Source organism: Roseovarius conchicola, from assembly GCF_041403425.1.
In the GTDB taxonomy this organism is placed as follows: domain Bacteria; phylum Pseudomonadota; class Alphaproteobacteria; order Rhodobacterales; family Rhodobacteraceae; genus Roseovarius; species Roseovarius conchicola.
Genome location: NZ_JBGEHK010000002.1, coordinates 279,419 through 337,089 on the forward strand (window position 1 = coordinate 279,419; position 57,671 = coordinate 337,089).

At 58.0% G+C, this 57,671-nt stretch carries 50 protein-coding genes and 2 tRNA genes (2 of these 52 running past the window's edge); 22 read left to right on the top strand and 30 right to left on the bottom strand.

Annotated features, from left to right (window positions below; all coding sequences use genetic code 11):
* Window positions 1–1,107: the 3' portion of a glucans biosynthesis glucosyltransferase MdoH gene (gene mdoH, locus V6N02_RS07250; protein WP_371224858.1), read on the top strand. Its footprint begins 774 nt before the window's first position; only the last 1,107 of its 1,881 coding nucleotides appear in the window; its start codon lies beyond the left edge, outside the window; the stop codon is at window positions 1,105–1,107.
* A gap of 3 nt (window positions 1,108–1,110) precedes the next feature.
* Here mdoH and V6N02_RS07255 read toward each other — a convergent pair whose 3' ends face one another.
* From V6N02_RS07255 to tsaD, 5 genes are all read right to left on the bottom strand, one after another.
* Window positions 1,111–1,956: a CE1 family esterase gene (locus V6N02_RS07255; RefSeq protein WP_371224859.1), complete on the bottom strand. Its 846-nt coding sequence runs from the start codon at window positions 1,954–1,956 to the stop codon at window positions 1,111–1,113.
* Window positions 1,957–1,994: 38 nt separating this feature from the next.
* The gene (locus tag V6N02_RS07260) at window positions 1,995–2,441 is read right to left on the bottom strand and encodes a rhodanese-like domain-containing protein (protein WP_371224860.1); all 447 of its coding nucleotides are present in this window, start codon (window positions 2,439–2,441) and stop codon (window positions 1,995–1,997) included.
* Window positions 2,442–2,456: 15 nt separating this feature from the next.
* Window positions 2,457–2,972 (bottom strand): YHS domain-containing (seleno)protein, encoded by a 516-nt coding sequence (locus V6N02_RS07265; RefSeq protein WP_371224861.1) that lies wholly within the window; start codon window positions 2,970–2,972, stop codon window positions 2,457–2,459.
* A 115-nt stretch (window positions 2,973–3,087) separates the two neighbouring features.
* Entirely contained in the window at window positions 3,088–4,062 is a 975-nt protein-coding gene (locus tag V6N02_RS07270) for an NAD(P)H-dependent glycerol-3-phosphate dehydrogenase (protein ID WP_371224862.1), read from the bottom strand.
* On the bottom strand, window positions 4,059–5,150 hold the full coding sequence (tsaD, locus tag V6N02_RS07275) for a tRNA (adenosine(37)-N6)-threonylcarbamoyltransferase complex transferase subunit TsaD (protein ID WP_371224863.1): 1,092 nt from the start codon (window positions 5,148–5,150) through the stop codon (window positions 4,059–4,061). Before tsaD ends, V6N02_RS07270 begins: the two co-directional genes overlap by 4 nt.
* Window positions 5,151–5,222: 72 nt before the next feature.
* Between tsaD and V6N02_RS07280 the strand changes: the two genes are divergently transcribed.
* The 5 genes from V6N02_RS07280 (at window position 5,223) to V6N02_RS07300 (ending at window position 10,677) form a co-directional block, all read left to right on the top strand.
* Window positions 5,223–5,951 (top strand): uroporphyrinogen-III synthase, encoded by a 729-nt coding sequence (locus V6N02_RS07280; protein WP_371224864.1) that lies wholly within the window; start codon window positions 5,223–5,225, stop codon window positions 5,949–5,951.
* 47 nt (window positions 5,952–5,998) lie between these two features.
* Window positions 5,999–7,282 (top strand): COG4223 family protein, encoded by a 1,284-nt coding sequence (locus V6N02_RS07285; protein ID WP_371224865.1) that lies wholly within the window; start codon window positions 5,999–6,001, stop codon window positions 7,280–7,282.
* A 19-nt stretch (window positions 7,283–7,301) separates the two neighbouring features.
* Window positions 7,302–8,792 carry a heme biosynthesis protein HemY gene (locus V6N02_RS07290; RefSeq protein ID WP_371224866.1) on the top strand — a complete coding sequence of 497 codons (1,491 nt, stop codon included), beginning with the start codon at window positions 7,302–7,304 and terminating at the stop codon, window positions 8,790–8,792.
* Between the two features lie 46 nt (window positions 8,793–8,838).
* A tRNA-Thr gene (locus V6N02_RS07295) sits at window positions 8,839–8,914 on the top strand.
* Window positions 8,915–9,303: 389 nt separating this feature from the next.
* Complete coding sequence (locus V6N02_RS07300; protein ID WP_371224867.1) at window positions 9,304–10,677, top strand: sensor histidine kinase; 1,374 nt, start codon at window positions 9,304–9,306, stop codon at window positions 10,675–10,677.
* Window positions 10,678–10,686: 9 nt separating this feature from the next.
* On the opposite strand, the gene V6N02_RS07305 is transcribed toward V6N02_RS07300, so the two are convergent.
* From V6N02_RS07305 to V6N02_RS07410, 22 genes are all read right to left on the bottom strand, one after another.
* Window positions 10,687–12,030 (bottom strand): cytochrome P450, encoded by a 1,344-nt coding sequence (locus V6N02_RS07305; RefSeq protein WP_371224868.1) that lies wholly within the window; start codon window positions 12,028–12,030, stop codon window positions 10,687–10,689.
* A 289-nt stretch (window positions 12,031–12,319) separates the two neighbouring features.
* A complete protein-coding gene (locus tag V6N02_RS07310) occupies window positions 12,320–13,453 on the bottom strand; it encodes a response regulator (protein WP_371224869.1) in 1,134 nt (377 codons plus the stop codon).
* Window positions 13,454–13,621: 168 nt separating this feature from the next.
* The gene (locus V6N02_RS07315) at window positions 13,622–14,389 is read right to left on the bottom strand and encodes an acyl-homoserine-lactone synthase (RefSeq protein WP_371224870.1); all 768 of its coding nucleotides are present in this window, start codon (window positions 14,387–14,389) and stop codon (window positions 13,622–13,624) included.
* 184 nt (window positions 14,390–14,573) lie between these two features.
* Window positions 14,574–15,395 (bottom strand): hypothetical protein, encoded by an 822-nt coding sequence (locus tag V6N02_RS07320; protein WP_371224871.1) that lies wholly within the window; start codon window positions 15,393–15,395, stop codon window positions 14,574–14,576.
* Complete coding sequence (locus V6N02_RS07325; RefSeq protein ID WP_371224872.1) at window positions 15,395–15,751, bottom strand: hypothetical protein; 357 nt, start codon at window positions 15,749–15,751, stop codon at window positions 15,395–15,397. The genes V6N02_RS07320 and V6N02_RS07325 overlap by 1 nt, the downstream gene beginning before the upstream one ends.
* Before the next feature lie 25 nt (window positions 15,752–15,776).
* Window positions 15,777–16,709, bottom strand: coding sequence for a dynamin family protein (locus tag V6N02_RS07330; RefSeq protein WP_371224873.1), 933 nt, complete (start codon window positions 16,707–16,709; stop codon window positions 15,777–15,779).
* On the bottom strand, window positions 16,706–18,757 hold the full coding sequence (locus tag V6N02_RS07335; RefSeq protein WP_371224875.1) for a dynamin family protein: 2,052 nt from the start codon (window positions 18,755–18,757) through the stop codon (window positions 16,706–16,708). The genes V6N02_RS07330 and V6N02_RS07335 overlap by 4 nt, the downstream gene beginning before the upstream one ends.
* A gap of 158 nt (window positions 18,758–18,915) precedes the next feature.
* On the bottom strand, window positions 18,916–20,235 hold the full coding sequence (locus tag V6N02_RS07340) for a hypothetical protein (RefSeq protein WP_371224876.1): 1,320 nt from the start codon (window positions 20,233–20,235) through the stop codon (window positions 18,916–18,918).
* Window positions 20,236–20,248: 13 nt separating this feature from the next.
* Window positions 20,249–21,151 carry a PP2C family protein-serine/threonine phosphatase gene (locus tag V6N02_RS07345; protein WP_371224877.1) on the bottom strand — a complete coding sequence of 301 codons (903 nt, stop codon included), beginning with the start codon at window positions 21,149–21,151 and terminating at the stop codon, window positions 20,249–20,251.
* Entirely contained in the window at window positions 21,144–22,301 is a 1,158-nt protein-coding gene (locus V6N02_RS07350) for an FHA domain-containing protein (protein WP_371224878.1), read from the bottom strand. Before V6N02_RS07350 ends, V6N02_RS07345 begins: the two co-directional genes overlap by 8 nt.
* An 11-nt stretch (window positions 22,302–22,312) precedes the next feature.
* Entirely contained in the window at window positions 22,313–23,695 is a 1,383-nt protein-coding gene (locus V6N02_RS07355) for a serine/threonine protein kinase (RefSeq protein ID WP_371224879.1), read from the bottom strand.
* A gap of 250 nt (window positions 23,696–23,945) precedes the next feature.
* Entirely contained in the window at window positions 23,946–24,692 is a 747-nt protein-coding gene (locus tag V6N02_RS07360; RefSeq protein ID WP_371224880.1) for a hypothetical protein, read from the bottom strand.
* Window positions 24,693–25,202: 510 nt separating this feature from the next.
* Window positions 25,203–26,231 carry an extracellular solute-binding protein gene (locus tag V6N02_RS07365; protein WP_371224881.1) on the bottom strand — a complete coding sequence of 343 codons (1,029 nt, stop codon included), beginning with the start codon at window positions 26,229–26,231 and terminating at the stop codon, window positions 25,203–25,205.
* A gap of 21 nt (window positions 26,232–26,252) precedes the next feature.
* A complete protein-coding gene (locus V6N02_RS07370; RefSeq protein ID WP_371224882.1) occupies window positions 26,253–27,059 on the bottom strand; it encodes an ABC transporter permease in 807 nt (268 codons plus the stop codon).
* Entirely contained in the window at window positions 27,056–27,982 is a 927-nt protein-coding gene (locus tag V6N02_RS07375) for an ABC transporter permease (RefSeq protein ID WP_371224883.1), read from the bottom strand. Before V6N02_RS07375 ends, V6N02_RS07370 begins: the two co-directional genes overlap by 4 nt.
* Window positions 27,982–29,073 carry an ABC transporter ATP-binding protein gene (locus V6N02_RS07380; RefSeq protein WP_371224884.1) on the bottom strand — a complete coding sequence of 364 codons (1,092 nt, stop codon included), beginning with the start codon at window positions 29,071–29,073 and terminating at the stop codon, window positions 27,982–27,984. Before V6N02_RS07380 ends, V6N02_RS07375 begins: the two co-directional genes overlap by 1 nt.
* A gap of 241 nt (window positions 29,074–29,314) precedes the next feature.
* Window positions 29,315–31,384 (bottom strand): oxidoreductase, encoded by a 2,070-nt coding sequence (locus tag V6N02_RS07385; RefSeq protein ID WP_371224885.1) that lies wholly within the window; start codon window positions 31,382–31,384, stop codon window positions 29,315–29,317.
* A gap of 115 nt (window positions 31,385–31,499) precedes the next feature.
* Window positions 31,500–32,429: a LysR family transcriptional regulator gene (locus V6N02_RS07390; protein ID WP_371224886.1), complete on the bottom strand. Its 930-nt coding sequence runs from the start codon at window positions 32,427–32,429 to the stop codon at window positions 31,500–31,502.
* Window positions 32,430–32,454: 25 nt separating this feature from the next.
* Window positions 32,455–33,948: an aldehyde dehydrogenase gene (locus V6N02_RS07395; RefSeq protein ID WP_371224887.1), complete on the bottom strand. Its 1,494-nt coding sequence runs from the start codon at window positions 33,946–33,948 to the stop codon at window positions 32,455–32,457.
* A gap of 122 nt (window positions 33,949–34,070) precedes the next feature.
* Complete coding sequence (locus V6N02_RS07400; RefSeq protein WP_371224888.1) at window positions 34,071–34,487, bottom strand: RidA family protein; 417 nt, start codon at window positions 34,485–34,487, stop codon at window positions 34,071–34,073.
* 18 nt (window positions 34,488–34,505) lie between these two features.
* Entirely contained in the window at window positions 34,506–35,780 is a 1,275-nt protein-coding gene (locus V6N02_RS07405; protein WP_371224889.1) for a flavin-containing monooxygenase, read from the bottom strand.
* Between the two features lie 535 nt (window positions 35,781–36,315).
* Window positions 36,316–36,401, bottom strand: a tRNA-Leu gene (locus V6N02_RS07410).
* 146 nt (window positions 36,402–36,547) lie between these two features.
* On the opposite strand from V6N02_RS07410, the gene V6N02_RS07415 reads away from it, so the two are divergent.
* Together V6N02_RS07415 and V6N02_RS07420 are read left to right on the top strand one after the other, a co-directional pair.
* On the top strand, window positions 36,548–37,531 hold the full coding sequence (locus V6N02_RS07415) for a complex I NDUFA9 subunit family protein (RefSeq protein ID WP_371224890.1): 984 nt from the start codon (window positions 36,548–36,550) through the stop codon (window positions 37,529–37,531).
* Window positions 37,531–38,262 carry a hypothetical protein gene (locus V6N02_RS07420; RefSeq protein WP_371224891.1) on the top strand — a complete coding sequence of 244 codons (732 nt, stop codon included), beginning with the start codon at window positions 37,531–37,533 and terminating at the stop codon, window positions 38,260–38,262. The genes V6N02_RS07415 and V6N02_RS07420 overlap by 1 nt, the downstream gene beginning before the upstream one ends.
* Here V6N02_RS07420 and V6N02_RS07425 read toward each other — a convergent pair.
* Window positions 38,259–39,062, bottom strand: coding sequence for an undecaprenyl-diphosphate phosphatase (locus V6N02_RS07425; RefSeq protein WP_371224892.1), 804 nt, complete (start codon window positions 39,060–39,062; stop codon window positions 38,259–38,261). The genes V6N02_RS07420 and V6N02_RS07425 overlap by 4 nt on opposite strands.
* 220 nt (window positions 39,063–39,282) lie before the next feature.
* Between V6N02_RS07425 and V6N02_RS07430 the strand changes: the two genes are divergently transcribed.
* From V6N02_RS07430 to V6N02_RS07480, 11 genes are all read left to right on the top strand, one after another.
* Complete coding sequence (locus V6N02_RS07430; RefSeq protein WP_371224893.1) at window positions 39,283–40,713, top strand: NAD(P)-dependent oxidoreductase; 1,431 nt, start codon at window positions 39,283–39,285, stop codon at window positions 40,711–40,713.
* A gap of 32 nt (window positions 40,714–40,745) precedes the next feature.
* Window positions 40,746–41,414, top strand: a complete 669-nt coding sequence (locus V6N02_RS07435; protein ID WP_371224894.1) for a hypothetical protein — start codon at window positions 40,746–40,748, stop codon at window positions 41,412–41,414.
* Window positions 41,415–41,423: 9 nt separating this feature from the next.
* A complete protein-coding gene (locus tag V6N02_RS07440) occupies window positions 41,424–41,858 on the top strand; it encodes a GFA family protein (protein WP_371224895.1) in 435 nt (144 codons plus the stop codon).
* Window positions 41,855–42,502: a hypothetical protein gene (locus tag V6N02_RS07445; RefSeq protein ID WP_371224896.1), complete on the top strand. Its 648-nt coding sequence runs from the start codon at window positions 41,855–41,857 to the stop codon at window positions 42,500–42,502. The genes V6N02_RS07440 and V6N02_RS07445 overlap by 4 nt, the downstream gene beginning before the upstream one ends.
* Complete coding sequence (gene gltB / locus V6N02_RS07450) at window positions 42,499–47,031, top strand: glutamate synthase large subunit (protein WP_371224897.1); 4,533 nt, start codon at window positions 42,499–42,501, stop codon at window positions 47,029–47,031. The genes V6N02_RS07445 and gltB overlap by 4 nt, the downstream gene beginning before the upstream one ends.
* 153 nt (window positions 47,032–47,184) lie before the next feature.
* Window positions 47,185–48,099: a Hint domain-containing protein gene (locus V6N02_RS07455; RefSeq protein ID WP_371224898.1), complete on the top strand. Its 915-nt coding sequence runs from the start codon at window positions 47,185–47,187 to the stop codon at window positions 48,097–48,099.
* An 88-nt stretch (window positions 48,100–48,187) separates the two neighbouring features.
* Window positions 48,188–48,664 carry a thioredoxin domain-containing protein gene (locus V6N02_RS07460; RefSeq protein WP_371224899.1) on the top strand — a complete coding sequence of 159 codons (477 nt, stop codon included), beginning with the start codon at window positions 48,188–48,190 and terminating at the stop codon, window positions 48,662–48,664.
* A 143-nt stretch (window positions 48,665–48,807) separates the two neighbouring features.
* Entirely contained in the window at window positions 48,808–49,476 is a 669-nt protein-coding gene (gene mtgA / locus V6N02_RS07465; protein WP_371225273.1) for a monofunctional biosynthetic peptidoglycan transglycosylase, read from the top strand.
* Window positions 49,477–49,537: 61 nt separating this feature from the next.
* The gene (gene fzlA, locus V6N02_RS07470) at window positions 49,538–50,203 is read left to right on the top strand and encodes an FtsZ-binding protein FzlA (protein WP_371224900.1); all 666 of its coding nucleotides are present in this window, start codon (window positions 49,538–49,540) and stop codon (window positions 50,201–50,203) included.
* A 65-nt stretch (window positions 50,204–50,268) separates the two neighbouring features.
* Window positions 50,269–51,324 carry a tRNA epoxyqueuosine(34) reductase QueG gene (gene queG, locus V6N02_RS07475; protein ID WP_371224901.1) on the top strand — a complete coding sequence of 352 codons (1,056 nt, stop codon included), beginning with the start codon at window positions 50,269–50,271 and terminating at the stop codon, window positions 51,322–51,324.
* A 43-nt stretch (window positions 51,325–51,367) separates the two neighbouring features.
* Window positions 51,368–53,368, top strand: a complete 2,001-nt coding sequence (locus V6N02_RS07480) for a hydantoinase/oxoprolinase N-terminal domain-containing protein (RefSeq protein ID WP_371224902.1) — start codon at window positions 51,368–51,370, stop codon at window positions 53,366–53,368.
* Window positions 53,369–53,391: 23 nt separating this feature from the next.
* Here the strand turns inward: V6N02_RS07480 and V6N02_RS07485 are convergent, their stop codons facing one another.
* Both V6N02_RS07485 and V6N02_RS07490 read right to left on the bottom strand, forming a co-directional pair.
* Complete coding sequence (locus V6N02_RS07485) at window positions 53,392–53,859, bottom strand: hypothetical protein (RefSeq protein WP_371224903.1); 468 nt, start codon at window positions 53,857–53,859, stop codon at window positions 53,392–53,394.
* 67 nt (window positions 53,860–53,926) lie between these two features.
* Entirely contained in the window at window positions 53,927–54,823 is an 897-nt protein-coding gene (locus V6N02_RS07490; protein ID WP_371224904.1) for a LysR substrate-binding domain-containing protein, read from the bottom strand.
* Between the two features lie 90 nt (window positions 54,824–54,913).
* Between V6N02_RS07490 and V6N02_RS07495 the strand changes: the two genes are divergently transcribed.
* The 3 genes in view from V6N02_RS07495 to V6N02_RS07505 are tightly spaced (at most 17 nt apart) and all read left to right on the top strand, a layout consistent with a single transcriptional unit that may run on beyond the window.
* Complete coding sequence (locus tag V6N02_RS07495; protein ID WP_371224905.1) at window positions 54,914–56,431, top strand: trimethylamine methyltransferase family protein; 1,518 nt, start codon at window positions 54,914–54,916, stop codon at window positions 56,429–56,431.
* 17 nt (window positions 56,432–56,448) lie between these two features.
* The gene (locus V6N02_RS07500) at window positions 56,449–57,645 is read left to right on the top strand and encodes a glycine C-acetyltransferase (protein ID WP_371224906.1); all 1,197 of its coding nucleotides are present in this window, start codon (window positions 56,449–56,451) and stop codon (window positions 57,643–57,645) included.
* Window positions 57,642–57,671: the start of a PLP-dependent cysteine synthase family protein gene (locus V6N02_RS07505; protein ID WP_371224907.1), read on the top strand. Its footprint extends 888 nt past the window's final position; only the first 30 of its 918 coding nucleotides appear in the window; it begins with the start codon at window positions 57,642–57,644; the stop codon falls past the right edge of the window. Before V6N02_RS07500 ends, V6N02_RS07505 begins: the two co-directional genes overlap by 4 nt.

The window sequence follows — 57,671 nt, forward strand, 5'->3', positions numbered from 1 at the left end:
ACTTTGTTCGGCCGTATTCAGCAGTTTTCCAACGCGGTTTATGGCTGGCTTCTGGCCGAGGGTCTGGCCGTTTGGTCGCAGCGCGAGGGCAATTACTGGGGCCATAACGCGATCATTCGCACCCGTGCTTTTGCCGACAGCGCGCGTCTGCCGTACCTGCGCGGTCGCGGCGGACGATCCAAGCTGATCCTCAGTCATGACTTTGTCGAAGCGGGGATGCTGCGCCGTGCCGGTTGGACAGTGCGCTTTCTGCCCAATGCGGGCGGTAGTTATGAAGAAGCGCCCCAGACCCTGATCGACTACGTGTTGCGCGACCGACGCTGGTGCCGGGGCAACCTGCAACATCTGCGGCTGTTGGGGGTCAGAGGGTTTCACCCGATCACCCGCTTCCATCTGTTTCAGGGGGCGATTGCCTATCTGCTGTCGCCCGCCTGGCTGACCCTGATCGCGATATGGGCGATCATTGGGCGTTCGGGTCTTGAAACGACCAGTTACTTTAGTTCGACCAATCCGCTCTATCCAATCTGGCCGGAAAATACGCAGATGGGTGGCTGGGGGTATCTTCTGTTCATCTATGCGATGCTGTTGGTGCCCAAGATCACCGGCATGATTGCATTGGCCATGAACCGGCAAAACCGCGAGATTTATGGCGGGCTGCGACGGCTGATCTCAAGCGTGTTGTTCGAGATCACGTGCTCGATCCTCTACGCTCCGATCCTGATGGTCCAGCAGAGCCTTGCCGTTTTCCGCGCTCTGATCGGGCGGGATCAAAGCTGGACCCCGCAATCGCGCAGCATGGCGCGGTATAGCTGGGGCATGATGCTGCGGTTTCACATCGTTGAATCCGCTCTTGGTTTTGCAATGAGCGTTGCGATTGTCTTTGGCGTGATTTCCCTCTGGCTCGCCCCGATTGCGCTCAGCCTGATCATGGCGGTTCCCCTGTCGCGGCTCAGCGCCTTGCGCGTGTCGGATGGGCGGTTTCCAGCGCTGCGGCTGGACACCCCTCACAGCCTGAAAGAGCCGCGTATCATCACCGCGGCGCGCGAAGAGCGGGTGGCGTTGAAGGCGCATCTGGAGAGTGGCCCTGTCGCGACCGCTGCGGAATAGGCTTTACAGCGCCTCAAACCAGTCGATGGTCATTTCCACCCATCCTTCGGGGATCGAATGGCCGCCGGGGTGAAGAGCAAATTCCAGCGCTGAACCGGGGGTGCATCTTTCCCATTTGCGCAGCCAATAACCGTTCGTACCGGCAAAGCTGTCGGCCTTCATATGTACGCATCCATTGGCCTGTCGCCAAATATCCATGGCGTGAAAAACATCACCTTGCACGAATGCGTCTGGATCGTTGGCCATGCCACCACCAACGGCCCGGCCTTCAAGCGGGACCACTTCGTCTTTCCAACCATGGGTATGAAACAGGCGCACAGGCCCTTCGCATTCCGCAGGGTGTGGCCGCCAAAAACTGCCACCAACGGGGGCGTAAGCCGCGAAACCACTCGGGGTCTGACAGGCAAGATAGCTGGCCATCGATCCGCCAATCGAGAACCCTGACAACAGAAAACGATCGGCGCGAATGTTGTGGCTGGCGATGGCGGCATCGCGCACGCTGAGCAGAAACGCGATCTCGTCACGTCTTTGCGGGCGTTCCGGATGGAAGGACCATGAGCGTCCATTGCCGTTCTGACGTTGCAAGCCATTGGGCGCGATCACCGCATAACCGCGATCCAGAAACACCGATGTCAGGGCAGAGTTGCGCAAGACCCCGGCGGCGCTGCTGCCGTAACCGTGGATGAACATCACGGCGGGAAGCGGCCCGTCAGCGCCTTCGGGCACGGCAATCAGATAGTCGCCGCCATCGACCGGGCAGGGGGTCGTTGCGTCACACGCTGTTGCAGCCGACGCGCCGAACACCGCGCCAAAAAAGGCGCCGACAATCAAGCTAAAGATAGATTTCACGCACGAACGCCCCGCTGTGCAAACAGGCCATGCATTGATCAGGACTTGGTTGCATCAAATGTCACGGGTAGGCCACGTGCTACCCAACCGGGGCCTGCCGATGATCCCAGCATTCCTTCAGGGACGTCGATCACCGAGGACAGGCCATTCTTTTCCAGCCATGCCGTCACCCGGCGCGATCGTACACCGCGCGCGCAGATAACGGCGACGGGTCTGCCCGGGGCGGCCTGCATTGCGGCTGAAATGCGCGCGGCAAAATCCTTGCTGCGCATGTCGATGGGCAGGGCTCCTTCGGCGACACCGGTTGCCGCCCACTCGTCCGGGCGGCGGATGTCGATCAGAATGACCTCTTTGGCGCGGACCCTTTCCAGCAGCTCGGGTGGTGTCAGTTGTTGTTCGGCTTCGGCAGGGCGCAAGGCGACATATCCGGCAGAGGCCGCCACTGTGACAGCCCCCAATCCGATCAATATCTGCCGCCGTTGCATGATCTTATCCGTCCCTTAGTTCGACACTGGCGCAGAGGACGTAAACTGCGGAATCGTCCGTGTTGCGGCGTCTTTCGCCTCAAGTCCAGGCCAGTTGGTCGTTGACTGGTTGATGTTACCCGGAATGTCCTCTTCCCAGAAGCCCACAACCGTTTCCGTGATGTTCAGGAACAGTTTGCCATCAACGATCCGCCACAGGTTGGGGTTGCCCGGCACCTTGCCGCCTTGTGCGACACCATAAGCGCAATGCCCGTCATATTGCGGGGCATAAGCCTCGGGGCTCGCCAGGAATTTCTCGCGATTTTCTTCGGTCGAAAAGGCGAATGTTGCGCCATTGTATTCGGCAGTCAGATCGCTGCGGCCCGGCACGCCCTCGGGTTGGGGCGCACCGACCTCGGATTGTTCCAGATCGAAATAAGCCACCACATCATAGCCCGAAACAGCAAACCCGGTTTCATCCAGATATTGCGGGCCGGCGAAGGCAGTCGTCGACAAGGCGGAAAAGGCGGCGGCAAGGAGAAAGCGTTTCATGAAGGACCTCTGCAATTTGAAAGCGATATCGTGATGTCCCGAAACATAAGCCAATGGCCCTTATCCGAATAGACCACGGCCCTTCACAAGCGCTTGACCTATTCGTGTGCGCTGTTCACGACATTTCGCGCCGCTCTTCTTTCAGGGGACGCGACAACAGCATGTCTATCACCTGATCCACCTGTAATTGGCCCGTAGACAAGGCAACGACCGCTTGTGTCACCGGCGTATCGACCCCGGCCTCTTTGGCTATGCGCAACGCGGCTTGGGCGGTGGCGACCCCTTCGACGGTGATTGCCGGGTCAAACGGTTCCTTGCGTCCCAGGCTGTGACCAAAGCGGTAGTTGCGGGACTGATCCGACGAGCAGGTCAGGGTCAGATCGCCAAAGCCTGAAAGCCCTGCCAGCGTATCCGGATCGGCCCCCTGCGTGCGGGCCAGCCGCTGCATCTCGGCAAACCCGCGGGTCATCAACGCGGCACGCGCGCTTTCGCCCAGCCCGGCCCCCATCACTGCGCCACAGCCAATGGCCATGACGTTCTTCAAAGCGCCGCCCAGCTCGGCGCCGGTGACGTCTGTGGTTCGATAGAGCCGCAGGTTCGCCGTGCTCAGCTGCGATTGCAGAACCTCGCCCTGAGTGGCATCGGCGCATGCCAGAGTCAGCGCCGTGGGCAAGCCACGCGCAATGTCAGATGCAAAACTGGGGCCGGTCAGAACAGCGGCCAGCGTGTCAGGCAGCACCGCTTTGATAACCTCTGTCGGACTGAGCCCGGTCGACAGTTCAATCCCTTTGCAACAGGCAATCAACGGTCGATTGGACAGGGCCTCTGGGCGTGTTTCCAGCAGGCTGCGCAATTTCTGCGTGGGAACGGCCAGCAGGCAGGGCGCATCAGCAGAAAGCGCGTCAAGTTTGGATGTCACGGTAATGGCATCCGACAGCGGGTATCCCGGCAGGCGGGCTTTGTTCTCGTGATCGGCGCGCATCTTCGTGGCGTGATTTGCATCGCGTGCCCACAGGGTGACCGGGCCGTTCTGCGCCAATGAAATTGCCAGGGCGGTGCCAAACGCCCCGGCGCCCAAAACCCAGATCATGCCTTCGCCCCCTTTTTGCCACTGCCCAGCATCGCGGGGCTGGACGTGTCCAACGGCCAACGCGGGCGCGCTGTAAGGTCCATACCATCGCGATGCCCGGCCAGATATCTTTCGGCCCCCGCATAGGCGATCATCGCGGCGTTATCGGTGCAAAGCGCCAAGGGCGGTGCGACGAAGGCAGCACCGAACTCTGCCGAAACAGTCTCTAAACCGGCTCGAATCGCCGAATTTGCGGCAACCCCTCCGGCAACAGCAAGGGCCGGCGTGGTGGGGTTCTCGCTCAGATATTCGGTAAGCGCGCGGCGGGTTTTTCCAACCAGAACATCGCAAACAGCCGCCTGAAATCCGGCGCACAGGTCGGCGCGGTCGCTTTCTCTCAACCCGCCCTGATCCGCGATCAGCTTGTCCCGCACCCGCAACACGGCGGTCTTAAGCCCTGAGAAAGACATGTCACATCCGGCGCGATCCATCAGCGGACGAGGCAGGGCAAATCGTTTGGGGTCTCCCGTTTGCGCGGCCTTCTCAACAGCAGGCCCGCCCGGTTGACCCAAACCAAGCAGGCGCGCCACTTTGTCAAATGCCTCGCCCGGGGCGTCATCGATTGTACCGCCCAGCCGGGTGAAATCTTCACAGCCACGCACGATCAGAAACTGGCAGTGTCCACCAGACACCAGCAACATGAGGTATGGATAGGCTACTCCATCGGTCAGCCGCGGGGTCAGGGCGTGACCGGCCAGATGGTTCACACCAACCAGCGGCAGGCCGGTGCCGGCGGCAATGCCCTTGGCGCACATCACACCCGAAATCACCCCACCGATCAGGCCCGGCCCGGCGGTTACGGCAATCGCATCAAGCCCGGAAAAATCCGTTTTCGCCTGTATCAGAGCCTCTTTCACGCAGATATCCAGCTTCTCGGCGTGGGCGCGTGCGGCGATTTCAGGCACCACGCCGCCATAGCTTTGATGCAGGTGATCCTGCCCATAAACGACCGAAGACAAGATGCTTGGTTCATCCGCCACACGCACCACGGCGGCGGCTGTATCGTCACAGCTGCTCTCGATCCCCAGAACTGTCAGCGTCTTGTCCATGCCCCTGCCCGTTGCGTGCCTGCCCCTTGGCAGGTAACACCTGAGGGGCATGCAAACAACTGTGGAGCGTTGATGCCCCCCACCGTCCTGATCACCCGGCCCGAGGCCGCAGCCCTGCGCATGGCGGATCAACTGCGGGTCAAGTGGGGGTGTGACGTGCCTATCGTGATCTCGCCGCTGATGCAGATCGCTTATCTGGACGAGGCACCTGATCTGAACGGGGTTGATACGCTGATCTTTACCTCGCGCCACGGGGTCGAGGGGTTTGTTCGGCTGAGCGGCAGGCGCGATATCCCCTGCTATGCGGTCGGTCCGGCCACCGCGGCAAAGGCGCGTGAAGCCGGGTTTGTAACCACAGATGCCGGGGGCGATGCCAACGCTCTCAGCCGCAAGGTCATTGCCGATGGGATCACGGGCTGCCTGCATCTGCGCGGAGAGCACGCGGCAGGTGATGTTGTCGGAGATCTGATCGCGGCAGGTATCAAAGCGTGTGACCAAGTTGTCTACCGGCAAGAGGCTCTCAAGCTTAACGATGAAGCCCAAGCGCTTCTGCGGCGGGACAGCCCGGTCATTCTTCCCCTGTTTTCTCCACGCAGTGCCGCCCTATTCTTTGAAAACGTAGATGTCACAGCCCCGTTGTTGATTGCAGCCATAAGTCAGAGCGTTGCAAACAAGGTGCCCAAAGGCGTTTCCGAAGCCGTGGTTGTGGCGCAAAGCCCGGATGGGGGGGCGATGCAAGAGGCACTGGATACCCTGCGGGCGCATGCCATTCGCCTTGAGGGCACAAATCCGGCGCAGTAAGGTCAAAAAGTGCCGTCGACCGGCAGATTCGATAAAGGTGGTTTCACGTGGCTGAGAAAAAGACGTCCAGAACAAGGGCCAAAACCAAGAAGACGGATGTCAGTGAGGCTGAAGGCGTCGAAGATATCACTGCTGACAGTGCTGATGCGGCCAATGAAGCAGTAGATCAGGTCGCTGACGCGGGTACAGTCGATGAAGCTATGGGCAAGGCAGATGAGTCCGAGTCGGGTGAAGCCAAAGATGCATCTGTTGAAGAAGACTCAGGCGAGCCGCTGATCCTGGAGTATCCACAGTCAACTGACGTCGCGCCCGAACCAGAGCCAGAGCCTACGCCGGAACCTGAAATCGCCGCAACCGAAACCGCGACCAAACAGCCAGGCCGCTTTTTCCCGATGCTGATGGGCGGTGTTGTGACCGCTGGCCTTGGGTTTGGCGCAGCTTATTACGGGCTGGGTAGCGGCCCTGACACATCCGAACTTGAACAGAAGATCAGCGATCAGATTGCAACCCAATCCGATCAGGTTGCCAGCCTGTCTGCAGCGCTGGATGATCTGCCTCCACCTGCCGACCTGAGTGCGCTGGAAGCGGCGCAAGGCGATATGTCATCCGCTCTTGAAAGCCTTGCAGATCGTCTGGCGGCACTTGAGGCTCAGGTGAGCAGCTTTGACAGCCGCCTGACCGACGTGGAAAAACGGCCCCTGACCGAGGGGGCGTCAGATGCCGCAGTCGCGGCCTATGAGCGCGAGTTGAAGGCCCTGCAAGATGCGATGGCCGCACAGCGCGCCGAGATCGAAGCGATGGCGGCCGAGGCCCAAACGATGGAAGCCAGCGCCGAGGAAACCGCGCAGGCCACGATGCGCCGTGCGGCGCTGACCCGCATTCAGACGGCTCTGGACACAGGCAGCGGCTTTGCCCCGGCTTTGGCTGATCTTGAGGCGGCGGGTATGAGCGCGCCAGCGATCCTGGCACAGGTGGCCGAAACGGGTGCCCCGTCCCTGGCGCAGCTTCAGGCCGATTTTCCCGAAGCTGCGCGCGCCGCTTTGGCCGTGTCCCGGCGGGATGCGGCTGTTGAGGGGGAAGGAGGGTTCGCGGCCTTCCTGAAAAACCAGCTTGGCGCCAGATCGCTTGAGCCGCGCGAAGGGGACGAACCCGACGCGGTTTTGTCACGGGCCGAGGCGGCCGCGCGTGATGGTCGGCTGACCGATGCGCTGGCCGAGATCGAGGCCCTGCCTGAAAGCGGACGTGCCGAGATGTCCGATTGGGTTGCTCAAGCCACCATCCGGCTGGACGCCGTTGCCGCAGCGGAAACGCTGGGCAGCGAATTGAACTAGGACGCAAGAGGGCGCAAACATGCTGTGGTCGATTATCAAGATTTTTATCTTCGTGGCACTGGTTGCGGCTGCGGCTTTCGGGGCTGGATACCTTTTGGAGCTGGACGGCGGCGTTCGCATCCAGATGGCGGGGCTTGAGTTTAACCTGACCCCGCTGATGACGGTGATTGCGCTGTTGGTTTTGATGCTGGCGATCTGGTTGATCCTGAAACTTGCCTCTCTGCTGATCGCAGTTCTCAAATTTATCAATGGCGATGAGACGGCCCTGTCGCGTTACTTTTCCCGCAACCGTCAGGAAAAAGGATACAAGGCCCTGTCCGAAGGGATCATGGCGCTGGCCTCGGGCGAGGGTGATGTGGCCATGGCCAAGGCAGGCAAGGCCGAGAAATACCTGCGCAAACCGGCGCTGACCAACTTGATCACGGCGCAGGCGGCCGAGATGAAGGGTGATCGCCGCAAGGCCGAAGAGGTCTACAAGCGGCTGTTGACCAATGAAAAGACCCGCTTTGTCGGGGTGCGCGGCATCATGCGCCAAAAGCTGTCGGATGGGGATACCGAGACCGCATTGAAGCTGGCCGAGACCGCCTTTGCGCTGAAACCGCGCCACGTTGAGGTGCAGGATACTCTGTTGCAGCTTCAGGCCCAGACCGAAGACTGGAAAGGCGCACGCGATACCCTGCGGGCCAAGCTGAAATACGGCAGCCTGCCGCGCGATGTTCATAAGCGTCGCGATGCGGTTCTGGCCCTGTCCGAGGCCAAGGATGTGCTGGATGATGGCAAGGATATCGAGGCCCGCGAGGCCGCGATTGAGGCCAACCGGTTATCCCCTGATCTGGTACCCGCCGCCGTGATGGCCGCGCGCAGCTATATCGAGCAGGGTAAGAAACGCTATGCGGTCCGGGTGGTGCGCAAGGCGTGGGGCGTGCAGCCGCACCCTGACCTGGCCGCCGCCTTTGCCGAGATTGAACCGGATGAGACCGCCGAGCAGCGGATCAAACGCTTTGGCAAACTGACAAGTGCCCAGCCCAATCATCGCGAAACCAAGCTGTTGAATGCCGAGCTTCATATCGCAGCCGAAGATTTTCCAGCCGCGCGCCGCGCCCTTGGTGATCTGGCCGAAACCGATCCTGACGCCCGCGCCCTGACCATTATGGCCGCCATTGAACGTGGCGAAGGCGCATCTGATGCGGTTGTAAAAGGATGGTTGGCCCGCGCGCTGTCGGCTCCGCGTGGACCGCAATGGGTTTGCGACAATTGCCACCACATCCATGCAGAATGGGCACCAGCCTGCGACAATTGCCAATCCTTTGACACGCTGAGCTGGACCGCACCTCCTGAAGCTGCGGTTGCCTCGGCGACCGGTGTGGAAATGCTGCCCCTGATCGTCGGTGCGCTGGAAGACCAAAGCGAGGAAGACGAGGATGGTGCCGGGGAGGACGAGGGTTCGGAGGCGGAGGTTGTGGATGCCGAACTGGTCGAGGAACCCGCAGAAGCCACAGCCCGAAAATAGGTCTTCCCCCCTTTCCAACGCGATGCTATAGCGCCGCCTCATAATGGCCGCTGTAGCTCAGCTGGTAGAGCACGTCATTCGTAATGATGGGGTCGTAGGTTCGAGTCCTATCAGCGGCACCACAGCTTTTCACATCCCGAGCACTTCCCCGACATTTGACGCGCATGGCGATTGTCGGTGTTCTGGCTTCGTGGTCTGATGGTGACCAAAACAGTCCGAAAGCACCACTTGACGCAATTTAAGTTATTGATTTTGAGGTATTTCACACGATTTCAAGGCCACTCCTAAATCGTGTTGAGGCAGCGATTTAAAGGCTTGCCGGTTCGGTTTCTGATTGGAGCCGGATGCGTGAGGGCACACTGGGTTTCTTTGGTGTGTCGATCTTAGCCGTAAAAGCCGTGATCAGACATAAAACGCCGCACTTTAATCGGAAATGAGGCGCATTCCCACCACAACTCTGTGAGAGTTTTCCAAGAACTGTAAGCAACTCAGGCAAGGTGCGTTCCAGACTATGGCGCTTCTCGATGTTTTCTTTGTAAATTCGGCAGATGAAGACTCTGATGCCCGGCTGCTTCAGAATCTGAAGGATTATACGTCGATCGCGTTCGAATTGTTGTGGCAGCGCCAGGCGATCTACATCGCGGCGACGCTGCTGACGGCGTTTTACTTTGATGCCGCGAATGCCGTGGTTTTCTATTGCACAATCGTATTTTGCGAAATCCAGGACATCATCATTGCCCGGCGCGTGAAGTCGCTTGAGCCGCATCAGCACGAGGCAATCCACTCAAACCTGGTCTGGATCCTGCTCAACACCATCCTCAGTTCCGGTGCGATCTGCCTTTATGCGGTATCTGTCGCTATGAAGCAGGACACCGGGGGGCACTTTACGCCACTCTTCTTCCTGTTCGCGGCCGCACTTTTTGCCGCGATGAACAATCACCAACTGGTGAAGGTTCTGACGGTCCGGCTTTTTATGTACGGAGTGTCATTTCTTTTCATCGTTTGCGTTGATCTCTGGGTGATCCGACCCGGTCTGGAATCCGAGCTTTGGCTGCATTTCTTCACGATTGTCTTCGTGATGTACTTTCTGATCGATTGCTCGATTGTGTTTCTGAAACTCTATCGAAAGAACCTCGCGCAGCTGGAGGCCCTTCGGCAGGAACATGAGCGCACAAAGGCGGCCTATGTCGTGAAAACGCAGTTCATCTCGACGGTCAGTCACGAATTGCGCACACCGTTGACGTCGATCAAAGGCTCACTTGATTTGATCAATTGCGGCGCGTTAGGCGAAGTGCCCGAGAAAATGAACTCTGTCGTGGATATCGCCACCAAGAACAGTGAACGCCTTTCAAGCCTCATTGATGATGTCCTTGACGTGCAGAAAATCGAAGCCGGTGAGATGTCGTATGACATGTGCGTTCTGGACGTGCGCGATCTTGTCGAAGATGCCGTGATCAGCAACCAGGGTTATGCCAACACACACAGTGTTGAGCTGGTGTATGAGCCTTGTAGCGACTCGCCCTTGTTGGTCGAAGGGGACGAGAAACGCTTGATGCAGGTCATGTCCAACATGATCTCAAATGCGTCGAAGTTTTCATACGAAGGCGGGACCGTCACTGTCGGATGCGGGCAGCAGGACGGGAAAATTCGCATCTTTGTTCGTGATCATGGGTGTGGCATCCCGGAAGGTGCCGAAGAGAAAGTCTTTGACCGGTTCAGTCAGTTGGATTCATCTGACCGCCGGGTTGCATCCGGCAGCGGGCTGGGCATGAACATCTCCAGGGAAATTGTTGAACATCACAACGGTACCATTGCGTATGACAGCAAACATGGGGAAGGAACGATATTCTATGTCGAGATCCCTGAGGTGCTGAAGTTCGATTGATCCCCGATCTCAGACCGGTGTGGCCTTCAGGATCATCGGTCCTTCCGGACGCATTGTGAAGGTAAGCACAGGGCGTGGTATCGGCGCATCTGTCAGTGAGAACTCGATCTTGCGCAGGACACTGGCCATCAACACCATGATCTCGGTTTCGGCGTATTGCGCGCCAATACACACGCGTGGGCCGTCACCGAAGGGAATGAACTGCCCGCGCGGGTAGGTCGTGTTCAGAAAACGATCAATCCTGTACTCATCAGGCTCTTCCCAGAGCTGATGATTGCGGTGCAAGGAATAGACCGGGTAAAACAGGGCGTCACCTTTCTTGAAGGTAATTCCCTTGATCGTCAGCGTTTCCGCGGCATCCCTGGCAAAAAAAGCGGCGGACGGATAAAGCCGCAGCGTCTCGCGGATATGAGCCCGCAGCAACGTCATCTTCTGCACGTCGTCATATGTGATCGGCGCGTGAGAATTAATCGCACGCACCTCGTCACGGATCGTCGATTGCACATCCGGGTTCAGGGCCAGCAGATAGTATCCCCAGGCCAGCGCGTTGGCCGACGTCTCATGCCCAGCAACTACGAAGGTGAGAAGATTGTCCACCGTGGTGTCGATATCTTCAAAGTCTTCTTCCAGCGCCGCAATCATCAGGTCGAGAAAATCCAGGGGGATGGGCCGGCTTTCTTCGCGTCTTTTTTCGATCACTTGCCGCGCCAGCGTGCGCATATCTGTGACCGGCTTTTTGCTTTCGAGCCATTTTTTGCGGGGAATCCATTTGGGCAGTCCCATCAGGCTAAACAGCGAAATCGACGAAATGTACTCGAAATAGCTTTTTAGTCCTGTGCGGATTGCCTCGGCAGAGACTTCCTCGTTGCCCGAGAATATCACACGAGAGATATTCGTGAGTGTCGACGCCGGTGCCATCTGTGTGACATCCACACGCCCATGCCCATCTGCCAGAGAGGTTGCCACCTCGATCCCTGTTTCGGCGAAATGCTGGGCCAGCATCGGCAGGTTTCGGGCTGCAAATAGCGGAGAATAGCGTCTGCGCTGGCTTTTCCACTTTTCACCCTCAGACAGGATCAGCCCATTTCCGACTGCCGAGCCGATGATATCCTTGGTGAACTTGGCCTTGGGAAACCGACGCCCAGCGCCGACCAACATTTCGGTGATGATCGCAGGATCACAAATGTAGTGAATGTTGAGCGGGCCGCGAAAATAGGTCTGCTGGACTGTCTCAGCCGGGATGACCTCCAGCATATTCCGGCCTGCGAGCCGTGCAAATTCAAGCAAACCCACCGGCTTTACAGCCAGTTTGGCCGCGATCGGCGTCGCACCGCTGGAAGGAATTTCATTCATCGCTTGAGGCCCCAGATCCATCTTGAAACAAGACGTGACTTTGCGACCTGGTCATACCGCTGCGCAGCAGCGTCAACGTTTCAGGATGAACGCAGTCACAAGGGAACTCGTTAATGCTATCCAACTCTATTTCGGATTGCCACAGACGGATACAGCCAAAGTTCTGACTTGCCAAGGTGGCCACGGAAGCGAAGTGGAGTTGTTAACAAAAAGTTAACGACCCACAGGCATATGAGCAAGGCTATTGAGGCAACTGATTTGTATTGTCGTGCGAATAGTCTGTCTGGGCCTAGCGTTGGCCCAAATAGCTCTCTTCTCCGTAAAGCTCGTTCAGCACGGTTTCATAAGTGTTCCTCTGTGCCTGTACCTGCCGAGGGCTCACTTCACTCAACTCGTAACTGACGGCCTGTTGCTCGGTCTTGCGCAGTTCATTCTCAAGTTGCTGCACGGCCGTCACGGCCTTTTGCAGCACGTTTGCGGCACCGGATTTTGAGAGAACACGCAGGGAAACAGCATTCCCGACAAGAATCTCGACACGATCATCAGTGATGTGTTGCCGTGTCTGAGCTCCAAGGTATTCGCCCAGATTTTGGGGGCTAACGACACAGTCCGGGAACTTGCGGCCGTGGATGACCAGCAGGAAAACACCGCCCCCGCGATAAGAGAAAACGCAGTCGAATTCGCTGATCGCGCACTGAATGGCATAGGCCATTTCGCGAATGGCCGCACGAAAACCGGTACACCCGGCGAGATCATAGAACAGCCTCGCATCATGCATCATGATCGAAATTGCCCGGGAATCGAAAAGCTTCCTGCGCGCGAGCTGGGCAACGTAGTTGTCAAACTCGATGTAGCGCAGGGATTGCTTGACCCCCTCAATGGACAACGGGTCTTCAAATTCGAATTGCCGCTCTTGCACCACCTGGCGATCTACCTCGTGGTGATCAGGCGTGGTGCTTTCGGTTTTGCGTCTTGCTTCAACCTGTGCATATGCGCGCTTGATGCGGCTACGCAGTTCGAGAAAATCAAACGGCTTATTGACGTAATCCGACGCGCCTTCGAGGAATGCATGATCGATGTACTTCCTGTCGCTCATAGCGGTCAGCATCAGGATCGGCGTTTCCACGTATTCCGGCAATATGCGGATTTGCTTGAGCAGCTCAATTCCGTCGATTTCAGGCATCTGGATATCGAACAGAAAGCAATCGAACGGCTTATCTGAATCAAGAACCCATTCAAGTGCGTCCGCCGCAGAACTTGCGACCTCGACATCATAGTTCTCGAGCGTCTCGAGCGCGGTTTTGACCAGCTCCAGAATGCTCAACTCATCATCGACAACAAGTATCCTGAACGCGGTGTTGTTAGCCGCGCTCTGTTCAAGTTTCTCTTGGAATCGATCTTTGTCTTTCACGATATTCTGCATGCCCTACGCCCATCCATTGGCAATTTGGACACCAGTTATCATGCACAACTGTGCTGAATTTGAGGCACAATTAACACGGTTTTACAGCGTTTTACCCGAAATACGCCCAAAATTAGGCAGCGGATTCAGCTGTGAAATGCAAGGATTAATTCGTTACGAGCGGAGTAATCAGCTGTCCACCGGGTCGTGCTCAAAGCAAAAATCCCTGGCTTCAAACAGCACCGACTGGCTGGCTGTGCCATCGATCGAAAAGGGTGCGCCGATAGGTGTCGCGCTGACGCCGATGCGCCGTGCCCAACGTGACCAGATGGCCGGAACGACGCCCAAAATGTATGATCCACCGTTTTCGGCGGCTGCTCGACTCATGGACCGAAACAGAAGAGACTGGATCTGGCGACGCTGTACTGCCGGCACCGCATCGGTGATGAAGAACCGCGTTGCCTCCCAGACGTTGTGTTCAACGGGGGCGGGAAAAAACAGGATATCTGTGGGTAAATCTTCAAGCATCCCAAGCTGCGCATCACGCAACATATAACTGTAAATACCGCATTTTGCCGTTGTGGGAAGCATGCGCACACCGCCCAGAATCTCACCAAACTGATGTAGGATCACCCAGTGTGCAAATGGCGTGTCATATTGATCGAACTCCATCCCGTCGGTCTCGGACACGCACCAGCCAAACCTGTCGAGAAAAATGGCTTTTCTCGCCTCAAGGTATCGTGTCAGCAATTCACCATGCTCATGCATATTGCGAAAGGTAAGCGTATTGGATCTGACCCGATCAACGGACTCAGTCGGGGCATCTTTGTTTTGCGCTCGGGAACTTTTTACTCGTGGATTCGGCTCGGCAGTTCGAACCTCAGCCGAATTGGTATGAGCGCGCGACGTTGTGAGGGTATCGGTCTCTGCCTGAAAAGGCCGCCACGTGCGGTTCATCCGTGCTCGCTGTATTGCAGGTCGTTGCCTTACTTATGCCTTATTTCGCGGAATTGAGTCCACCACCGCAGCCGTTTTTCTTCAAATATCCCTCTGAAATGTTTGCAGATGATTCAAAAATGCCGCGATCCGGGTCGCACAACCCTAAAAGATACGACTTTTTAGCATCTCCGGATAACGTGTATCAGGGTGCAAGGTCCGATTTGTCCCGCCCATAGATCGCGGTCCATTGTTCCATCGCGCGTCTTGTGTCCGGATTTGGAAGCGCGGCGATCAACAGATCGTTGCCATCCGATACCACCATCGCCTGCACGTCATCTGAAATGAAGAACGCCACGCATTGCCGGTTGGGCCTGTCGAGTCGGCGATGCCCGTTTCGGCAGGCCGCTTCGGAGCTGACTTTCTGTTCCAACAGCGTCAGGCGCTTGAAGACCTCCTGATCGGGGTCGTGCGCGATTGTTTCACCGTTACCTGTTCGAAAGATCCAGCCTTGGGTTGCTGCATGAATCTCTTTCAGGAACGCCCTGAGGCGGTTCTTGAAATACGGTGTTTCGCTGAACTCGGTGAGGTGTCGCGCCGAGCACGCCAGGCTGCCCGTTGCGGCTTGCGGAGCGCGGTCGATCATACGAAGAACCAATGGGCCAGACCGGGCGCTGAGCGCTTTGAGGGCCTGTGCATACGCGCTGGCAACAGTTTCAGGGGAGGCGTCCTGGCCCAGATCTGTCCCGATCTTTCTGCCATCAATCTCAAGTTCAAGCAGTCGGCGGTTGGACGCGATCATCGTGGCAATCGCATGGCCCCCCGAAAACAGAGCAAGCCGTCGCGGCAAGACAGTTTCGTCAATCTCGCGCACCAGACATTGAACCAGTTCCTTGAAATCGGGCGATGCCACTTTGCTTTCATCGCGAAACGTCTCGCGGGGCGTCGTCAAACGCTCCATCGCATTTCGCAGGCGATGGGCGGTTTCACTGTCTACTGACTTATGCGCATTGGACGACGCGTACATCATGCCGCCCTCGACATTTCGGTGAGAATTTGCTGCGCTGATTGAACCACCTGCGGCACCTCAGAGGCGCTTTGGCAAACACAGCAGATGATATCGGTGTTTTCCTCGTTGGAACGCACGAAAATGCGAACCTCATCCGGCGTTGCGACCACGACAAGGTTGTTTCCGGCCGACATGAAATCAGACAGGGAAAAGTTGAGGCTGGCCTGCTGAAGGATCTCTTCCAGATATTCGTGCTTGTAAGGTTTGGAGGCGCTTGTTCTGAGGGCAAGGCCTGTCGAAAGCTCTCCGAAAGAGACAAGCGTGCAACCGGGCACGCCTTGGCGCAGTTCATCCAGGCGATCTGAAAGGCTCATTCAGCCCTCCTATGGGATGAAGCCGTCATGACATGTTGACCATATCCGCCCTGGCAGGGCGTTCGGTCCTCCCGCGCATCTCGGTCAACACCCGAACACGTTTCGGAACGATGTTTGTCGCGCCATATTCCGCGGGTGCCTCCGGCGCCGTCTCTTGCTCATCGGCGGCATAGAGTTCGGCCTCGTCTGCCGGTTCCATGTTGTGCGAGGGGGGTGCGGCGGTGGGGGCGTCGGCATTCTCTGGCTTGGGAGAGGGATTCATCAGATACTCGACCAGATTGTCGATGAAATCGGCCGCGCCGCTGGCAGTCCATTTCGCTTCATCCTCGCCAGCCGCAACCGCGTCTATGATCGAGAGGGGGAAGACATGCTTGAACTGCCCTTCGGTTTCCTTTCGCACCCGCATCAGAACCCGGTCCAGATCCCGTTCTGAGCGCAGTTTGTCGACCTGCGTCACCAGAAGGATGTTGTCACCATTCGTCCGCCCCGAAATCTGTTCCCAGGTTGCCGCCTCGGATTGACGCCAGGCCTGTGTGGCCTGCGTGCACCAGACCACGTTGTCCACCTCGTCCATGACGGACAACCAGGTTTCCGAGGACATGTTCGGATCGGAAATGCCCGGCATGTCGATCAGGTCACAGATTTCCAGCGTTTCGGACGGATTGAACAGCCGGATCATGCGCGTATCTTCTATCCGCACCTCATCGATGTCTTCGATATTGATCGGGGTTTCTGTTCCGTCATGCCCCACGGCGAAGGCCGCGCTTTTACCATGCGTGATCCAGACAGGCGGAAGGCGCGTTGCCGTCACTTTGACCGGCAAGGGCGCATCGCCCAGAAGCAGCTTGGACAGAGTGCTTTTGCCGGCGCTGAACTCGCCCATCAGGGCCAGGCGGGTCTTGCGGTGGGGTTGCCCCATACAGGTATCGGAGTTTGTCACGGTGATCTCCTCGGTCATGTCGCGTAGCGGCGCAAAGTTTCCAACGTGGTTTCAAGCCGCGCGCTTTGGAGTGCGTAATCGGTGGTTTTGAACAATTGTTCCGCGCCGTCTTTGCTGTGCTCACCCGCAATCAGGTCGTGAAGTATGGCGTTCTGTTCTTCCAGAAAATGCTCCAGCTCGACGACCAGATCTTTGCGGATGTCAGCTGTCTGGACATCTTTCATCTGGGTCATGAAGTCTTCGGTTTCGGCGCTGATAAGCTTGCGGAACTGCTTTGCGAAGGCACTGTATCCGCGCGTGCGGCGCCACCACATGCTCCACCACCGGTCGTTGAAATCAAGAGCGATCGTTTGTCCCAGCGCAACGGGAGACGGGATTTGTGGCACCTCTGGCGCTGCGATCTGAATACCCTCGACCGCCGGGCCAAAGCCCCGGTACAGCAAAACCGCTATGTCATGAAGGGTCTTGTCATAGGTCTCGCGCGCTGCTTTTCGCGCCTTGTTCCCCATCGAGGAATAGGCAGACCGCAAAAGCATCCGCAGACCGGCAGGGTCATACTCCCAAACATGTTCATCACCATGGGTTTCCAGGTGCCCAAGCAACGAGTGGGTCGCGCGTTCAATGAAATTGGTGTGGGCACGATCGGCGCGATGATGATAATCCGAGAAGAGGCCGGACAGGGATTTGTCCAGCATGTCGGTGCTGTCCCGCTTGATCCGGTCGAAAGCATCCCGGATGTCGCTCGTGGTCATGTCCGAGGCAAAGTCATCACCCTCGATGACCGCGCCACGGGCTGCTTGCTGCGAGGTGGCAATCGCAATGGCCGAAGACGCGACCTTTTTCAGCAGAGGTGTGCCAAGGGTGGTGACGATCTGCCCGGACAAGGCCCGCATCAGGCGTGGCAATCCTGACATTTCCCAGACCAGTTCATTCGCGGGCCGGTCAATCATGGTGGACCCCATCACCGCCTCGGTCAAAGACAGCAGGGCATCGACACTGTTATCCTGCATCCCGTCGAGTTCGCCGCTCAGCACCTTGTTGGCCCAGTAGGCGCTGCCGAAAATAATCTCCGCGTTCTCAGGCCCATGATGGGCTTTCAGCGTCTCACGAATGCTTTTTTCGACCTCGACGATCTGATTGTCGGGATCGGACAACTCATCAACCCTGTTGACGAAGATGATGACCTCACGCGATTTGAGATTGGTGATCATTCTGATCAGCGCCATATCGACCGAGGTCAGCGCCTGCGTGGCGGACAGCACGACGACGCAGATACGGCTCTCGCGAACGGCCTTGATGGTCACCATTTCCCGCATCATGAACGTATCGTTGACCCCCGGCGTATCGCGGATGCAAAGCCGGTGGGGAACGGTCTGACAGTTCAGATAAAGCTCAGCTGCGCGCGTGATGTCGGCAAAACGGCCCTGCTCATCGATTGGGGCACCTGGCGCATCCATATCGAAATCATCGCCAAGGCAGATGTAGCGTTCAAGCAGGTTCTTGTCGAAGTAGCTGTATTCGTGTTCCTGACCCATCAACAGCTCAAAATGCCGGCCCAGCCTTGCGCGGGATTTCTCGCGCATCTCGTCGATCTGGTCCTGAATCTTATTAAGTTCACCCTCGGCACCGGCACGGTCCGCCAACTCGCCCAAACGCCCGCCTTTCGTGGTCAGGCGATCCCATTCATCCTCGGTCATGAACTGGAATTTCGCACCGGTTTCGGCGCGATCCTCGGCGGGATTGAGATGCAAAGACGTCACCACGGACGTCCACGGGTTCACATCAGACGGAAGCAGATCGGCCCAACCTGCCATTGCGTTGATCAGTGCCGTCTTACCGGCCTTGACCTGTCCGAGGACCGTGATGCTCGGCTCGAAAGCGGCCAGTTCTTTCTTCAACCTCTGAACGGGTTTACGCGATTCCCTGCTTGAAACCTGTTCCAGTTGATGCAGCGCCAATTCAAGCTCTTCTGCATCCCGTGCAAAAACGGAAAGGGCCTCCATTCCCGCCCTGAGGTTGGTTGGTCCGGATGACGACCGGATTTCAGTCGTCGGATCGATTTTCATTTCGGCGTTCATTCGGCACCTGTTTTTCTGCGTATTGCAGGGACTGCTTCTTTCCCGATCACACACCAGTTTGCGCAAAGCGCACTTACGGCGAAAATGTCATTCGATTGTGTTGATAATTGGGCAAGCGTGAGTGCAAACCTTGATCGAAACCCGCGTCACACCGCGAGTTTTTGTGACAGTTCCTTGCGGATTTGCAGCATCAGTGTCACGGCATCCAGCGCCGCATCCTCTCCACGTTCAAGCTGAAACAACATCAGCATTTCTTCGCCTTCCTGAACGTGCTCGTTCATGGCCTGTTTCGCCGGATCGTCATCGCCGGTCGATAGCAGAAGATCGGAAATCGAATGAATGGCTTCGGTGCAATCCGTCAAAATGCGGTCTGTATCCAGCTCTCCTGACTCATCCATTTCGTCGAGCATCCGCGCAGAGTGCTGTTGCAGCAAATCCACGGCTTCTGACAGTACGGCAACCGCTTCGGTGTCGCGTACCAGATCAGCCTCGGCAACCTCGGTCGTTACCATGTCTTGCAAGGATATATCGTGCTGTTCAGAGACTTGATTTTCGGCGGGCGGTTCCGCCTCTGACGTATCGGTTTCTGCAACAACATGCTCTGCCACGGGGGGTTCCGCGTCAGACATAGCGATTTGTGGCATCCGTACTGCGAGACGGTCCATGAAAATGCGCGCCTGGTCGAAATCCGCGGTGCGGCCCTGCCGCACCTGACGCATCAGCAATTCCATCAGATGCCTGCCGCCACTTGAGGTCCAAAGCTCGTCCTTGATTGTATCGGCACTGGTTTGTGCGGTGATGCCCTGAATGGTCGCCACGGGAAACAGGCCAAGGAATTCTTCTGCCACGATGGGATTGAGCCGGTCGATAGTGTCGCTCAGCATGCCTCTCATCAGTTGTTGATCGGCCATTGTCAGGACCAGAAGGCTGTGATCCTTGATTTTGTCTGGAACCATGGACCACAACAGCTGTTCTTCTTCGCCGAAGTCCTGGCTGCACCACACCACCAGATCAGCGCGTTCGATGGCTGCTTCCAGCGTTGTGCGTTTTTGGGCCATGTCGCCATGAAGACCCATTTCGATAAAGTCATTCGAAATCAGCTTATTATCCGGAAGCTCCTGGCGAATTCGGACAGCGTCATCGGGACAATCGCAATCCTTTAGAACCCCCGCGATTGAGGAAACGGACCCGTCCCTGCGCTCAATGATCAATTGTTCGGTTTCGCCATAGGCAAGCTCGACAATCGGGGCCTTGATACCATGACCCAGAACAGGCCGCGCCGACATCATTTCGATCAAGGCGGATTTGCCCGTCCCCGGAAATCCGGTGACCACAACCTGAACCGGTTTGGTCAGGTGTTCCAACAGGCGTGCGCCCCAGCGATCATAAGGGTGCGGCAGCTGCCCATTGTCCACGATGCGTCCAAGACGATCAATCACCGGATCGATCTGATCTGCAAAGGTCATTGATACTCTCCAGTCACAGCTGAGCTGCCTTTTTCCTGGCGCGTGTGACACGGGCGATAATTGTAATCGACTCGTTCTTGCCATTGCTTGAACGGGTCACGGTGCCCAGGTCATCCTGCGGGATCACTTCCTGGCCGCTACCCAACAGCTTGATCACGCACATGGAAAGATTGTCCTGATGGGGATCGTCCAGCTTCTGGATTTCTTTCGTCAGTGCCGTGCTGATCTGTTCTGCAGTCGACTTCTGCTGAAAACGCAGCACGCCTTCTATCTGATCTTCCGAGATGAACTGAAGCCCGTCACTGGCCGCGATCAGGATATCGTTTTCCTTCAGATGCAGCGGCATTGCAGGGCAGTCAACCTGTGCAATATCCCCGCCGATCAGAACGGATGTCAGACAGGTTTGATCGGGATAGCTAAGCGCTTCTTCGCGATCCATGATGCCGGCTGACACCAGATACTCGATCTGCGAGGACAGCGCGTGGTTCTCATTCAGCCGCGTCAGAATGCCGTCGCGAAAAAGGTAGAGAGGCGAGTCGCCCACCGACACCCAATAGAGCCTGTCCTCGACAAGCACCGGGGCCAGAAGTGTGGCACCCATGCCGTCAGATTCGGAATGCTCGCGCGCATAGTGACCGAGGCACTTGTTGGCGTGAATCGCTGCCCCTTTCAGAACTTCACCAATACACGGTTCAAGAAGATCAGGGTCGCCTGATCGCAGCTTCAGTTCGCTGAACACTTCGGTCACGACGATCTTGCTTGCCATGTCGCCAGCCGCATGGCCGCCCATCCCGTCGGCGAGCACAACAAAACCGAAGGCCTGACCGGATTGAAAGTCAGAGGCAAGCGCGTCCTCCTGACGATCGCGACGGCCAATCTCGATGGACATCGCTGTATCGTAAGTCAGATCAGCCATTAGCTGCACAAGCCCGGCCCGCATCCTGGCTTTTCTCCCATGAGAAGTCAGGACCGCAGAGAGGCACGAACCGCAGAGTGGTCTCGCCAATCGTAATGTGGTCACCTGCGACCAGTTCCTCGGTGCTCAGAACCGGGCGGTCGTTGCGACGCACGATATTCGCTTTGCCGGTATGACCGATGTAAAAGCTTTGCTGACGCTCGTCATAGGCGATCGATGCATGGGCTTCGCGAGAAATGCTGTTGTCGCCGAAATCGAGACACACGGTCTGATCTGTGCCGCGGCCGATGTTGCTGACGCCGTTGAAGAGAGAAAAGGCCGATCCGCGGCCTTCGCCTTCGACGACGATAAGCCAGCCAACCGGGAAGCTTGTGTAAGCGGCGGCTTTTGCCTGGTCGCTATCCTTGATCGGGTCGATATCCGTGTCCATGGACGTATTGAAACCAAGCAATCTGGTTTTGACACGTCCGTGTTGGCTCTTGCCGCGGCCCAAGGCGGGCTGTGGTACTTCTACTTTGCGCGGCTCGGCCGGGGCGGGCTGCGGTTGGGCAGCGACGGGTGATTCCGGCTCTTCCATCGCAGGCACGTCTTCAACGGCAGGCTCGGAATAGGCCATTTCGGATGGCTGCATGTCAGGACCCGTGTCGGCTTCGTCATCCGAAGCGAGCGGTTGCTCGTCAAGGTCGTTTGCCGGGGGCTCGTTCAGTTCCTGGAACACACGCTGAAGCGATTGTTCCGTATCCTGTTCATCAGAAGACGCAGACCCGCTGTCCGGGGACAGGGTACTTTCATCTGCAACCTCGGTCTCTTCCGGCGCATCTTGTGGTGCTTCGGTATCTACGGCCATGGGGCTTGCCGGTACCAGTTTTCTGGTTCGCGGTGCCGGAACGTCCTCTTCCTGCACAGGGGTTTCAGCAGCTTGTTCGGCAGTCTCGACGGGCTCGTGATCCTCGCCGAAAATTTCGGCAAATTCATCGTAGATATTGCTTTCAGACGTAAGATCGGCTTCGACCTTGTCGGCCTGTAGCATGTCATCCTGCGCAGGTTGCTCATGGCCCGGAACACCGTCGGTAGGTGCGGCCTCAGACTCTCTCAAGGCGTTCTCTTCCATCTGGCGTTTTTCGCCAATGATTTCCCGAATGAATTTCATACTGCTTCCTTTCAGTTCTGGGCCAGAACAGCCGAACGTTGTCTCATGCTTGTTATCTTGTTGAACATGCGAAGCAGTCCACGCTTCGATTTTTCCTCATTCGCACTTCCAGTGGTCGACGAATCGATGTTTGCTCCGCGTTTTTCCGGATCGCGTTTGAGCATTTTATCCTGCTCTTTTAGCCATTTATCGATGTCTTCGATGGGCTGACCAAAAATGTCGACAAGAGGCTGTGGCTCTTCTTCTTTTTCGACTTCGCCCATCATGCCTTTCTTCAAGTCACCGGGCTGACCCTGTTTGACCTTGCTGTTGGTGTCTTCCACCAAGGAAGAAATCTTCGCGGCAAGTTCGGGTTCAAACTCGATCTCGGCTTCAACCTTGGCCGGGGCCTCGGATGTGTGTTCAGCCACGACCGAGGCCGTCTGGACTTTTCGAGGCACAGCATTTGTTGTCATCGGTTTTTCGACTGACGGGGCCTGCGGATTGTCGAGTACCTCGAGCCATTCCCGAGCAGACTGGAAACGCTCGTCCTGGGGAATGGACAGGGCTTTGTCGATCGCCTGCAGGAACGACTTTTCGAAGGGCCAATCCCACTCCAACAGAGACTTGTAAGGATCGGCCTTCTCCGAGTTAAGAGCGGCCACACGTTTCTGGCAGTCGGGTGGCGCGAAGCCGGTGATCAAATGGTAGAAGGTCGCGCCTACGGAATAAATATCGCTGGATGGCCGCTGGGCCCCGTCGTTGTAGTAGAACTCATGCGGTGAATACCCATCTTTCACGGACATGATTGTCGACAAGGCCCGGGTCTGGCGGACCGCTTCTTCGCGGGCTGCGCCGAAGTCGATCAGTGTCAGCCTGTCATGGGCATCCAGCAACAGGTTATCCGGCGAGATATCGCGGTGAAGCATGCCCAAATCGTGCACATGATCCAGGGCATTCAGAGTATCGCGCAACAGCTTGGTGATAACCGCATCGGTCAGACGACCCGGATCGATATCAAGCATGCTCAGAAGATCCATGCCGTCCACGTAGTCCATGGCGATATACGCGGTGTTGTTCTCCTGAAAGACCTGGTGAACTTTCACGATGTTCGGATGGTCGAATTTGGCCATGCGCAATGCTTCGCGCAGGAAGTTGCGAATGACGCTTTGGTACTGTTCCTGGTAGTTGGGTTTGCGGGGGCGGACCTCGCCATTGATCCGATTGCAGACGGAACTTGGAAAACACTCTTTGATAACCACTTTACGATCCAGGCTGTCTTTCGCCAGGTACGTCATGCCAAAGCCACCATCGATCATGTGGTGCTCGATCACGTACTGCCCATAGAGCAGCTGTTGCCCGGACGGAAGATCGTCAGACTCAGAATCGATCAGATTGGTTGCGTTGTTTTGCACTTACGTTCTTCCCACAAGCCCTAAAACGGAACAGCGACGATACTCGGTACAGATGGACAGTCGTCTTAAGGTTGATGGATGAATGTGATCAAAACATGGCCACAATTGTTCAAAGAACTGGCAATGAGCGAAAATCAAAAAGATATTGGATTTTTCGTCCAGTTCCTGACCGGCCTCGTCTAACGACAACGGGCCGCTGTCCGACGTTGGTCAGAGGTCACCCCACCTGGCAAAACGGGTGCTTACGTTTTTACGCAGCAAGCCGATCCGGCTGTTGGGACGGCGCAAAATCTCGCAGGGTCGTGTAAGTTAGCAGAGCGGCTCCAACAGGTGGCGTATAGATCAGCATGGTCGCGCCGAGCGCATAAATCGTCAGACGCTGCGGCAGTGAAATTTCATCGTCTTCGATGATTTCATCATGCCAGGACTCATCGCCAATCACGTTCAATTCTTGAAACGGGGGCGTGTTTGCCTGCTTGAGCTTTGCTTCCAGCAGGATGTCCCGGGTCAGGGCACGGGTCTGGCGTTGCTGGGGCTGGCTGATCTGTTGGGGGTCGTCCTGGAAGGTGCCCGCATAGCTTCGGTCCAGGATCTCGGCAACGGTCCTGACCAGTTCGGTGTCTACCGGCTGTGTCGCGTCGGATTGGAAGACAATCTCGAAATTCAGGTAGCTTTCCAGGTGGCCCACCAAGACGTCTCTGACGAATTCGCATGTGTCGCGAGGCACAAGCAGATTGCCGCCTTCGGTTGTGTGGCCCACCGAGAACACCATGACGCAGGGTTCGTCCTCGGATTCCGCGGGAAGCCAGCCAAGCAAAATCCGCAGGCTGTCTCTTTCGATGATCGCGACATTGTCACTGTACCAGTTCAGGCAGCAATGGTTCAAACCGTAGGGCTGAAAGGTCGTGTCGAGATCTTCGACGATTTCCTTGAAGACCTGCTTCGAGGAAACGTCGAATTGAAGGGCTGTGATAGCTCCATAAAACTGTACGCTCATTTTGACCTCTTGGGCTGCAATAATCAGTCAGGCTCAAAAGGCTCCTGAATAGTGTCCAAAATTTGCCGGAATTGAGTTTAGCGCATGGCAAACCCTTATTTAGGCGGGGTTTTGCCTATCCCTGAGAATCCGGTGTCTGGCAGCATGCACACGGGAATTGGCCGGGTTCGGAATGGGTTGGAGTCAGAACGCTAGATCAACGCGTGATATGGGATACCAAACAGGGTTGAGTAGTCCGGCAATGTGGCCACGAAGAAGATCGGCAATGGCCTCCGGCAGGTGTCGTTGGCGGACCAAAGTCTCGTGCCCGTCGCCAGACATCCTGCATCGTCTTTTCTTGATGATGTCCAGTTGAACGAAACGAAACAGCGTCTCGACCGCAAAGACACCGTAAGCAGTCATACGTTGTGCGGATCTGCACAATAAGCGCTGGATTTGTCCGTTTGGTAATTCAGAGGGTTCCGATAACCGGTCGGCGGGCGGGCTGCCCACCGACCTTTGGTGATGCGTTTACTTTTTCAGGTTCGTCCAAATCTGATCATAGACGGCCTGGGTTTCCTGGTCACAAACCTCGATGAACGCTCCTGCGCCTGCCTCGGCGGGCGGGTTGGATTCGGGCAGGCTTGCCAGTTCCGGATCAAGGAATTCGGCCGCACCATCCACACCCAAACCATACCGCGCATAGTTCGAAACCGCCGCGATGTTTTCGGGTTCCAGAAGGAAATCCATGAATTTCAGGGCGTTTTCGCGGTTCGGCGCGTCGTTCAAAAGCACCACATTGTCCATCCAGACAACGTACCCTTGGGTCGGAAATGCGTATTTGATCGTGTCCTTCTCGGCCCGCGCCTTGGCGGCGAACCCGTCATAGATCATGCCAACCGCCGCGTCGCCCGATACCAGAACCTCTTTGGCGGTGTCCGAGTTGAACGAGGCCCAGTTCTGTTTGGCGCCCTGAAGCATTTCATTCAGCGCCTTGAGCTGTTCACGGTCGGTTGAGCATTGCGGGATGCCCATATGCAGCGAGGCCAGGGCCATCACCTCACCTTGACTATCCAGCACGTTGATCTTGCCAGCCAGTTCGGCGGGCGGGTTGAACAGGATATCGGTGGTGTTGATATCACCGGAATAGGCGGCCGTATCCACAGCGAAAGCGGTCGAGCCCCACTGGTAAGGGATCGAATGCTTGCGGCCCGGGTCAAAGCTGGGATCGGCCCATTCCGCAGAAATGTTACCAGAATTGGCAAGTTCGCCATCCGCAATCGTGTCCAGAAGGCCCTCGCCCGCCATGATCGCGACCATGTAGTCACCCGGTACGGCAACATCATAGGTGCCCATGCCCCCGGCCTTTAGCGACGCCAGCATGGCCTCGTTTGAGTCATACGTGTCCATGGTGACATTGATGCCGGTCTCGGCGGTGAACTTCTCCAGCAATTCCTGCGGCATGTATTCGAACCAGTGATAAATCACCAGATCGCCCTCGGCGGCCGCGGCATTGGCCATCAGGGCCGCTGCGATTGCTGTGCTTGCAAGTTTTTTCATTTCATTCGCTCCTTGTTGAACCTATTTCTTGTTGTCCCATTTCGAGACGAAGTACGAGATTGTGACCATCACGATTGATATGCCCAACAGCATGGTCGAGATCGCCATGATATTGGGTTTGATGCCCTGTTTCACCGATCCGAAAATGGCCGTCGGCAATGTCTCGACCCCGGCGCCTTTGACGAAGTTTGTGATGATAAAATCGTCAAGGCTGATGATGAACGCCAGCAGGAAGCCCGAAATGATCCCCGGCATCATCAAGGGCAGCAGCACCCGGCGGAAGGCTTGCGCCTTGGTGGCATAGAGGTCTTGGGCAGCCTGCTCATACGTATCCTCGATCCCCTGCATGCGCGCCTGAATCGGCAGATAGGCAAAGGGGATGCAGAAGGCGATATGGGCCACAAGGATCGTCATATAACCGCGCGTGAACCCGATCGAGTTAAAGAAGATCAGGGTGGCCACGGCCAAAACGATTTCGGGCACCATGATCGGCAGGCTGATCAGGCCCAGCGAGGGCAGGCGCAGTTTGTATTTGCCACCCCGCACAATCGCCGTGGCCGAGGTGACCGCAATGGCGGTGGCAACCGTCGCCGCCACCAGCGCGATTGAGAACGAGTTGATCGCTGCCTGTTTGAATTTCGCGCTCTCCGGTCCGACAAACACATCAACATACCAGCGCAGCGACAGGCCTTCCCAGACCGTGATCGACTTGGAGGCGTTGAAGGAATAGACCGTCACCACCACCAACGGCGCATAGAGGATCACCAGGCACAGGAGGGTGACAAAGTAAAACCCAGGATAAGTTTTGACGTCTGCTTTCGCACTCATGTCTCTGCCCCCGCCTTGCGCTGCTGACGCGAGAAGATGATCAGGATGATCAGCACCATCGTCAGCAGGATCATGGATGCCGCCGCCCCAAAGGGCCAGTTGCCCGCGTTGCCCTTGAACTGTTCCTCGATCAGCGAGCCGATCATAAAGTTCTTGGCGCCTCCCAGCAGGTCGGGCGCCAGAAACGCCCCCAGGCTGGGCACAAAGACCAGGATACAGCCCGCGATCACGCCGGGCTTGACCGCCGGTAAAAGCACCCGGCGCAGCGTGGCCCATTTGCTGGCGTAAAGGTCGGCGGCGGCCTCGGACAGGCTAAAGTTATACCGCTCGACCGCGGCATAGATCGGCAGCACCATGAAGGGCAGATAGCTGTAAAACAGGCCCAGCTGCACAGCAAAGTTGGTGTTGATGATCCGCAACGGGTCATCAATCAGCCCGATGCCAATCAGAAAATCATTCAACGGCCCCTGATCCCGCAACAGGAATTTCATCGATACGGTGCGGATCAGAAGGTTCACCCAATAGGGGATCGTGATCAGGAACACCCACATCGCACGGGTTCTCTCGGGGCGTGTGGCGATGAAATAGGCGGTTGGAAACCCGATCAGCAGCGACATCAGCGTCGCCAGCCCGGCCTGCCAGATCGAGCGCCAGAAAATCGTGATATAGGTCCATTCGATCTTGGGCGGGTCATCCCCGAAAAGGCCGCGATCAAAGAAGAACTGATCATAAGCAGCCGTGCTGAATTCCCAGATGACGCCGCCACGAAATTCCTTGGTCAGAAAGGAATAGACCAGCATCATCAGCACTGGCAGAAGAACAAAAACCCCCAGAACAAACCATGAGGGGGCCAGCAGCCAATGGCGCGCGCTGGCGTAAGTGTCTGTCGTGGCGCTGCCGCCTGATGCCGCTCCGCCCGCCATCAGTCAACCAACAGGCGCGCAGCGCCCATCTCCATGTTGACAAAGACATCGCTGCCCGGCTCGTAAATCCGTTTGTTGCCACGCTCCGAGTTTGACGTGCGCACCTGAAAATCCGGACCGTCGGCCAGATCAATAAGGGTGGTGATGTCCGTTCCGATAAAGATGTTTTGCAGCACCGTACCTTTCAGGCTTTCGCTTTCGGTCGGCTGATCGGAAATAAACAGCCGTTCGGGGCGCACCGACATATGCACCTTGGAGCCCACGCCGATGCCCTCGACCGCGTTGCAGGTCAGTTCGTGTCCGCCCCCCAGATGGCAAATGGCCCGGCCATCGGCGATCTTGTCAACGCTGACTTCCAGCAGATTGGTATCGCCAATAAAGTCTGCCACGAACATGTTGCGCGGCTGCTCATAGATATCGCGCGCCTTGCCCAGTTGTTGCAGCTCGCCCGAGGACATGACCGCAATGCGGTCTGACATGGTCAGGGCTTCTTCCTGATCATGGGTTACAAAGATGAAGGTGATCCCGGTTTCGCGTTGCAGCTGTTTCAGCTCCAATTGCATCGCCCGGCGCAGCTTCAGATCCAGCGCCGACAGCGGCTCGTCCAGCAGCAGCAGCTTGGGTTGTGGGGCCAGCGCCCGGGCCAGAGCGACGCGCTGTTGCTGACCGCCGGACAATTGCGATGGCTTGCGCGTGGCAAATTGCGACAGATGCACCAGTTCCAGCATTTCTCCGGCCCGCTTCTTGGCCTCTGACTTCGACGTGCCGCGCATTTCCAGCCCGAACGCCACGTTCTGCAGGATCGTCATGGTCGGGAACAAGGCGTAGTTCTGGAACACGGTATTGACCGAGCGTTTGTTCGGAGGCAGCTTTTCGATCTCTTCCCCGAACAGAAAAATCTCCCCCTCGGTGACATCCTCGAACCCTGCGATCATCCGCAGCAATGTGGTTTTTCCGCACCCCGATGGCCCCAAAAGCGTAAAGAATTCATTATCTTGAATGGTGAGAGATATCTTTTTGAGTGCCGTGAAATCGCCATAGCGCTTCACTGCATTGCGAATATCAATCGCGATGGGATTGTCCTCTGGCACGTGTCTCTCCTTCGGTCGCGTTAGGGCGTGCAGTGCTATCATTGCAGTATAGGTCCATGCCCAAATCGCCGTAAGAACTGTATTCCTCAGCGTCCGTTAGTCAGAGCCTAACGGCGTGATTTTGACCTCAACGGCGTAGAAAGAGGCGGCTGAAAACCACGCCATTGTGGCTGAAATCGCGGCCTTTGACCCCTGCGGACATGATTTGCCAGTGCAGGCCTTGCGCTGGCTTTGGCATACCCTAATCCATCGCCAGCTCCGTGATCTCCCGTCGGAAGGGCAGGGCATCACCGATATCGGGCATGTCCAGTTCGCGCGCATAGCGGTGACCGGCATAGGTGGCCCAGGCGATTGGCCCGGGCGCGTTTGCGTCGCCGATGATCTGGACCGATTTGATGCCCGCATCCGCCCAGTCGGACTCGCGCGCCTTCAGACCGGTGTATAGGCCATTGTTTTCCTGACGTGCGGCCACAATGACGACGGCATCCGCCTCGTAGGTCTGGGTGCGGTCCGTGTAGACGCAGTTGCTGACAACGTGGCCGGCGTGGATTTCGGTAATGCCCCGGTTCAGCACGATCTCGACCCCTGCCTCTACCAGACGCGGGTGGATGGCGATCTGTTCTAGCGTGTTGTTGGTCCAGTCGCTGACAAAGGCCGAGGGTGTGATCAGCGTCACATCCGCCCCGTTATTGGCCAGCAGCTCGGCCAGAACGCCACCCATGTAATAGTGATCGTCATCAAACAGGATGACCTTGCCGGTAGGGATTGTCCCATCCATCAGATCATCCGGTGTGTAGATTTTCGCGCCTTCAGCAATTGGCATCGGTACCACATGCTGACGCGCAACGCCGTCGCGGCGCCATTTCGCGCCGGTGGCGATACAGACATTTTCAAAGCCAAATTCCAGAATGCTTTCGGCGTCCAGCGCGCTGTCGAAGTAGGTTTCGACATTGGGCTTCTGGCTGATCTGGTATTCGCGGTATTCCAGCACGCGGCCCCAGGCGTTCAGCCCCGGCAGCATACGTTCGCGCGCCACGCGGCCACCCAAAGCGGTGCCCGCCTCGGCCAGCGCCACGTCATAGCCCCGCTCGGACAGGGCGCGGGTGGCTTCCAGACCCGCGGGCCCCGAGCCGACCACCAGCACCGTGTCGCTGTCGCCCTTTACGTTCATCTTTTCGGGATGCCAGCCCTTGCGCCATTCCTCCATGAAAGTGGGGTTCTGGGTGCAGCGGCTGATCGACATGGTCATGTCACCGGTGATGCAGATATTACAGCCTATGCATTCGCGGATATCCTCGATCCGCCCCTCTTCGATCTTTTTCGGCAGGAAGGGATCGGCAATGGAGGGCCGCGCGCAGCCGATGAAATCCAGAAGTCCCGATTTGATCTGCTTGACCATCGTGTCCGCCGAGGTAAAGCGGCCCACACCCACGATGGGTTTATCCGTCAGCTCGTGAATGCCGCGCACCAGCTCTTGCTGGGCGGCTTCTTCCTTGAACCGCGAGGGGCCTGAGCAATCTTCCCAGGTGCCTTGCGCCAGATCCCACAGGTCAGGCAGGTCCTTGTTCATCTCGATATAGTCACGCAGTTCGGCATTGGAAAACCCAAGCTCGCCAATGGTTTCGTCCAGTGACACCCGCAACGTGATTGCCATCGTATCCCCAATGGCATCCCGCATGTCTGCAATCACCTCCTGGCTGAACCGCGCCCGGTTTTCCAGGCTGCCACCATATTCGTCGCTGCGCTGGTTGGTGGCGCGGCTGAGGAAATGCTGAAAGATGCCAAAGCCATGGGCGCCGTAGAGACAGATCAGATCAAACCCTGCCTCTTTCGACCTTTTGGCCGCATTCACGAACCAACGGCGCAGGTCTTTGATGTCCTGCTTGTCCAGCGCTCGCGCCTGAACCGGATCGTTGGTGAAGGTGCGGATCGGTAGGGCCGAGGGTGCCAGCGGCACTTCCTTGGTGTAAAGGTTTGGGCCGTTGATCCCGGAATAGGCCAGTTGGATACCCGCCAGCGCGCCATGGGTTTTCATCTGCTCAGACATTTTCCGTAGCTGCGGGATGTCCTTGTCTTCCCACAGGCGCAGTTCGATGAAAGGCGTGATTTCCGACGTGTGGTGCATCTCGCACTGCTCGGTGAAAATCACACCCCATCCCCCTTCGGCCTTGATGCCCCGCATGGCGGCGGCGGCGGATGGATCGCGATAGCCACCCCCATTGCAATGCGGCACCTGATAAAAGCGGTTCTTGGCTGTGAGTGGGCCGATCTTGACCGGCTCAAAAAGAATGTCGTAGCGGGGATCGCGCAATTTTTCCTCCAGGGAGAGCTGTTTTGATCAAGATACCCGCGATGCGGAGGGGGAACAGTTGAGTCTCCAAAACCGCGAGTTAGGATGAGGCTAATCGTCGTCAGAGCCCCCAGGGTTACAAACGCTGCCCATTTCCAAAAAAGGCACCGACATCGTGTTGATGGCGACAATGGCTGACAAAGGCGCGCACCACATTGGCGCTGTCCGCATCGGTGGCGGTCAAAAGCCCCATGCGCATGGGGCGAACGTCACCGCGTAATTTAAGGAACTTCAAAGGCTTGCCATCTGGTGACATATCGTTCAGGGGGCGGATATTGGCGATGGAGTAACCATAGCCGTTGGCCACCAAACTGCGCATCACCGCCATGTCGCGGGTGCGTTCGGCGATGATCGGCTTGGTTTCAGCGGCGGCAAAGAAGGACAGAAAGTATTCCGAACTAAAGGGCAAATCCATCAGCACCATCGGCAGGTCGGCTAGTTCATCGACGCTGACCTCGTCCCGATCCGCCAGAGGATGGGCCTCGCCCACGATGACAAAGGGCGGCAACTCCAGCAGAGACTCAAAGACCAGATCAGCCGGCAGGTCGAGGTCATAGGTCAGGGCCACGTCAATCTCGGCCCGTCTGAGCGCGCTGAAAATCTCGGCCTGGTTCAGCTCGGACTGGCGCACGCGCACATCGCTGAACTCAGCTTCAAAACTGCGCCGAAGCGAGGGCAGGATGACCTGCGCAAAGGTGACAAGACAGCCGACAGACAAAGGGCCACGCACCGTGCCCGAGATGTCGCCTGCCAGATCGACGATATATTCGGCCTCGCGCAGAACCAGCTTGGCCTGTTCCAGCATCCGCCGCCCGGCCAGGGTGAGCGACAGCCCTTGCGCGTGTTGGCGCACGAAGAGCGACAGGCCGAGTTCCTTTTCCAGCTGGTTGATGGCTGCCGAAATGGACGGAGAGGACACGTTCACCTTTTCAGACGCCAGCGCAATGCTGCCCGCCTCACCGACGGCAACAAAATACTCAAGCTGTCTGAGGGTATATCTTAGCACCGCGCATCTCCGTTCATGGCCCTGTTTAAGCCTTGTACTTAACCCAGGTGGTTTTCAACGCAGTATATTTCTCTAACGAGTGCAGGGACAGGTCACGCCCAAACCCTGATTGTTTCATCCCGCCAAACGGGGTCTGGGCCGACAAGGCATCCACCGTGTTCACCGACACCGTTCCGACATTCAGCGCGTCTGACACGCGAAACGCGCGGCTGAGGTCATCGGTCCAGACCGACGCGGCCAACCCATAGATGGAATCATTGGCCATGCGCACAGCCTCCTCCTCGCTGTCAAACGGGATCACCGACAGGACCGGGCCAAAAATCTCGTCCCGTGCCAGCGGATCATCCTGGGTGACATCGTCAAAGATGGTTGGCTGCACGAAGCTGCCTTTGCCATCCACGGTCACCTGCTCGCCGCCCGCCACAAGCGATAGGCGTTTCTTGCCGTCCTCGACAAAACGCATGATGCCCTCGGTCTGCTTGGCATCCACAATCGCCCCCATTTTCGAGGCCGGGTCCAGCGGGTCACCCGGCTGTGTCGCCTCGGCACGGGCAATCATCTTGGCCACGAATGCGTCCTTGATCGAGCGTTCGACATAGAGGCGTGAATTGGCGCTGCAGACCTCGCCCTGATTGAAGAAGATGCCAAAGGCGGCCATGTCGGCAGCGGCCTCCAGATCGTTGCAATCTGCGAAGATGAGGTTCGGGCTTTTGCCGCCGGTTTCAGGCCAGACCTGTTTGAGGTTGGATTGCCCCGAATACTCCATGAATTTCTTGCCGATCGCGGTCGAGCCGGTGAAGGCAAGGCAATCGACATCCATATGCCTCCCCAACGCCTGCCCGGCGGTCGCGCCGAAACCGGGCACAACGTTGAAGACACCGTCCGGCACACCGGCCTCGGCGGCCAGCTCGGCCAGGCGCAGTGCGGAGAGTGGCGATTGTTCGGCCGGTTTCAGCACGACCGAGTTGCCCGCCGCCAGCGCCGCCGCGCCCTTCCAGGTCGCCATGTCCAGTGGGAAGTTCCAGGGCGTCACCGCCCCAACCACCCCAAGGGGCACCCGCGCGACCAGCGCCAGATCACCGGGGCCGGTGGGGGCGACCTCGTCGTAAATCTTGTCGATCGCCTCGGCGTACCATTGGAAGAAATGGGCAGAGCCGGGTGCATCCACAGTCACCGCATCCGTGACCAGCTTGCCCATGTCCAGACTGTCCAGCAGGGCCATTTCCTCAAGATTGGCGCGGATCAGGTCGGCCAGTTTCAGCAGGATGGCCTTGCGATCACCGGGGGGCATGCGCGACCAGCGGCCATCCTCGAACGCCGCGCGCCCGGCGGCCACGGCGCGATTGACATCCTCGACGTCACATTCGGCCACGGCGGTCAGAACCTCGCCGGTTGCCGGATTGATGCTGTCAAAGGTCTTGCCGGACGCGGCGTCGACAAACTTGCCGTCGATAAAGGCCTGTCCGCGAAACGACAGGACTGCCGCGCGGGTTTTCCAATCCTGATGGCTGAAGGTCATCGTTCGTCTCTCCTGTCATTATACGTTGTTTGGCGCGCCATTAGGCGGCGTGTCGCCGTGGCGCGCGTAAAAAGTCATTGATAAGAGCCCCGGTTTGCGCCGCCGGGTGTGCCCTGCGCTTGTCAGTCCGGGATCACCGCCGTGCCGTCGATTTCCACCAGCCATTCAGGACGGGCCAGCGCCTGCACCACAAGGCCGGTCGAGACCGGGTAAACCCCTTTGATATATTCGCCCATCGTCCGGTAGACCGCCTCGCGGTGGCGCACGTCGGTGATGTAGACGACGACCTTGACCAGATGCTCCATCTGCCCGCCGGCCTCTTCGATCAGCTGGCGGATGTTCTGCATCACCTTGTGGGTCTGCTCGACCGGGTCGTGGCTGTCGATATTGACCGCATCGTCGAGGTTCTGCGGGCATTGGCCGCGCAGCCAGACGGTCTTGCCGCCCCGGGTGACGACAGCCTGGCAAAGATCGTTGTCGAGGTTTTGTTCCGGGTAGGTGTCAGACGTATTGAATTTACGAATTCGGGTGTGGGCCATCGTTGGGTCTTTCTTTTGCTATTCTGCAGCGTCAACCGAGCGTTCGTCGGGTCCGCGATACTGCGCATAGGCGCGCTGAATGGCGATCTGGTCGGCAATGTACTTGGCATCGTGCCAAACGCCCCAGATAAAGGTCGACCCGCGCCGGGATTGCCAGGGCAGACCCAGAAAATAGATGCCGGGCTCGCGCGACACACCGCGCTGATGAACAGGCGCGCCTTTATCGTCAAACGCATCCACCTTCATCCAGCTGAAATCCTGACGGAACCCCGTCGCCCAGATGATCGAGGTCACGCCTTCCTCGGCGAGGTCGATTTGCCGGATCGGATTGGTTAGGCAATCCGGGTCAGCCATGAACTCGCGCGCCTCGGGTTCTTCGGGCAGGTTTATCCCCATGCGGTCCACATAGGCATCCGCCGCGTCCAGCATGGACAGGTAACTGGCGTCCCCATTGGCAACATTTGTCTGCAGGTCATCCGCAAAACTCAGCACACCGTCCTTGTAAGCCTCGGTCAGGCCAACCAGCGTCACACCATCATGTCCCAGACGACGAAAATCCATGGTGCGCCCGCCATAGGCCCCGCTGACCGCAATGGTCACATGCTCGGTGCCGGGTTCTTGCGCGGCCACATCCCAGAGGCCCAGAACGCCCAGCCACCAGACGAAATCGCGGTTGCGATAGGCGCGCGGCGGGCGGTCATGCGGGCCGACAGACAGGAATACACGGCGGCCCGCACGGCGTAGCTCTTCTGCGATCTGAGCTCCGGACGATCCGGCCCCGACCACCATCACGGCTCCGTCGGGCAATTGATCGGGGTTGCGATAGTTGAACGAATGGATCTGCGTCAGGTCGGCCTCGGCAGGCACAACCGGCGGGATCGACGGGATCTGGAAGGCCCCGGTCGCGGCCACCACCCGGTTGGCGTGGATTGTTCCGGCGCTGGTTTGAACGGTGAAATCGCCCGTTTCATTGCGCATGGCGCTGAGAGCTTCGACGCCGGTTCGGATCGGGGCGTTGAAAGCCTCGGCATAGGCGCACAGGTAGTCCGCCACCTGCTCCTTTGGCGCAAAATCCTCGGCGTCGCACTTCTGAAATTCAAGGTTCGGGAACCGGTCATGCCAGGCCGGGCCATTTGCCACCAGGGAATCCCAGCGCCCGCTGCGCCAGGCTTCGGCCACCCGGTTCTTTTCCAAAACGATATGCGGGATATCTTGTTTCGTAAGATGCTCGCTCAGGGCGATACCAGCCTGGCCACCACCTACAATCAGCGTATCCGTCCGCTCAATCGACATTTGCAATTCCTTCTGTATGGCAACCCATCGCATCCGCGCGTTCATCGGCAAGCTTAGTTTGCGAGCGTGATTGCCCAAAATATGATCTCGCTAAGCATTGCTTGGACGGGGCCTAAGCGAAGAGCCGGTATTTTTGATTTTGGTCACACGTGCAAAACGACGCCCGATCGTATTTCCCATCCTCATAAAGGTTCAGGTTCCGCGTAGCGAAAGCGCGAGACGAATTCTCTGGGCAATTGCCGCATTCTCCAGTCTGTAAGCACAAGCAGCACAATCGCCGGGTTTCAAGATGGGTGCATTCCACACCTTTAGGGCGGTAAAACATGCCCAGATAGGTGACCCTTTAAACGCCGGGTTACGCGCTGATGGCCAAGGTCAGCTATGGCGAAACCATGCTGTCGACCTTGCGCAAACAGCAAAGGTCCGCTTCCCGCCCGTCGAGGCGATCTGTGGAAGTCAAAGCATCAAATGAAAGGTGGATAGAGATATGTATCCACCTTAAGCAAATATAAAATTATGATCTATGGTGGGACTTTGGTGCCCAGGAGAGGACTCGAACCTCCACGTCCATACGGACACTAGCACCTGAAGCTAGCGCGTCTACCATTCCGCCACCTGGGCAGGTGTCGTGCAGCAGGCATGTAGACCCGGACCGGGCCGCTGTCAACGCTGATTCTGAACGATCGGTTGATACGCTTATCACCTTGTTCATCACGGCGTGGGACGATAGGAATATGGGGAAACTCGGACAGCGCCGGAGACCAGCCATGTCGAAACTCGTCACCATCTATGGCGGATCAGGATTTGTGGGCCGTTATATAGCGCGCCGCCTAGCAAAACGGGGCTGGCGGATTCGCGTGGCCGTGCGCCGCCCGAATGAGGCGATGCATGTCAAACCCTACGGTGTCGTCGGTCAGGTCGAGCCGGTGCTGTGTAACATCCGCAACGATGACAGCGTTCGCCTTATGATGCAGGGCGCCGATGTGGTGATCAATTGCGTCGGCACATTTGAGCGCCGCGGCAAGAACAGTTTCGATGCCGTGCAGCACGAGGGGGCCGCGCGGATTGCCCGCATCGCCGCCGAGGAAGGCGTGGCGCGGATGGTGCATATCTCGGCTATCGGTGCGGATGTAAATGCGGACAGCCTTTACGCCCAGTCCAAGGGCAAGGGCGAGGCAGCGGTGCTGGAACATATGCCAAATGCCGTGATCCTGCGCCCCTCGGTGATTTTTGGCCCGGAAGACGGGTTTTTCAACCGCTTTGCCGGCATGACCCGGATGGGCCCGATCCTGCCGGTTGTCGGGGCCGACACCAGGTTTCAGACGGTCTATGTGGATGACGTGGCGCAGGCCGCCGAATTGGCAGCCGAAGGCGAAGCCGCACCCGGCATTTACGAGCTGGGCGGGCCGGATGTGAACACCTTCCGCGAATTGATGCAGCAGATGCTGGGCGTGGTGCGCCGCCGCCGGATGATCATCAACATTCCATTCGGGATTGCAAAGGTGTTGGGGGCCGTGATGGAGGTGGTGCAAACCGTCTCACTTGGGTTGATCCCGGCCCAGATCACGCGCGATCAGGTCACCAGTCTGCGTTCTGACAACGTGGTCTCAGAGGGCGCCAAAACCTTTGCCGATCTGGGCATCCATCCCACCGCGGTCGAGGCGATCCTGCCGGATTACCTGTGGCGGTTCCGCCCTGCCGGACAATATGAAGCAATCAAGGAATCAGCTGCCAATCTGCGGCATGAGTAATGCTGGCACGCGGCTTTGCCCTTCTGTTGGGGCTGGTGTTTTGGTGCACCGCCGCGCTGGCTGATTCTTTGCCTGAAGCGCAACGTGATCTGTTCATCTCTTTTGCCCGAGATGTATCGGGTGATGACCCGGTGATCATGGCCAAGATCAAAACCCTCGTAGAAACTTCTCCAACCACTTTGGAAGAGATCGGGTTTTATGGTCTGGAAGGTGCACCTGCGCCCGAGCGAACTTTGCGCGGCATTATCAGCGCGCTAACCAATGCCGGGCACCTGATCGCCATCGAGGATAAATACGCCAACGAGCTGGGATGGGTGTTGGTCGACCAGGATCTGGCGCAAGCTGATGGCGATGAAGCCATGCTGGATCCGGGCAGTTTTTTTGACGGTGTGGATTGGGAAAATGGCGCCGAACCCGATTGGCCCGGGTTTGCGGTGTTCTTTGTCGAGCATATCAAGGCCATCGAAACGGCTGTCGCGCGCAAAGGATATCGCCTGTTGTCTGTGCGTCTGCCCTTGGGCGACACGCTTTACTTCTGGGCCGTTCCGGATGCGCTGGCCGAGACGTGGACCAATCGTGCGCTTTATTCCGGGGTGAACACGCAACCTTATTTGAACACTCCGCTTGTGACCATTTCAGTGACAAAGCCGGATTGGAAAAGCTATTGGGGCGTCCTGACCTATGCGTTGCAAATCCCCGAAGACCATGCGGCGCTACCTGAGGGGCTTTAGGTATACGCAATCGCCAACAGGATCAGCCCCAGAACCACGCGATAAATCACGTAAGGCGTAAAGCTGACACTGCGCAGCAATCGCATCATCAACGTCAGCGCCAGAAGGGCTGAAACAAAGGCAAAACCAGCGGCAATCGCCCCGTCGCGCATCACGCCAACATCAGCCTTCAGATAGGATTGCCCGGTCAGCAACACGCCGCTTTCGATGATCACCGGAATAGACATCAGCATCGACAGGCGCGCCGCATCCGAGCGGCCATAGCCCATGAAGCGCGCGCCCGTGATGGTGATGCCGGAACGTGATGTGCCCGGGATCAACGCAATCGCTTGCCACACCCCCATCACCATTGCATCGCGCAGCGACCAGTCCTTGGCCTCGCGATCCTCATCGCCCGCCTGATCCGCCCAATAAAGCACGATACCGAAGATCAGCATGGTCCATCCGATCACCGCGATTGAGCGCATCGCCTCATCCAGGCCGGTCAGTTTCAGGATCAGACCAAAGGCGACCACCGGAATAGATGAAATAATCAGCAAAAACGCCAGTTTCGGCCCTTCGCTGTCAATCCGCCCGATCAGCGCACGGGGCAGCCCGCCAAGCGCAAGTTTCACGTCCGACCAGAAATAAAGGATCACCGCAAACAATGTGCCCACATGCACGGCGACGTCGATTGCCTGTCCCTGATCGTCCAAACCGGTCAGATGAGGCAGCAAGATCAGGTGGCCAGATGAGGAAACGGGCAAAAACTCGGTCAGGCCCTGAATGGCAGCAATGAGAATCAGATGAAAAAGCGGCATGCGGCCAACCCTGCTCGGATCTTTTCTGCAGCTATAAACCATTGCAGAACAGAAGGAAGGTTGGATTTAAGACCATATCGGACCTAATTTGTTCGGAAGATGTCGAATAAATGCGTGCATCCGGAGAAAATAATCACTAATAGGTCAGTAATACTTACTTTTAACGGCGGCGGGCTTGGATTACACAACGCCGGTAGCCTAATGACCCCGGAGTTCTGACGTGGCCAAGCAACCGATGTTGAAATTCGTAACCGTTGACCGCGATATGCCTGAAAAGCGCGAGGCTGAAACACGGCGCGAGGATTTTCACGAGATCTATGCCGAGTACGCGGATGCCAAGGCCAGGGAACAGGCCAGCCGGTGCAGCCAATGCGGCGTGCCCTATTGCCAGACTCATTGCCCGTTGCACAACAATATCCCGGACTGGTTGCGCCTGACTGCCGAAGGGCGGTTGAAAGAGGCTTATGAGGTCAGCCAGCTGACCAACACATTTCCCGAAATCTGTGGCCGCATCTGCCCGCAGGATCGCCTGTGCGAAGGCAATTGCGTCATTGAGCAATCCGGGCACGGGACCGTTACGATTGGTGCGGTTGAGAAATACATCACCGACACCGCATGGGAAGAAGGTTGGGTACAGCCCATCGCCCCCGCGACCGAGCGCCCGGAATCCGTTGGCATCATCGGAGCGGGCCCCGGCGGTTTGGCCGCGGCTGACGTGCTGCGCCGTGCCGGTGTGCAGGTGGCGGTTTATGACCGCTATGATCGGGCCGGTGGCTTGCTGACCTATGGCATTCCCGGCTTCAAGCTGGAAAAAGACGTGGTGATGCGCCGCAATGATCAGTTGCAACAGGGCGGGGTGACGTTCAAGCTGAACTGTACTGTCGGCGAGGATATCTCGTTCGCTGATCTGCGCCAGAACCATGATGCCGTCATCATCGCCACCGGCGTTTACAAAAGCCGCGATCTGCAAGGGCCGGGCGCCGGTGCCAAGGGCATCGTGCGTGCGATTGACTATCTGACCGCCAGCAACCGCCTCAGCTTTGGTGATACTGTGCCTGAATTCGACAGCGGCGAATTGAACGCCGATGGCAAACGGGTCGTGGTGATTGGGGGAGGCGACACCGCGATGGATTGCGTGCGCACCGCCGTTCGGCAGGGCGCGACATCCGTGAAATGCCTCTATCGGCGTGACCGCGCGAACATGCCGGGCAGCCTGCGCGAAGTGAACAATGCCGAGGAAGAAGGAGTCGTCTTTCAGTGGCTCAGCGCCCCCAAAGGCTTCGCCGGCGATCCGGTGACCGCTGTAAAAGTTCAGCAAATGCGCCTGGGTGCGCCCGATGCAACAGGTCGCCAAAGCCCCGAGGAAATCGAAGGGGCCGTGACAGATGAACCCGCTGATCTGGTGATCAAGGCGCTGGGCTTCGAGGCCGAGGATTTGCCGACGCTATGGGACCAACCCGAGTTGGAAGTGACCCGCTGGGGCACGATCAAGGCCGAGTTTACAACCGGGCGGACCGACATGGATGGCGTCTATGCCATCGGCGATATCGTGCGCGGTGCGTCTCTGGTGGTCTGGGCCATTCGCGACGGCCGCGACTGTGCCGAAGCGGTTCTCGACAGTTTCGGCGCAGCTGCGATGGCTGCCGAGTAACGCCCTGACGCGGACCGACAAGGGAGACGATGATGCGACGTATCAAAGCCTTATTGCTACCCATGCTGGTTGCGGCCAACCCGGGTTTGGCGGCGAACGAAATCCCTGTGCCCGAGGGGTGCACTCCCGTTGTAACCGTCATGAAAAACAGTTGCTTCGCGACAACCTTGTTTGACTGCGGCGCGTCCAAAGAAGCGCATTCCTATACCGACGGAAAACTGCAGATCATTCACGACTACAATGCCGATTGGGAGCTAAAGGAATTCCGTCTTATCTCGATGAACGACGCGCGTATGACCGCCGTGCCCGGCACGGGCGCGAACATGAAGATCAAAGAACTTTTGGAAATTGGCAGCGTCGAGGAAAACGGCGATTTCCTGTTCAACACCGGCGTTATTGAAGATCGCAAATACAACCTCGACGGACGGGTCGAGCTTTCGGACAATATTGTCACGCTCAGTGATGTCCCATTTCGCAAAGGGCGCATTTACCGGACGTTCGAGTTGGAACCGGGCGCGGGCGGGCTTGATTTTGAAATGGACCTCTATGTGTCCTCCGACCCTGATCTGGTCATCGAAGCGAGTTGGCAACGTAGCATCAAGGGCAACAACGTCGAGGCTTTCGACCTGACCCCGCAGAGCCTGATCTGGCCTGGCGAGGCCGGTTTTCTTACCGACCGCTCAGAGTTCGGCTGTGAGTGAGGTGATCTGATGTCGAACAATCAAGAAATCCGGGGCCAGTGCCTGTGTGGCGCCGTGACCGTGCGGGCCAAGCTGGACAAGCCGATCATGCGCGCCTGTCATTGTGACATGTGCCGCCGTCACACCAGTTCGATGTTCATGTCGGTGGCCAATGATCCGGCCAGCGTGGTGGTCGACGGCCCCGCTAAAAGCTTCCAATCCTCCGACTGGGCCGAACGCGGGTTTTGCGAGATCTGCGGATCGACACTCTGGTACGGAACGCTGCACGATGGTGCCAAGCATCTGGCCGCCGGGCTGTTCCCGGATGCCGCCAAGGCGACAATGAAGATCGAATTCTACGCCGACATGTGCCCCGACGGTTACGCGCTGGCAGGCGATCACCGTAAACTGACAACAGAAGAAACCATCGCGCTGTTTGCGAACGATGAGGAGACGGGGAAATGACGCTGTCCATCAGTTCGTTGAGCTTGAAAAACACAGTAAGGCTGAGCTGTTGGGCGTGGACCATACCTCTTTTGGCAACAACCATGGTTGCGCTGTCAACTTCGGCCAGTTCGGTTTCTGCCCAAGAGGGCAATCAAGTTTCCCTGCATGCCACCTATCTTGGCGCACCGACGGACTGGTGTGCGGCTGATTCTGGTGTGCCGATGATCCTGAAAATGGATGGGCCGGACATAGTCAAAGGCCCCCCAAATCCCACCAGAACGATCCGGGAAAATCGGGGCGGCAAAACGCGCAGAGTTATCCAAGGGGAACATATAGGTTCATTTTGGAATGACTTGGAAATCAACCCGGCTGTGATTGGCCGCTTTTCCGCTGAGTTCGAGATATGCCACAGTCTGTGGCAATACGCGCGCGCAAATGGCATCTGGAAACTCACTGGTGTCGATGGTTCGCCAACGACGTTTGGCAAAATTGAGGACGTGAATATCTATAACTTTCACATCCCTTTTTTCAGATTAGTACCCGGATCGCATACAGCCGAATACGCCAAATTTGATGGTCGGTTTCTTTATACAGCAGACCGGCCGGTCGTAACCACAACACAGACTTTCGCGGCCAAACCCGATGAGGAGACATCGCAATGACCAAATTCGACGCAAGCTGGGCCGCTACAGAAGCCGCCAAGCGTAAATGGCTGGCCGAAAACGGGCTGTATTCCGAAGAGGAAGAGCATTCTTCTTGCGGTGTTGGCCTTGTCGTATCTCTGGATGGCAAACCCAGCCGCAAAGTGGTCGAGGCGGGCATTGATGCCCTGCGTGCAATCTGGCACCGCGGCGCTGTGGATGCGGATGGCAAGACAGGCGATGGGGCAGGTATTCATATCCAGATCCCCGTGCCTTTCTTCTATGATCAGGTGCGCCGCACCGGGCACGAGCCGCGCGAAGATCAGCTGATGGCCGTGGGTCAGGTGTTTCTGCCCCGCACCGATTTCGGCGCACAGGAAACGTGCCGCACAATCGTGGAAACCGAAGTGCTGCGCATGGGCCATACGATCTATGGCTGGCGGCATGTTCCGGTGGACATCTCCTGCCTTGGTGAAAAGGCCAACGCGACCCGCCCTGAGATCGAGCAGATCCTGATCTCCAACGCCAAGGGTATCGAGGAAGAGGATTTTGAACGCGAGCTCTACGTGATCCGCCGCCGCATCGAAAAAGCTGCCACCGACGCCGGGATTAACGAGCTCTACCTCGCCAGCCTCAGCTGTCGCAGCATCATCTATAAAGGTATGATGCTGGCCGAGCAGGTCAGCGAGTTTTACCCGGACCTGCAGGATGAGCGGTTCAAAAGCGCCTTCGCGATCTATCACCAGCGGTATTCCACCAACACTTTCCCACAATGGTGGCTGGCGCAACCTTTCCGCATGTTGGCCCATAATGGCGAGATCAACACCCTGAAGGGCAACGTCAACTGGATGAAAAGCCATGAAATCCGCATGGCAAGCGCGTCCTTCGGGGATCAGGCCGAGGATATCAAGCCGATCATCGCCGGGGGCATGTCGGATTCCGCTGCCTTGGATTCCGTGTTCGAGGTGCTGGTGCGTGCGGGCCGCTCTGCCCCGATGGCCAAGACGATGCTGGTACCGGAAAGTTGGTCCAAACAGGCCGAGGAACTGCCACAGGCGTGGCGCGACATGTATTCCTATTGCAACTCGGTGATGGAACCGTGGGATGGCCCCGCCGCCCTCGCCATGACCGATGGCCGTTGGGTCTGTGCGGGTCTTGACCGCAACGGCCTGCGCCCGATGCGCTATGTTGTCACCGGCGATGGGCTGGTGATTGCGGGGTCCGAGGCCGGAATGGTGCCGATTGACGAGGCCAGCGTGAAGGAAAAAGGCGCGCTTGGGCCTGGGCAATTGCTGGCCGTGGATATGAAACGGGGCAAGTTGTATCACGATGTCGAGATCAAGGATAAGCTGGCCCGCGCCCTGCCCTTTGGCGATTGGGTTGGCAAGATCAACGATCTGGAAGAGCAACTCTCGGGCATCACCGAGCAACCGATCTTTGAAGGGGCCGAGTTGCGTCGCCGTCAGATCGCCGCGGGTTATACCATCGAAGAGTTGGAAAATATCCTTGCGCCCATGGCCGAGGACGGCAAAGAGGCGATTGCCAGCATGGGCGATGACACGCCCAGTGCGGTTCTGTCAAAAACCTATCGCCCGCTTAGCCATTTCTTCCGCCAGAATTTCTCTCAGGTCACCAACCCGCCGATTGACTCACTTCGTGAATATCGGGTGATGAGCCTGAAGACGCGGTTCGGGAACCTCAAGAACGTGCTGGATGAAAGCGGCGCCCAGACCGAGATCATGGTGCTGGAAAGCCCCTTTGTCGGCAATGCACAATGGGACGCGCTGATCGAACAGTTCAATGCGGACGTGGTCGAGATTGATTGCAGCTTCGCGCCCGGTACGGGCAGCCTGCAGGCCGGTCTGGACCGAATCCAGGCCGAGGCCGAGGATGCCGTGCGCTCGGGGGCCGGGCATCTGGTGCTGACCGATCAACATCTGGGCGAGGCGCGCGTGGGGATGCCAATGATCCTGGCGACCTCGGCTGTGCACAGCCATTTGACCCGCAAGGGTCTGCGCACCTTCTGTTCGCTGAACGTGCGGTCTGCTGAATGTATTGATCCCCATTACTTCGCCGTTCTGGTTGGGGCGGGCGCGACCGTGGTCAACGCCTATCTGGCCGAAGACAGCATCGCGGATCGCGTCAATCGCGGCCTGATCGACGGCACCCTGACCGAGGCGGTCGCGCGCTATCGCAACGCGATTGATCAGGGCCTGCTCAAGATCATGTCGAAGATGGGCATCTCGGTCATCTCCTCTTATCGCGGAGGTCTGAACTTCGAGGCGATTGGCCTTTCCCGCGCCATGTGTGCCGAGTACTTCCCCGGTCTGACCAGCCGGATCAGCGGCATCGGCATCAGCGGCATCCAGAGCAAGCTGGAAGACGTGCATGCCCGTGGCTTCAAGGCCGGGCAGGACATCATGCCCATTGGCGGGTTCTACAAGGCACGTAAATCCGGCGAGACCCATGCCTGGGGCGCGCAGACCATGCATATGATGCAGATGGCCTGCAACAACGCCAGTTATGAGCTGTGGAAACGTTATTCGGCGGCGATGCAGAAAAGCCCACCGATCCACCTGCGCGATCTTCTGGCGATCAAACCCATGGGCGAGGCTATTCCGCTTGAAGAGGTGGAAAGCGTCACAGCGATCCGCAAACGGTTTGTCACGCCGGGCATGTCGCTGGGCGCGCTCAGCCCTGAGGCGCATAAAACCCTGAACGTGGCGATGAACCGGATTGGTGCGCGCAGTGACAGTGGCGAAGGTGGCGAAGACCCCGCGCATTTCGTGCCGGAACCCAATGGGGACAACCCGTCGGCCAAGATCAAACAGGTGGCGTCGGGCCGCTTTGGTGTGACTGCCGAATACCTGAACCATTGTGAAGAGCTGGAAATCAAGGTGGCGCAGGGGGCTAAGCCAGGCGAGGGCGGGCAACTGCCGGGCATGAAGGTCACCGACCTGATCGCACGGTTGCGCCATTCGACCAAGGGCGTGACCCTGATCAGCCCGCCGCCGCATCACGATATCTATTCGATCGAGGACCTTGCCCAGCTGATCTATGACCTCAAACAGATCAATCCCGAGGTGAAGGTGACCGTGAAACTGGTGGCCCAATCCGGTGTCGGGACGATTGCCGCCGGGGTGGCCAAGGCCAAGGCCGATGTGATCCTGATTTCGGGTCATAACGGTGGCACCGGGGCCAGCCCAGCGACCTCGATCAAATATGCTGGCCTGCCGTGGGAAATGGGCCTGACCGAGGCGCATCAGGTCCTGTCGATGAACAAGCTGCGTGACCGGATCACCCTGCGCACCGATGGTGGCCTTCGCACGGGCCGTGACATCGTCATGGCCGCGATGCTGGGGGCCGAGGAATACGGTATCGGCACCGCTGCCCTGATTGCGATGGGCTGTATCATGGTGCGCCAGTGCCAAAGCAACACCTGCCCGGTCGGTGTCTGCACTCAGGATGAAAGCCTGCGTGACAAGTTTACCGGCAATGCCGACAAGGTCGTCAACCTGATCACCTTCTATGCCCAGGAAGTGCGCGAAGTGCTGGCCAGCATCGGTGCGCGGTCTTTGGACGAAGTGATTGGCCGCGCCGACCTGCTGGATCAGGTGTCGCGTGGCAACGCCCATCTGGACGATCTTGATCTCAATCCGCTTCTGATCACTGTCGATCGTGCCGCAGACGTGGTTTATGATCGAAATCGCCCGCGCAATGCCGTACCTGACACGCTGGACGCCGAGATCGTTCGCGATGCACAGCGGTTCCTGGAAGATGGCGAGAAGATGCAACTGCATTACACGGTCCAAAACACGCATCGGACGGTGGGCACCCGCGTGTCCAGCCACATCGTGCGCAATTTTGGGATGCGCAATACGCTTCAACCCAACCACCTGACCGTGAAGCTGACCGGCAGTGCGGGTCAAAGCCTTGGGGCGTTTGCGGCGCCGGGCCTCAAGATCGAAGTGGCGGGCGATGCCAATGACTATGTTGGCAAGGGCTTGTCGGGGGGCACGGTTGTCGTACGCCCACCGATGATGAGTCCATTGGATGCCAGCGAGAACACGATCATCGGCAATACCGTGCTTTATGGCGCAACAGATGGATATCTGTTCGCCGCCGGGCGCGCCGGCGAGCGGTTCGCCGTGCGGAATTCAGGTGCATCGGTGGTGGTAGAGGGCTGTGGCTCCAACGGCTGCGAATACATGACTGGCGGATTGGCTGTCATCCTCGGGCCTGTTGGTGCCAACTTTGCCGCGGGGATGACCGGTGGCATGGCCTATCTCTATGACCCGGATGGGGCAGCGGCCAAGCTGATCAACACCGAAACGGTAGTGACCTGCGCGGTGACCGAACCCCACTGGCTGGGTCAGTTGGAAGAGATGGTCGAACGTCACGCGGCAGAAACCGGTAGCCGCAAGGCGCAGGATATCCTGCAATACTGGGACAGCGAGAAGGCCAATTTCGTGCAGGTTTGCCCGATCGAAATGCTGGACAAGCTTGAGCACCCCATTGGGATCGAAGACACCGCCATCCCGGCCGAATAGACTCGTCCAGGGACCAAAAAAGACGTAACGGCGCGTGAACAATCGCGCCGTTTCTTTTAGCTTTGTTTCAATAAAGAACCATTTTCGCCGCATCTGAGCCACGATCAGTGGCCATGTCTCTGGGCATATTCAGTGAAATGAGTGCCCGAACAGATGCCCACATCTTATACAGACCAGTTTTTCGTCATCGACCCTGGCACCCCGCCAGCGGGCGGCACCGCCTTGACGGTTCAAAAGTTCGATTTCATTGATCAGAACGATGATGGCCAGATCACGACCACGGATGGCGATACGTTCAACGGCCTGACGATCACCAGTGTCTGGGTCAACGACACGATAACGGTGAACATTCCTGGTACGGGCAATGTGACCATCACCGGGGTGACGTTTTACGTGGCAGGTGGCCCAGCGGTGTTTACCCCAACTGATGGCACGGTTCTGGAAGATGCCACTTTCGTCAGCTCGACCTTTGTGAACACCAGCACACAGATTCCCGTTGGCAGTTTTGGGCCGCCCTGCTTTACGCGTGGCACGATGATTGCCACACCTGACGGCCTTTGCGCGGTCGAAGATCTGAAACCCGGCGATAAGGTGCTGACCCGCGATAACGGCCCGCGACCGGTTTTGCACATTAGCCAGGGTTTGTTTTCCGCAACGGGCCGCAACGCGCCGGTGCGGATTTGCAAAGGCGCGCTGGGCAATACGGTGGACCTTTGGGTGTCGCAGCAACACCGCATGCTGATTGATGACTGGCGCGCTCAAGTTTACTTTGGCGAAGACGAAGTGTTGGTTGCGGCCAAGCATCTGGTCAACGGCGACACGATCTATGTCGATGACGGCGATCAGGTCGAGTATTTTCACCTGCTGTTTGACGGACATCAGATTATCTGGGGCGCGGGCATCCCATCAGAAAGCTATTTCCCGGCGCAGTTTGCCGAACGCGCCGATGAACAGACACTGCGTGAAATCCAGAGACTGTTCCCCGACCTGTGCCTTTTTGTCGGTGTTCTTGAACAGTCCGCACGTCCGGTTGTGCCCGGCAAGGCTGCGGTTCTGCTGGCAGCCTGACGGCTTTGTGACAGCGCGTGAAAAACTGTGCCTCGCTTTTGCGGGGCGCGGATTTCATTCTGGACCTGATCAAGAAGGACAGGTCCCCATGGCGCGCAAGACGACCAAGCGAGTGAAGAAGGCGGCAAAGCAAACCGCCAGGCCCCCGGTTTCGCGCCGTGATGCGATGACCAGAATTGCATGGGTTGGCGTTGGCGGGGCCGCAGTTCTGGGCGTTGGCGGGGCCTTTGCGATCGATTTTCGCAACAAAATGGCCGAGGGCGATTTGACTCGGATCGGCCAAGGCGTTCCCACCATCGTACAGATCCATGACCCCACGTGTAGCCTGTGTCGGGAATTGCAGCGTGAAACCCGTGCCGCACTGAAACAGTTTGATGATGAGGCTGTCACGTATCTGGTGGCCAATATCCAGAATATTGACGGGGCCGACTTTCAGGCCCAGATGGGGTTGCCGAATGTGTCGCTGGTTCTGTTTGACGGCGACGGGACGCGGGTATCTTACGTTCAAGGTGTGACACCGCGGGATGAGTTGGAACAGACCTTTCGCCGCCAGCTAAAGCTTTGACGCCTGCACGATATCTGCGGGAATGATGGGTTTTTCTTGGGGCGTCCGGGCGCTATAGCTGTGCGGTAATGGCACGCAAACGCAAGACAGAACCGCCTGCGAGCAAGGCGAAGAAAAAACCCAAGCCCAAGAAGCGATTGGGCATGTTCGGCTGGTTGAGGCGCTGGGCGTTTCGCCTGGCAATGATCTGTGTGGCCGTCCTGCTGATCGTGGTGATTGCGCACAGCGCGGTCAATCCGCGCGGCACATTCTACATGGGTCAGGAAGAGCGCCGTCTGGGTGGCATTGATCATCAATGGGTTCCGATTGATGAGGTGGCCCCGGTTGTGGCCCGTTCGATTGTCGCGGCCGAGGATGCCAATTTCTGCCAGCACTGGGGGTTTGATATGGTCGCCATCCGCGCCGCCCTGGATGAGGGATCGGGGCGGGGGGCCTCCACCATCAGTCAGCAGGTGGTGAAGAATGTCTATCTCTGGCACGGACGCTCCTGGGCGCGAAAGGCATTGGAGGCCGCGATCACGCCCGTGATGGAACTGTTCTGGTCCAAGCGGCGGATCATCGAGGTCTATCTGAATGTCGCCGAGTTTGATGAAGGCGTCTTTGGTGTTGAGGCTGCGGCACATCATTACTTTGGCGTGGCCCCTGCCGATCTGACCGCAACACAGGCGGCGCGGCTGGCCATGGTTTTACCCAACCCCAAGGGACGCAGCGCGTCGCGACCTACCACAAATCAACGCAAGCGTTCGGCGCAGATACTGGATGGGGCAGCCACGATCCGCCGTGACGGGCGTGCTGCCTGTTTCGAGGATTGAAAATCGCGGCCAATCGGGGCATTGAGGAATAGCCGCATATTGCATCAAGATCAGAGTCCAGATGGCCAAGCTTTATCACGTTCCCCTTTCCCCATTTTGTCGCAAAGTGCGTCTGAGCCTCGCCGAAAAGAAGATCGAGTGTGAACTGGCGGAAGAGCGATACTGGGAAGAGCAACCTGATTTTCTGCGTCGCAATCCGGCGGGCAAGGTGCCGGTGCTGAAGATTGATGGTCGGACCATGGCCGAAAGTGGGCCGATCTGTGAATACCTGGAAGAGAAATACCCCGAGCCTGCTTTGATGCCGTCCTCGCCCGAGGCGCGCTACGAAGTGCGGCGCCTGGTCAATTGGTTTGATGACAAGTTTCATCACGAAGTCACCTCGAAGCTGCTTTATGAGCGTGTTAACAAGAAGGTGATGGGCAAAGGATTCCCCGACAGTGGCAATGTGAAATCGGGCGCGCGGGCGATCAAGTATCACCTCGATTACATGGCGTGGCTTCTGGATCATCGCCGCTGGCTGGCCGGGGACAAGATGACATTGGCCGATTTCGCCGCCGCTGCCCATCTGAGCGCGCTGGACTATATTTCTGACGTGGATTGGAACCGTAGCGACACGGTCAAGGATTGGTATGCCAAGATCAAATCGCGCCCGGCCTTCCGCGGAATCCTGAGCGATCAGGTGTCGGGCTTTCCGCCGCCCGCACATTACGCCGATCTGGATTTTTGATTTCGACCGGGTCCAAGAAAATTCGTGCGAATTTTCTTTCTCGAGTATTTTGGGCAAGATGAAGCATGTCACAGTTGAAAGACAGGCTGATTGCGCGCGCCCTTGAGGAAGGGTTCTCGATGGCGCGCGTCTGTCGGCCCTGGGATGTGCCACAGGTCCCTGCACGGTTGGCCGAGTTTCTCGAGAAGGGTCGCCATGGTCAGATGGGCTGGCTTGCTGAACGCACCCATTGGCGCGGCGATCCATCCGCTTTGTGGCCGGAAGCCAAATCAGTGATCGTGCTGGGTGAAAGCTATACACCCGACTGTGACCCCCTTGAGGTGCTGAACCAACCAGATCGTGGAGGCATTTCGGTCTATGCGCGCAACCGTGATTACCACGATGTGCTCAAAAAGCGGCTCAAACGCGTGGCCCGTTGGTTGATTGATCAGGGGGGTGGAGAGCTGAAGGTGTTCGTAGATACGGCCCCTGTGTCCGAAAAGCCCTTGGGTCAGGCGTCGGGGCTGGGCTGGCAGGGCAAGCACACCAATCTGGTCAGCCGGGATCTGGGCAGTTGGTTCTTTATCGGGTCGATCTTCACAACGTTGGAATTCGACACTGATTCACCTGAAATCGATCATTGTGGGTCCTGCCGTGCCTGTCTGGATATCTGCCCGACTGATGCCTTTCCCGCGCCCTATCAGTTAGACGCGCGCCGCTGTATCTCTTACCTTACGATTGAACATCACGGACCTGTCGACGAAGAACTGCGCGCGCTGATGGGCAATCGTATTTATGGATGTGATGATTGTCTTGCAGTGTGCCCTTGGAACAAGTTTGCCGCCGAGGCGCGGGAAGTAAAATACCACGCCCGCGATGATCTGAATGCGCCCAGGTTGGCCGAACTGGCGGTACTGGATGATCCCGCGTTCCGCGCGATGTTTTCCGGCAGTCCGATCAAGCGCATCGGACGCAACCGGTTCGTGCGCAATGTGCTTTACGCAATCGGGAATTCCGAATTGGCCGATCTGTGGCCCGTGGCGCAGGGTTTATGCGATGATCCGGATGAAACGGTTGCCGATGCAGCGCGCTGGGCGGTCCAGCGACTGCGCGATGCCGCAAACGGGCTGGACCAGCCCTGAAAACCCGCTACACCCCGGTGAAGTCTGAACAAAGGAAATGCGTATGGCCTTGCTTTTGGGTGTGGATACGGGCGGAACCTATACGGATGCGGTGCTGATCCGGGATGAGCGCGATGTGATCGCAAGCGCCAAGGCACTGACCACCCGGCATGATCTGGCGATCGGGATTGGCGGCGCTGTCGAAGCGGTTTTGCAAACCAGCGGCGCGGATGTGAATGACATCGGTATGGCCTCTCTGTCTACCACCCTAGCCACCAATGCGCTGGTCGAAGGGCAAGGCGGGCGTGTGGGTCTGGTTTACATCGGATTTCGCGAAAAGGACTTGGATGGGCATGGCTTGCGCGAGGCGTTGGGGGGTGATCCTGCGCTGGTGATTGAGGGCGGACACAACCATGCGGGTGGTGAGGCGAAACCACTGGATAAAGACGCCCTTTCAGCATGGTTAGAGACTGATTTAGGTATTTCTGCATACGCCGTAGCCAGTCAGTTTGCGACGCGCAATCCGGCCCATGAGCTGGCCGCGATGGAGATGATCCGTGAGGCGACCGGGCGGCCCGTGTCCTGTTCGCATCATCTTTCGGCCAAGCTTAACGGGCCGAAACGGGCGCTGACAGCGCTTCTCAATGCCCGCCTGATTGGGATGATTGCGCGGTTGATCGATAAGGCTGAGGGCAAGTTGGGCGATCTCGGCGTCCATGCCCCCCTCATGGTCGTGCGTGGGGATGGTGCGTTGATCAGCGCGGATCAGGCGCGCGAACGCCCGATTGAGACGATCCTCAGCGGCCCCGCGGCCAGCATTGTCGGCGCGCGCTGGATGACTGGGGCCGATCATGCCTTGGTGTCGGATATTGGCGGGACAACCACCGATGTTGCGGTGTTGCGGGGTGGCAAACCAGCGATCGATCCGGGCGGCGCGCGCGTTGGTCCCTGGCGTACGATGGTCGAGGCCGTGGCGATGCGCACCACCGGCCTGGGCGGCGACAGCGAAGTGCATGTGATCGACGAGGGTTTGATTGGTGGTGTCACCCTCGGCCCGCGCCGGGTGGTGCCGGTCAGCCTGATCGCGCGGGATGCTCCTGAGTTGGTGCATAAGGTACTCGACGAGCAACTGCGCAGCGACACACCTGGCGAATATGATGCAAGGTTTGTGCGTGCCGTTCCGGGCATTGATGCAGGCGGCCTGCAGGACAAAGACGCCGCGCTGTTGGAACGGATCGGGGCCGAGGTACACCCTGTTTCCAGAGTGTTGAAGACCCGGATGGAAGTTGCGGCGTCGAAACGCTTGGTGATGCGCGGGTTGATACAGGTCTCGGGCGCAACGCCATCGGATGCCAGCCACATTCTGGGGCGGTTGGACGCCTGGGATGGCGGGGCGGCGGAAAAGGCGCTGACTCTGCTGGCACGCAAGCGGACCGGGGCGGGCAACCGGGTTGCGGAGGGGGCAAATGAGATGGCGCAGATGATCATAGATCAACTGACCCATCAAACCTCTTTGGCCTTATTAGAGATTGCTTTTGCCGAGGAAGAGACAGATTTGGGCCTGCCCCCCGCCGATTTGGCGCGTCATGTTCTGATGCAGCGTGGCCTTGATGGGCACACAGGGCTGGTCCGGTTGGAAACCGGTCTGAACGTCCCGGTGATCGGGTTGGGTGCGTCGGCGGCCACCTATTATCCGGCCGTGGGTGATCGGCTGGGATGCCGCATGGACTTGCCCACCCATGCCGGGGTCGCCAATGCCATCGGTGCTGTCGTGGGGCGTGTTACGATCCGGCGCAGCGGCACGGTGACGGCCCCCTCTGAAGGGCGCTACCGCGTGCATCTGGACAGTGGCCCCGAGGATTTCACCGACGCCGAAGAGGCGATGAGCGCCTTGCAGACCACGCTTGAGGCCGATGCCCGGCAACAGGCCGAACTGGCTGGGGCCGAAGACATCCATATGAGCGCGGCGCGCGATATCCGCAAAGCCGAAGCCGAAGCGCGTGAAGTATTCTTGGAGGCCGAGATCACCGTCGAGGCCAGCGGGCGGCCCCGGATTGCCGCGTAGTGCGGCATCAGTTGCTGCACAGGTCAGAACCATTTATCGCGACAAGATTTTTGCCTCCGGCAGGAAAAATACAACCGTTCCCAGCAGTACCCTGCTGTCGTTTTTGTAAAGGTTCGGTCAAGGTCTGACGTGAGCACTACCGTCGCTCGAAATGGTGGCGCTAGAGTATCAAACGGATGATTTAGCTTTGGGTCGAAGGCCGCATTGAATTCAAAGAGGACCTCGATCTGTTTCAACCAAGCTATTGGCATTTTGTTTGCACGCATTTGCCGATGGACAAACTTCAGGAGATTTTTCTTCAGCGGCAACGCAAATGGTGTTGTTGTGTCTGTATCTTCGTTGCAGAGGATGCGAACACTCGGAGTTCTATGAGACTTGGCAGTGACGCACAGAAAAGCGACTCCCCAGTACCCGTCGATATCGAAATTCCGACTGTGGATTTTTGAGGTTAGGTCGTTAACGATGCCGTTGAACTGTTTTCTGCGTGCCATTTTTATAAATCTTCTAAGAAAAGGGTCCGACGATTTCATCGTTTTCGTGTGTTGTCAACGTTCTCTCCTATAGGGACACCAGCCAGTCCCGTACCTTCTCGGCTTGCGGGCTTAGAGGTGCTGTGGCGGACCAGACAAGGTAGAACCCCGCGCCTGTGTCCCAGGCCCATTCCGGCCGGGATGTTAGCAATCCTTGGGCAATCAACCCCTCGGTTACGTGCTGCCATCCAAAGGCAAATCCTTCGCCGGCGATAGCGGCCTGCAAGACCAGGGCATAGTCGTTTAACCGCAGGCCGGTACGTGGCTCGGAATAGGGGACGTTCCAATGCCCGAAGAAATCGGCCCATGTCGGGCGTTCACGAACGGGCTCTTCAAGGTGAATTAGAGACTGGTTCAGCAGGTTAGCCACTGTCGCCAGATTGATTGCTGCGGCCATCACGCGCGGGGATGCAATGGGTGTGATCACCTCGGGTGCGATCAGGTGGCTTTCACAGCCATGCCACGTTCCATGCCCCCGGCGGATCGCCAGTGAAATCCCCTCGGCACCGATATCGGGTTCCCGCTCGGAGGTTTGCAGGCGCAGATCAATACCGGGGTGTGCGGCGTGAAATTCGGCCAGGCGCGGGACCATCCAGTAATGCGCAAAAGCCGTCGAGGCCGAGAGGGTCACATGATCCTGCGCGCTGCGTTGGCTGAGCATGGCGGCCGTTTGGTGGATGCGTCCGAAGGCAGCAGCCACATCTGTGTAAAGCCGCTCCCCCGCCTGGGTCAGCGTGACCGAGCGATGCGCCCGCTGAAAAAGCAGGGTGCCCAGCGAGGTTTCCAACTGTTTGATCGAGGCCGAGACAGCAGGCTGCTGCACGTTCAACTCCTGCGCCGCACGCGTGAACGAGCCGGTGCGGGCCGCCGCCTCAAACACCAGCAAGTGACGCGGGGATGAGACAAGTTTCCACAGTTCTTGCATAAGCTGAAATTATCCAAAGCCACAGAATTTACAAGGATCACGTCGTTGGTGCCCTAAGGTAGATTGATTGAGAAAAGGGGAGAGTCACCTATGGCCAGACGTGCAAGACAGCGGCGAGACAGCGCAAACGATGCAGGCGCTGTGATTGCATCGCCGTATGTTCGGCGGGGCCTTCCCTTTTTCGAGGTGATTGATGAAGAGACGATCCTCAAGCTTGAGGCGCAAGTTGATTGGCTGCTGCAAGAGATCGGAATCGAATTTCGCGACGATCCCGAGGCGCATCGCATCTGGAAGGAAGCAGGTGCAAATGTTGATGGCGCTCGCGTGCGCGCTGACGCTGCGTGGATTCGCGAGCTTTGCGCCAAGGCCCCAAGCGAATTCCAACAGATTGCCCGCAACCCCGAGCGCAATGTCACCATTGGGGGCACCAATCAGGTCTTCGCCCCAATCTATGGCGCGCCTTTCGTGCGCGATCTGCAGGGCGGGCGGCGCTATGGCGATATGGAGAGTTTCCAGAAGCTGGTGAAGCTGGCCTATATGCACCCCAACTTGCATCACACTGGTTTGGTCATTTGCGAGCCGTGTGATGTGCCGGTCAGCCACCGTCACCTTGATATGGTCTATACCCACATGACCGCCTCGGACAAACCGCATCTGGGCGCGATTACCGAGAAAAGCCGCGCGCAGGATAGCGTCGATATGGCCGAGATCCTGCATGGGCCCGACGTCATGGATCAGCATTGCCTGATCATGGGGAACGTGAACACCAACTCGCCTTTGCTGGTCGATAAGGTTGTCAGCGAAGCGATCCAGGTCTATTGCGGGCGCGGTCAGGGGATTGTCGTGGTGCCCTTCATCCTGTCGGGCGCGATGGGGCCGGTTTCAACCGCCGCCAGCGTGACCCAAGCGATGGCCGAAGCCATGATGTGCTGTGCCTTTGCCCAACTTGTCCGGCCCGGCGCGCCGTTTATTCTGGGCAATTTTCTGAGTTCCATGAGCTTGAAAAGTGGCGCGCCAACTTTTGGAATGCCCGAGCCTGTCATGTCCAACTATGCCATTGGTCAGATGGCCCGGCGCGTCGGCCTACCCCTGCGCTGTGGTGGCTCGCTGACCGCCTCGAAGATCGAGGATGCGCAAGCGGCTTACGAAAGTGCGGATTCGATGCAATCGACCGCGCTGGCCGGGGCAAATTTCGTGCTGCATTCCGCCGGATGGCTGGAAGGGGGGCTGTGCACTGGGTTTGAAAAACTGGTGATGGATGCCGACCGGTTGGGCAGCTACCAGAAACTGCTGGGCGGGCTGGATACGTCTGATGAGGCGATGGCGCGCGATGCCTACGGCGACGTGGAACCGGCCGGGCATTTCCTGGGCTGCGCACATACGATGCGCAACTATCAGACCGCCTTTTATGAGCCTGCTTTGAGTGATTCAGAGAATGTAGAAAGCTGGGAAGAGGGCGGATCGAAGGATATGCGCGCCCGGGCCTATGAACGCTGGACCGACATGTTAGAGGCTTACCAGCCGCCCAGCATCGACGCCGACAAAGATGAAGCGCTCAAGGACTATATTGCCCGGCGCAAGCGTGAGATACCTGAGGCGTGGTATTAGGCCGAAGGAGCAAACCCATGCGTGCATCAGACAGATTCAATGACGATATCGCCAGCCGACTCGACGGGCTGCGCGAAGAGGGGCTCTACAAATCCGAACGCGTGATCACGTCAATGCAGGCGGGCGAGGTGGAATTGGCCGACGGGCGCGAGGTGATCAACCTGTGCGCCAACAATTACCTTGGTCTGGCCGACAACCCCAAGATCATTCAGGCCGCGCATGAGGGGTTGGATCGCTATGGCTTTGGCATGGCCTCAGTCCGGTTCATCTGTGGTACGCAGGAAGAGCATAAGGCGCTGGAAGCACGGATTGCCGGGTTCCTTGGGATGGAGGACAGCATCCTTTATGCCGCCGCCTTTGATGCCAATGCCGGTTTGTTCGAGACGCTTTTGGGTCCGGAAGACGCGATCATCAGTGACGCGCTGAACCACGCCAGCATCATCGACGGTGTGCGCCTGTGTAAGGCTCAGCGGTATCGTTATGCCAATTCTGACATGGCCGATCTGGAACGCTGTCTGCAAGAGGCCAGCGGCGCGCGCCACCGGATGATCGCCACCGATGGCGTGTTTTCGATGGATGGCTATTTCGCCAAACTGGATCAGATTTGCGATCTGGCCGAGAAATACGATGCGATGGTCATGGTGGATGACTGCCATTCGACCGGGTTCGTTGGGGCCACCGGACGCGGCACGCACGAACATTGCGGCGTGATGGGGCGCGTCGATATCCTGACTGGCACGTTGGGCAAAGCGCTGGGCGGGGCGTCGGGTGGCTATACGGCGGCAAGCGCTTCGGTGGTCGATTGGCTGCGCCAACGCTCGCGCCCCTATCTGTTTTCCAACACGCTGGCACCGGTGATCGCTGCGGCCTCTTTGAAGGTTTTCGATCTGCTGGAAGACGGTGCGGCCTTGCGTGCCCAACTGTGGGAGAATGCGCGCTATTTCCGCGAGAAAATGGGCGCTTTGGGGTTTGAGCTGTTGCCGGGCGAACATGCGATCATCCCCGTCATGCTGCGCGATCCGAAACTGGCGCAGGAAATGGCTGCACGGCTGAACGAGCGCGGCGTCTATGTCACCGCGTTCAGCTTTCCAGTGGTGCCGAAAGATCAGGACCGCATCCGCACGCAGATGAGCGCCGCCCTAACCCGCGACATGCTGGACCGCGCGATTGACGCGTTCGGGGCGGTGGGCCGCGAGTTGGAGGTGATCTCATGATCCTGCCGTCCATCATCGAGGCGGTT

What these genes read in the sequence shown, in the direction of transcription:
- V6N02_RS07420 (WP_371224891.1), top strand. Translation starts at nt 37,531, where the DNA reads ATGCTGGCACGCGGCTTTGCCCTTCTGTTGGGGCTGGTGTTTTGGTGC.
- V6N02_RS07490 (WP_371224904.1), bottom strand. Translation starts at nt 54,823, where the DNA reads ATGCAAGAACTGTGGAAACTTGTCTCATCCCCGCGTCACTTGCTGGTG.
- V6N02_RS07375 (WP_371224883.1), bottom strand. Translation starts at nt 27,982, where the DNA reads ATGGCGGGCGGAGCGGCATCAGGCGGCAGCGCCACGACAGACACTTAC.
- V6N02_RS07265 (WP_371224861.1), bottom strand. Translation starts at nt 2,972, where the DNA reads ATGAAACGCTTTCTCCTTGCCGCCGCCTTTTCCGCCTTGTCGACGACT.
- V6N02_RS07400 (WP_371224888.1), bottom strand. Translation starts at nt 34,487, where the DNA reads ATGGCCCACACCCGAATTCGTAAATTCAATACGTCTGACACCTACCCG.
- V6N02_RS07435 (WP_371224894.1), top strand. Translation starts at nt 40,746, where the DNA reads ATGCGACGTATCAAAGCCTTATTGCTACCCATGCTGGTTGCGGCCAAC.
- V6N02_RS07340 (WP_371224876.1), bottom strand. Translation starts at nt 20,235, where the DNA reads ATGACCTTTGCAGATCAGATCGATCCGGTGATTGATCGTCTTGGACGC.
- V6N02_RS07455 (WP_371224898.1), top strand. Translation starts at nt 47,185, where the DNA reads ATGCCCACATCTTATACAGACCAGTTTTTCGTCATCGACCCTGGCACC.
- V6N02_RS07370 (WP_371224882.1), bottom strand. Translation starts at nt 27,059, where the DNA reads ATGAGTGCGAAAGCAGACGTCAAAACTTATCCTGGGTTTTACTTTGTC.
- V6N02_RS07445 (WP_371224896.1), top strand. Translation starts at nt 41,855, where the DNA reads ATGACGCTGTCCATCAGTTCGTTGAGCTTGAAAAACACAGTAAGGCTG.
- V6N02_RS07290 (WP_371224866.1), top strand. Translation starts at nt 7,302, where the DNA reads ATGCTGTGGTCGATTATCAAGATTTTTATCTTCGTGGCACTGGTTGCG.
- V6N02_RS07460 (WP_371224899.1), top strand. Translation starts at nt 48,188, where the DNA reads ATGGCGCGCAAGACGACCAAGCGAGTGAAGAAGGCGGCAAAGCAAACC.
- V6N02_RS07365 (WP_371224881.1), bottom strand. Translation starts at nt 26,231, where the DNA reads ATGAAAAAACTTGCAAGCACAGCAATCGCAGCGGCCCTGATGGCCAAT.
- tsaD (WP_371224863.1), bottom strand. Translation starts at nt 5,150, where the DNA reads ATGGACAAGACGCTGACAGTTCTGGGGATCGAGAGCAGCTGTGACGAT.
- fzlA (WP_371224900.1), top strand. Translation starts at nt 49,538, where the DNA reads ATGGCCAAGCTTTATCACGTTCCCCTTTCCCCATTTTGTCGCAAAGTG.
- V6N02_RS07330 (WP_371224873.1), bottom strand. Translation starts at nt 16,709, where the DNA reads ATGACCGAGGAGATCACCGTGACAAACTCCGATACCTGTATGGGGCAA.
- V6N02_RS07310 (WP_371224869.1), bottom strand. Translation starts at nt 13,453, where the DNA reads ATGCAGAATATCGTGAAAGACAAAGATCGATTCCAAGAGAAACTTGAA.
- V6N02_RS07425 (WP_371224892.1), bottom strand. Translation starts at nt 39,062, where the DNA reads ATGCCGCTTTTTCATCTGATTCTCATTGCTGCCATTCAGGGCCTGACC.
- V6N02_RS07325 (WP_371224872.1), bottom strand. Translation starts at nt 15,751, where the DNA reads ATGAGCCTTTCAGATCGCCTGGATGAACTGCGCCAAGGCGTGCCCGGT.
- V6N02_RS07300 (WP_371224867.1), top strand. Translation starts at nt 9,304, where the DNA reads ATGGCGCTTCTCGATGTTTTCTTTGTAAATTCGGCAGATGAAGACTCT.
- V6N02_RS07395 (WP_371224887.1), bottom strand. Translation starts at nt 33,948, where the DNA reads ATGACCTTCAGCCATCAGGATTGGAAAACCCGCGCGGCAGTCCTGTCG.
- V6N02_RS07270 (WP_371224862.1), bottom strand. Translation starts at nt 4,062, where the DNA reads ATGATCTGGGTTTTGGGCGCCGGGGCGTTTGGCACCGCCCTGGCAATT.
- V6N02_RS07350 (WP_371224878.1), bottom strand. Translation starts at nt 22,301, where the DNA reads ATGAAATTCATTCGGGAAATCATTGGCGAAAAACGCCAGATGGAAGAG.
- V6N02_RS07495 (WP_371224905.1), top strand. Translation starts at nt 54,914, where the DNA reads ATGGCCAGACGTGCAAGACAGCGGCGAGACAGCGCAAACGATGCAGGC.
- V6N02_RS07415 (WP_371224890.1), top strand. Translation starts at nt 36,548, where the DNA reads ATGTCGAAACTCGTCACCATCTATGGCGGATCAGGATTTGTGGGCCGT.
- V6N02_RS07500 (WP_371224906.1), top strand. Translation starts at nt 56,449, where the DNA reads ATGCGTGCATCAGACAGATTCAATGACGATATCGCCAGCCGACTCGAC.
- V6N02_RS07440 (WP_371224895.1), top strand. Translation starts at nt 41,424, where the DNA reads ATGTCGAACAATCAAGAAATCCGGGGCCAGTGCCTGTGTGGCGCCGTG.
- V6N02_RS07480 (WP_371224902.1), top strand. Translation starts at nt 51,368, where the DNA reads ATGGCCTTGCTTTTGGGTGTGGATACGGGCGGAACCTATACGGATGCG.
- V6N02_RS07335 (WP_371224875.1), bottom strand. Translation starts at nt 18,757, where the DNA reads ATGAAAATCGATCCGACGACTGAAATCCGGTCGTCATCCGGACCAACC.
- V6N02_RS07345 (WP_371224877.1), bottom strand. Translation starts at nt 21,151, where the DNA reads ATGGCTGATCTGACTTACGATACAGCGATGTCCATCGAGATTGGCCGT.
- V6N02_RS07315 (WP_371224870.1), bottom strand. Translation starts at nt 14,389, where the DNA reads ATGAACCGCACGTGGCGGCCTTTTCAGGCAGAGACCGATACCCTCACA.
- V6N02_RS07305 (WP_371224868.1), bottom strand. Translation starts at nt 12,030, where the DNA reads ATGAATGAAATTCCTTCCAGCGGTGCGACGCCGATCGCGGCCAAACTG.
- V6N02_RS07405 (WP_371224889.1), bottom strand. Translation starts at nt 35,780, where the DNA reads ATGTCGATTGAGCGGACGGATACGCTGATTGTAGGTGGTGGCCAGGCT.
- gltB (WP_371224897.1), top strand. Translation starts at nt 42,499, where the DNA reads ATGACCAAATTCGACGCAAGCTGGGCCGCTACAGAAGCCGCCAAGCGT.
- V6N02_RS07320 (WP_371224871.1), bottom strand. Translation starts at nt 15,395, where the DNA reads ATGTACGCGTCGTCCAATGCGCATAAGTCAGTAGACAGTGAAACCGCC.
- queG (WP_371224901.1), top strand. Translation starts at nt 50,269, where the DNA reads ATGTCACAGTTGAAAGACAGGCTGATTGCGCGCGCCCTTGAGGAAGGG.
- V6N02_RS07360 (WP_371224880.1), bottom strand. Translation starts at nt 24,692, where the DNA reads ATGAGCGTACAGTTTTATGGAGCTATCACAGCCCTTCAATTCGACGTT.
- mtgA (WP_371225273.1), top strand. Translation starts at nt 48,808, where the DNA reads ATGTTCGGCTGGTTGAGGCGCTGGGCGTTTCGCCTGGCAATGATCTGT.
- V6N02_RS07280 (WP_371224864.1), top strand. Translation starts at nt 5,223, where the DNA reads ATGCCCCCCACCGTCCTGATCACCCGGCCCGAGGCCGCAGCCCTGCGC.
- V6N02_RS07260 (WP_371224860.1), bottom strand. Translation starts at nt 2,441, where the DNA reads ATGCAACGGCGGCAGATATTGATCGGATTGGGGGCTGTCACAGTGGCG.
- V6N02_RS07485 (WP_371224903.1), bottom strand. Translation starts at nt 53,859, where the DNA reads ATGGCACGCAGAAAACAGTTCAACGGCATCGTTAACGACCTAACCTCA.